Annotated in this window: 59 protein-coding genes and 4 tRNA genes (2 of these 63 cut by a window edge); 3 read left to right on the top strand and 60 right to left on the bottom strand. The window is 65.8% G+C overall.

Features of this window, described 5'->3' with window-relative positions:
- The 52 genes from MIC98_RS12730 to MIC98_RS12475 form a co-directional block, all read right to left on the bottom strand.
- Positions 1-375 carry the 5' portion of a JAB domain-containing protein gene (locus tag MIC98_RS12730; protein ID WP_011347552.1) on the bottom strand. It extends 120 nt beyond the left edge of the window, so only the first 375 of its 495 coding nucleotides appear in the window; it begins with the start codon at positions 373-375; its stop codon lies beyond the left edge, outside the window.
- A 181-nt stretch (positions 376-556) separates the two neighbouring features.
- Complete coding sequence (locus MIC98_RS12725; protein ID WP_011347553.1) at positions 557-1,342, bottom strand: DsbA family protein; 786 nt, start codon at positions 1,340-1,342, stop codon at positions 557-559.
- Between the two features lie 13 nt (positions 1,343-1,355).
- Complete coding sequence (locus MIC98_RS12720; RefSeq protein WP_011347554.1) at positions 1,356-4,223, bottom strand: conjugative transfer ATPase; 2,868 nt, start codon at positions 4,221-4,223, stop codon at positions 1,356-1,358.
- Positions 4,223-4,663, bottom strand: coding sequence for a TIGR03751 family conjugal transfer lipoprotein (locus MIC98_RS12715; protein WP_011347555.1), 441 nt, complete (start codon positions 4,661-4,663; stop codon positions 4,223-4,225). Before MIC98_RS12715 ends, MIC98_RS12720 begins: the two co-directional genes overlap by 1 nt.
- Positions 4,644-6,074 (bottom strand): TIGR03752 family integrating conjugative element protein, encoded by a 1,431-nt coding sequence (locus MIC98_RS12710; protein WP_011347556.1) that lies wholly within the window; start codon positions 6,072-6,074, stop codon positions 4,644-4,646. The genes MIC98_RS12715 and MIC98_RS12710 overlap by 20 nt, the downstream gene beginning before the upstream one ends.
- Entirely contained in the window at positions 6,064-6,978 is a 915-nt protein-coding gene (locus tag MIC98_RS12705; RefSeq protein ID WP_011347557.1) for a TIGR03749 family integrating conjugative element protein, read from the bottom strand. The genes MIC98_RS12710 and MIC98_RS12705 overlap by 11 nt, the downstream gene beginning before the upstream one ends.
- Positions 6,975-7,667 (bottom strand): PFL_4703 family integrating conjugative element protein, encoded by a 693-nt coding sequence (locus MIC98_RS12700; protein ID WP_011347558.1) that lies wholly within the window; start codon positions 7,665-7,667, stop codon positions 6,975-6,977. Before MIC98_RS12700 ends, MIC98_RS12705 begins: the two co-directional genes overlap by 4 nt.
- Positions 7,664-8,062: a TIGR03750 family conjugal transfer protein gene (locus tag MIC98_RS12695; protein WP_011347559.1), complete on the bottom strand. Its 399-nt coding sequence runs from the start codon at positions 8,060-8,062 to the stop codon at positions 7,664-7,666. Before MIC98_RS12695 ends, MIC98_RS12700 begins: the two co-directional genes overlap by 4 nt.
- 12 nt (positions 8,063-8,074) lie before the next feature.
- Positions 8,075-8,431 (bottom strand): TIGR03745 family integrating conjugative element membrane protein, encoded by a 357-nt coding sequence (locus MIC98_RS12690; protein ID WP_011347560.1) that lies wholly within the window; start codon positions 8,429-8,431, stop codon positions 8,075-8,077.
- Between the two features lie 17 nt (positions 8,432-8,448).
- The gene (locus MIC98_RS12685; RefSeq protein ID WP_011347561.1) at positions 8,449-8,682 is read right to left on the bottom strand and encodes a TIGR03758 family integrating conjugative element protein; all 234 of its coding nucleotides are present in this window, start codon (positions 8,680-8,682) and stop codon (positions 8,449-8,451) included.
- Entirely contained in the window at positions 8,679-9,059 is a 381-nt protein-coding gene (locus tag MIC98_RS12680; RefSeq protein ID WP_011347562.1) for an RAQPRD family integrative conjugative element protein, read from the bottom strand. Before MIC98_RS12680 ends, MIC98_RS12685 begins: the two co-directional genes overlap by 4 nt.
- A gap of 98 nt (positions 9,060-9,157) precedes the next feature.
- Entirely contained in the window at positions 9,158-9,907 is a 750-nt protein-coding gene (locus MIC98_RS12675) for a TIGR03747 family integrating conjugative element membrane protein (RefSeq protein ID WP_011347563.1), read from the bottom strand.
- Entirely contained in the window at positions 9,904-12,096 is a 2,193-nt protein-coding gene (gene traD, locus MIC98_RS12670; protein WP_046934842.1) for a type IV conjugative transfer system coupling protein TraD, read from the bottom strand. The genes MIC98_RS12675 and traD overlap by 4 nt, the downstream gene beginning before the upstream one ends.
- 4 nt (positions 12,097-12,100) lie before the next feature.
- Entirely contained in the window at positions 12,101-12,640 is a 540-nt protein-coding gene (locus MIC98_RS12665; protein ID WP_011347565.1) for an integrating conjugative element protein, read from the bottom strand.
- The gene (locus MIC98_RS12660; RefSeq protein WP_011347566.1) at positions 12,637-13,227 is read right to left on the bottom strand and encodes a transglycosylase SLT domain-containing protein; all 591 of its coding nucleotides are present in this window, start codon (positions 13,225-13,227) and stop codon (positions 12,637-12,639) included. The genes MIC98_RS12665 and MIC98_RS12660 overlap by 4 nt, the downstream gene beginning before the upstream one ends.
- Positions 13,209-13,934 carry a TIGR03759 family integrating conjugative element protein gene (locus tag MIC98_RS12655; protein WP_011347567.1) on the bottom strand — a complete coding sequence of 242 codons (726 nt, stop codon included), beginning with the start codon at positions 13,932-13,934 and terminating at the stop codon, positions 13,209-13,211. The genes MIC98_RS12660 and MIC98_RS12655 overlap by 19 nt, the downstream gene beginning before the upstream one ends.
- Before the next feature lie 12 nt (positions 13,935-13,946).
- The gene (locus tag MIC98_RS12650; protein ID WP_011804738.1) at positions 13,947-14,573 is read right to left on the bottom strand and encodes a hypothetical protein; all 627 of its coding nucleotides are present in this window, start codon (positions 14,571-14,573) and stop codon (positions 13,947-13,949) included.
- The gene (locus MIC98_RS12645) at positions 14,570-15,169 is read right to left on the bottom strand and encodes a PilL N-terminal domain-containing protein (RefSeq protein WP_011347569.1); all 600 of its coding nucleotides are present in this window, start codon (positions 15,167-15,169) and stop codon (positions 14,570-14,572) included. The genes MIC98_RS12650 and MIC98_RS12645 overlap by 4 nt, the downstream gene beginning before the upstream one ends.
- Positions 15,170-15,357: 188 nt before the next feature.
- Positions 15,358-16,329 (bottom strand): hypothetical protein, encoded by a 972-nt coding sequence (locus MIC98_RS12640; RefSeq protein WP_228903379.1) that lies wholly within the window; start codon positions 16,327-16,329, stop codon positions 15,358-15,360.
- A 133-nt stretch (positions 16,330-16,462) separates the two neighbouring features.
- Complete coding sequence (locus MIC98_RS12635; RefSeq protein ID WP_041835942.1) at positions 16,463-18,649, bottom strand: c-type cytochrome; 2,187 nt, start codon at positions 18,647-18,649, stop codon at positions 16,463-16,465.
- Between the two features lie 336 nt (positions 18,650-18,985).
- Positions 18,986-19,672 carry a hypothetical protein gene (locus MIC98_RS12630; protein ID WP_239737401.1) on the bottom strand — a complete coding sequence of 229 codons (687 nt, stop codon included), beginning with the start codon at positions 19,670-19,672 and terminating at the stop codon, positions 18,986-18,988.
- Between the two features lie 111 nt (positions 19,673-19,783).
- Positions 19,784-22,063: a helicase-related protein gene (locus MIC98_RS12625; protein WP_011347573.1), complete on the bottom strand. Its 2,280-nt coding sequence runs from the start codon at positions 22,061-22,063 to the stop codon at positions 19,784-19,786.
- A 135-nt stretch (positions 22,064-22,198) separates the two neighbouring features.
- Positions 22,199-22,504: a hypothetical protein gene (locus MIC98_RS12620; protein ID WP_011347574.1), complete on the bottom strand. Its 306-nt coding sequence runs from the start codon at positions 22,502-22,504 to the stop codon at positions 22,199-22,201.
- A gap of 90 nt (positions 22,505-22,594) precedes the next feature.
- Positions 22,595-22,915 (bottom strand): hypothetical protein, encoded by a 321-nt coding sequence (locus MIC98_RS12615; RefSeq protein ID WP_011347575.1) that lies wholly within the window; start codon positions 22,913-22,915, stop codon positions 22,595-22,597.
- Positions 22,916-22,966: 51 nt separating this feature from the next.
- Positions 22,967-24,100, bottom strand: coding sequence for a DUF6094 domain-containing protein (locus MIC98_RS12610; protein WP_275041783.1), 1,134 nt, complete (start codon positions 24,098-24,100; stop codon positions 22,967-22,969).
- 40 nt (positions 24,101-24,140) lie between these two features.
- Positions 24,141-24,791 carry a hypothetical protein gene (locus MIC98_RS12605; protein WP_011347577.1) on the bottom strand — a complete coding sequence of 217 codons (651 nt, stop codon included), beginning with the start codon at positions 24,789-24,791 and terminating at the stop codon, positions 24,141-24,143.
- A gap of 76 nt (positions 24,792-24,867) precedes the next feature.
- Positions 24,868-25,128 carry a hypothetical protein gene (locus MIC98_RS12600; protein WP_011347578.1) on the bottom strand — a complete coding sequence of 87 codons (261 nt, stop codon included), beginning with the start codon at positions 25,126-25,128 and terminating at the stop codon, positions 24,868-24,870.
- Between the two features lie 16 nt (positions 25,129-25,144).
- Entirely contained in the window at positions 25,145-25,552 is a 408-nt protein-coding gene (locus MIC98_RS12595) for a hypothetical protein (protein ID WP_011347579.1), read from the bottom strand.
- 100 nt (positions 25,553-25,652) lie between these two features.
- Positions 25,653-25,976 (bottom strand): hypothetical protein, encoded by a 324-nt coding sequence (locus tag MIC98_RS12590; RefSeq protein WP_011347580.1) that lies wholly within the window; start codon positions 25,974-25,976, stop codon positions 25,653-25,655.
- A gap of 94 nt (positions 25,977-26,070) precedes the next feature.
- On the bottom strand, positions 26,071-26,760 hold the full coding sequence (locus MIC98_RS12585) for a DUF3275 family protein (RefSeq protein ID WP_011347581.1): 690 nt from the start codon (positions 26,758-26,760) through the stop codon (positions 26,071-26,073).
- 57 nt (positions 26,761-26,817) lie between these two features.
- Positions 26,818-27,735, bottom strand: a complete 918-nt coding sequence (locus tag MIC98_RS12580; protein ID WP_041855054.1) for a DUF3577 domain-containing protein — start codon at positions 27,733-27,735, stop codon at positions 26,818-26,820.
- Between the two features lie 365 nt (positions 27,736-28,100).
- Positions 28,101-28,454 carry a DUF3085 domain-containing protein gene (locus MIC98_RS12575; protein ID WP_011804748.1) on the bottom strand — a complete coding sequence of 118 codons (354 nt, stop codon included), beginning with the start codon at positions 28,452-28,454 and terminating at the stop codon, positions 28,101-28,103.
- A 79-nt stretch (positions 28,455-28,533) separates the two neighbouring features.
- Entirely contained in the window at positions 28,534-28,755 is a 222-nt protein-coding gene (locus tag MIC98_RS12570) for a hypothetical protein (protein ID WP_011347584.1), read from the bottom strand.
- The gene (locus tag MIC98_RS12565) at positions 28,752-29,564 is read right to left on the bottom strand and encodes a hypothetical protein (protein ID WP_011347585.1); all 813 of its coding nucleotides are present in this window, start codon (positions 29,562-29,564) and stop codon (positions 28,752-28,754) included. Before MIC98_RS12565 ends, MIC98_RS12570 begins: the two co-directional genes overlap by 4 nt.
- 282 nt (positions 29,565-29,846) lie before the next feature.
- Complete coding sequence (locus MIC98_RS12560; RefSeq protein ID WP_011347586.1) at positions 29,847-30,125, bottom strand: hypothetical protein; 279 nt, start codon at positions 30,123-30,125, stop codon at positions 29,847-29,849.
- Positions 30,126-30,222: 97 nt separating this feature from the next.
- Positions 30,223-30,960, bottom strand: a complete 738-nt coding sequence (locus MIC98_RS12555; RefSeq protein ID WP_011347587.1) for a hypothetical protein — start codon at positions 30,958-30,960, stop codon at positions 30,223-30,225.
- A 79-nt stretch (positions 30,961-31,039) separates the two neighbouring features.
- Positions 31,040-31,726, bottom strand: coding sequence for a hypothetical protein (locus MIC98_RS12550; protein ID WP_011347588.1), 687 nt, complete (start codon positions 31,724-31,726; stop codon positions 31,040-31,042).
- A 145-nt stretch (positions 31,727-31,871) separates the two neighbouring features.
- Positions 31,872-32,264, bottom strand: coding sequence for a hypothetical protein (locus tag MIC98_RS12545; protein ID WP_003290188.1), 393 nt, complete (start codon positions 32,262-32,264; stop codon positions 31,872-31,874).
- Positions 32,265-32,285: 21 nt separating this feature from the next.
- A complete protein-coding gene (locus MIC98_RS12540) occupies positions 32,286-32,498 on the bottom strand; it encodes a hypothetical protein (RefSeq protein ID WP_003290186.1) in 213 nt (70 codons plus the stop codon).
- A gap of 331 nt (positions 32,499-32,829) precedes the next feature.
- On the bottom strand, positions 32,830-33,387 hold the full coding sequence (locus MIC98_RS12535; protein WP_041855055.1) for a hypothetical protein: 558 nt from the start codon (positions 33,385-33,387) through the stop codon (positions 32,830-32,832).
- 243 nt (positions 33,388-33,630) lie between these two features.
- Positions 33,631-35,247, bottom strand: a complete 1,617-nt coding sequence (locus MIC98_RS12530; protein ID WP_011347591.1) for a DNA cytosine methyltransferase — start codon at positions 35,245-35,247, stop codon at positions 33,631-33,633.
- Positions 35,248-35,780: 533 nt separating this feature from the next.
- Entirely contained in the window at positions 35,781-37,793 is a 2,013-nt protein-coding gene (locus tag MIC98_RS12525) for a DNA topoisomerase III (RefSeq protein ID WP_011347592.1), read from the bottom strand.
- A gap of 273 nt (positions 37,794-38,066) precedes the next feature.
- Positions 38,067-38,519: a single-stranded DNA-binding protein gene (locus tag MIC98_RS12520; RefSeq protein ID WP_010894248.1), complete on the bottom strand. Its 453-nt coding sequence runs from the start codon at positions 38,517-38,519 to the stop codon at positions 38,067-38,069.
- Between the two features lie 73 nt (positions 38,520-38,592).
- Entirely contained in the window at positions 38,593-39,120 is a 528-nt protein-coding gene (locus MIC98_RS12515; RefSeq protein WP_011347593.1) for a DUF3158 family protein, read from the bottom strand.
- On the bottom strand, positions 39,117-39,899 hold the full coding sequence (locus tag MIC98_RS12510) for a PFL_4669 family integrating conjugative element protein (protein ID WP_011347594.1): 783 nt from the start codon (positions 39,897-39,899) through the stop codon (positions 39,117-39,119). Before MIC98_RS12510 ends, MIC98_RS12515 begins: the two co-directional genes overlap by 4 nt.
- Before the next feature lie 316 nt (positions 39,900-40,215).
- On the bottom strand, positions 40,216-41,463 hold the full coding sequence (locus tag MIC98_RS12505; RefSeq protein WP_011347595.1) for an STY4528 family pathogenicity island replication protein: 1,248 nt from the start codon (positions 41,461-41,463) through the stop codon (positions 40,216-40,218).
- Positions 41,464-41,465: 2 nt separating this feature from the next.
- Entirely contained in the window at positions 41,466-42,026 is a 561-nt protein-coding gene (locus tag MIC98_RS12500; RefSeq protein ID WP_011347596.1) for a DUF2857 domain-containing protein, read from the bottom strand.
- A gap of 15 nt (positions 42,027-42,041) precedes the next feature.
- Entirely contained in the window at positions 42,042-43,697 is a 1,656-nt protein-coding gene (locus MIC98_RS12495; protein ID WP_011347597.1) for a ParB family protein, read from the bottom strand.
- Positions 43,690-43,938, bottom strand: coding sequence for a hypothetical protein (locus MIC98_RS12490; protein WP_011347598.1), 249 nt, complete (start codon positions 43,936-43,938; stop codon positions 43,690-43,692). The genes MIC98_RS12495 and MIC98_RS12490 overlap by 8 nt, the downstream gene beginning before the upstream one ends.
- Complete coding sequence (locus MIC98_RS12485; RefSeq protein WP_011347599.1) at positions 43,922-44,797, bottom strand: ParA family protein; 876 nt, start codon at positions 44,795-44,797, stop codon at positions 43,922-43,924. Before MIC98_RS12485 ends, MIC98_RS12490 begins: the two co-directional genes overlap by 17 nt.
- Positions 44,798-44,839: 42 nt before the next feature.
- Positions 44,840-45,052, bottom strand: coding sequence for an AlpA family transcriptional regulator (locus MIC98_RS12480; protein WP_011347600.1), 213 nt, complete (start codon positions 45,050-45,052; stop codon positions 44,840-44,842).
- Positions 45,053-45,170: 118 nt separating this feature from the next.
- Positions 45,171-45,926 (bottom strand): hypothetical protein, encoded by a 756-nt coding sequence (locus MIC98_RS12475; RefSeq protein WP_011347601.1) that lies wholly within the window; start codon positions 45,924-45,926, stop codon positions 45,171-45,173.
- A gap of 29 nt (positions 45,927-45,955) precedes the next feature.
- Here MIC98_RS12475 and MIC98_RS12470 point away from each other — a divergent pair, with 29 nt between their 5' ends.
- The 3 genes from MIC98_RS12470 to MIC98_RS12460 all read left to right on the top strand — a co-directional run bounded on the left by MIC98_RS12470 (position 45,956) and on the right by MIC98_RS12460 (position 47,051).
- Positions 45,956-46,114: a hypothetical protein gene (locus MIC98_RS12470; RefSeq protein WP_167310314.1), complete on the top strand. Its 159-nt coding sequence runs from the start codon at positions 45,956-45,958 to the stop codon at positions 46,112-46,114.
- 639 nt (positions 46,115-46,753) lie between these two features.
- Positions 46,754-46,829: transfer RNA gene (locus MIC98_RS12465), tRNA-Gly, on the top strand.
- 148 nt (positions 46,830-46,977) lie between these two features.
- Positions 46,978-47,051 (top strand) — tRNA-Cys (locus MIC98_RS12460).
- A 130-nt stretch (positions 47,052-47,181) separates the two neighbouring features.
- Here MIC98_RS12460 and dxs read toward each other — a convergent pair.
- From dxs to rnd, 8 genes are all read right to left on the bottom strand, one after another.
- The gene (gene dxs, locus MIC98_RS12455; protein WP_239737400.1) at positions 47,182-49,092 is read right to left on the bottom strand and encodes a 1-deoxy-D-xylulose-5-phosphate synthase; all 1,911 of its coding nucleotides are present in this window, start codon (positions 49,090-49,092) and stop codon (positions 47,182-47,184) included.
- A 178-nt stretch (positions 49,093-49,270) separates the two neighbouring features.
- Positions 49,271-49,933 carry an HNH endonuclease gene (locus MIC98_RS12450; protein ID WP_057641668.1) on the bottom strand — a complete coding sequence of 221 codons (663 nt, stop codon included), beginning with the start codon at positions 49,931-49,933 and terminating at the stop codon, positions 49,271-49,273.
- Between the two features lie 80 nt (positions 49,934-50,013).
- On the bottom strand, positions 50,014-51,804 hold the full coding sequence (locus MIC98_RS12445; protein ID WP_239737399.1) for an acyl-CoA dehydrogenase C-terminal domain-containing protein: 1,791 nt from the start codon (positions 51,802-51,804) through the stop codon (positions 50,014-50,016).
- 28 nt (positions 51,805-51,832) lie between these two features.
- Positions 51,833-52,240 carry an LEA type 2 family protein gene (locus MIC98_RS12440; protein WP_239738175.1) on the bottom strand — a complete coding sequence of 136 codons (408 nt, stop codon included), beginning with the start codon at positions 52,238-52,240 and terminating at the stop codon, positions 51,833-51,835.
- 268 nt (positions 52,241-52,508) lie between these two features.
- Positions 52,509-53,045, bottom strand: a complete 537-nt coding sequence (locus MIC98_RS12435) for a lipocalin family protein (RefSeq protein WP_239737398.1) — start codon at positions 53,043-53,045, stop codon at positions 52,509-52,511.
- A gap of 135 nt (positions 53,046-53,180) precedes the next feature.
- Positions 53,181-53,256 (bottom strand) — tRNA-Phe (locus tag MIC98_RS12430).
- Between the two features lie 146 nt (positions 53,257-53,402).
- Positions 53,403-53,478: transfer RNA gene (locus tag MIC98_RS12425), tRNA-Ala, on the bottom strand.
- A 16-nt stretch (positions 53,479-53,494) separates the two neighbouring features.
- Positions 53,495-53,694, bottom strand: partial view of a ribonuclease D gene (gene rnd, locus MIC98_RS12420; protein WP_239737397.1) — the final stretch only. 895 nt of this gene lie beyond the right edge of the window; only the last 200 of its 1,095 coding nucleotides appear in the window; its start codon lies off the right edge, out of view — the gene reads right to left on this strand; its stop codon occupies positions 53,495-53,497.

Raw genomic sequence — 53,694 nt, 5'->3', positions numbered from 1 at the left:
TGCGCTTGATGGCTCCGTACAGCCAGAAGGATGTTGGTGCGAAAAAATGACGGCTGCGGCGTTCAGTTCCAGGGCACGCTGCATGATCGGGCGCGCATGTACCGTGGCCGAATGGATCGTGCCCTTGAACATCGGTTCGTAGGCGAGTACCTCGTGCTTGTTGTTGAGGAAAACGACAGCGAAGATTTCGTTCGGCTCGGCGACCAATTTCAGGCGCAGGTAATCCTTGACAGCGGTGGGCCCATCCAGGAATGGCCCCTTCTTGAAGATCCGCTGTTCCAGCAGCGCGATGGCTTGCCGGATGATCCGGTCATCAGATTGGGACGCTGGGGCAAAACGTGGCTCCACGCAGGAGCCATTGACGATGAGAGACATGGCGAACCTCCAGAATGTAGACGGAAGGCGCCACCCTGGGAGGGCAAGCCCTCCTGGGGATGGAAACAGCGGAGCAAGTTGCATCCACCACCGCGCAGCGGTGATTGTTCGCAGCCAGGATGCGAAGCGAACGGGTAGCGGTCAGCGCGGCAAGCCGAGCCGTAGCCTCCAAGACCGAGGGCTACCTGGGCATGTCGCCGACAACGTCGGCAGGCATTTCGGATGTGGGGGTGGTGACCACGGCCGCCGCATCGCTGGCCGGGTTATCGGCCGCCAGCATGTCCATCGCCGACAGCAAGGCGTCGCCCTCGATCGGCCCCTGCAGCAGGATGGCCTGTCCCGTCTGGCGATCGAGCAGGCGCAGCGACGGCGTTGCGGTTACGCCGCTCTTGGTGGCTTCCGCGGCTTGGGCGCGAATGGTCGCATCGGGATGTTCGCTTGCCATGCACTGCTCGACGGCCGGTGTGGATTCGGGGTAGCGCAGCCCATCCGGCAAGCCCTGGCCGTCGCTGCGCGTATGGGCATAGACCCATTCGACTGCCTGCCAGAACGCTGCATGCCCGCCTGCTTCGGCGGCGCACTCGGCCAGGCGGGCCTCGGCCGACGCGGCCGGCTCGTGCGCGGCCAGCGGCTGGTGGTGCCATTGCAGCGCCACGTCGGTGTTGTTGCCGACCCAGTGCTTGAGCTGGGGGAAGTACTCCCGGCAGAACGGGCATTCCAGGTCGGCATAGAGCGTCAGCGTGAAGCGACCCTCCGGGTTGCCCATCTGCCAGGGCGGGCCGGAGGGCTGCATGATGCTGGCCGGCGCGGGCGGCTGTGGCGAGGAATCACCGGGCGACCGGGACACCAGCCAGATCAGCAGCAGCGCGACCAGCGCAGCAGCCAATACCCAAGGCCAGCGGAGCCGCCGATTGCGACGGCGGAACGCCTGGACCTGCATCGGGATGGAGGGACGTTTCGGTTCCATGGCGTTCTCCGGCTTACGACAGTTCCAAGGCCGGCGACTCGATGCCGCGTGCTTGGTCGATCTTCTCGGCTACCTTGAAGGCCGCTTCCAGTTCGGTGCAGCCGTATTGCTGCATGAGCTGGTAGCGCTCGGCCTTCTCTTCGGGTTCGGTCTGCGCAAGCGCGAGGTACAGGCTTGGCGGCACGGCGCGGAACAGCACTTCCATGCTCTTGGAGAGGATGACTCCCTCGGTGAACTTGCCCGCCTCCTTGCGGGCCGACAGCATCAGCGCCTTCTGCGCGGGCGAGAGTTCGCGGAACCGCGCGATCTTCTCGACTTCATCGGGTGGCATGCTGAGGCAGATCCACCACTCGATCATGTTGAGCATTGGCTCCGCGGCGCGTGGCAGGTCGTCGATGTTCTGCGTCGCGAGCCAGAACCAGGCCCCCAATTTCCTCCACATCTTTGTAATTTTCACGACGTAGGGCGCGAGCAGCGGATTCTTCGTGATGATGTGTCCTTCGTCGGTCACATTGATGATCGGGCGCCCCAAATACTGGTCGCGTTCGGCGATGTTGTTCACCGTGCTGATCAGGCTGATATAGGCGATGGAGAGCTGTGCGTTGTAGCCCTCGCGGGCGTAGGTCGCCAGATCGACCAGGGTGATGTCGGCTTCCGGCCATGGTGTGCCGTCGCGGTCAAACATCTCGCCATCTGTGCCTTGGCAGAACATATCCATCGCATCCGCCATTTCCAGCAGTCGCACGCGGCGCATCTCGGGCAGCGTTGGGTCCTGGCCGCGGGTGCGCAGTGCATTGCGCACGTCGCGCGTGAGCACCGTGCGCTTCTCGGCCACGCAGTGCTCGGCGGCGTCGAGGATGCACTGGCGGATAAGCGAGCGATCGGCCCGCGTCATCCGGGCTTCTTCCTTGTCCTCGCCGCCGGTGATCATCAGCCGTGCCGTGATCTCCAGTTCGCCCAGCACGTCGCGCTGCTCGTCTGCCTCCATCGCCGCGACATCCGGTGGCAGGTCTTCGTCCAGCGCATCGGCATCGAGCGTCTGCACGTCGCTGGGCGTCTCGATCAGCCGGCGCGCGTCGGCGAAGGGGGCCAGGCTGATGCCCGAGCCGGGGGCCAGCTTGACCCGGTTCACGGTCAGGCCCAGGCGCTTGGCGAAGTCGCTGAACAGGCCGAAGCTGTTGCCGGCTTCCACGATGAACAGCCTTGGCCGGTAGATGGCCGTGACCTGATTCAATAGGTTGTTGAGCGTGGCGCTCTTGCCGGAGCCGGTGGGGCCGAACAGGAACAAGTGGGCGTTCATCTGTCGGTCTAGGCGGTTGAGCGGATCGAACGTGATCGGGCCGCCGCCGCGGTTGAACACGGTGATGCCGGGATGCCCGGTACCCTGGGCGCGGCCCCACACCGGCGATACGTTCGCGATGTGCTGCGCGAACATCAGTTGGGTGTACCACCTGCGCCGATCCTGGCCGGGGTTGTAGCAGCACGGCAGCCAGCGCAAGTAGCTGTTGAGTGGCGCCACCTCGTCGTCCTCGCGCACCGGCTGCAAGCCGGCGTTGAGCATCACGTTCGCCAGGTCCAGGCCGCGCCGGTCCAGTTCCGCCTCGTCGCGCCCGCGCAGGTAGAACGCCAGCGTTCCCCGGTAGAGCTTGTGCGCGCTGCCGATCAGGGACCGCGCCTCCTGCACGTCCTTGAGCGTCTGCTCCGACGCCAGCGTCTCGCCCACGGCCTTCTTCGCCAGGTGGTTCAAGTCCGCTTCCAGCACATCCTGCGGTGTGGCGACCATGGTGAGACACATCAAGGTGTCTTCCGGCATCTGGTCGAACAGGGTGTTGATCGCATCGCCCTTGCGGGTTTCGCCCGTCAGGTGACCCGTGGCGGGCGGCATGCGGAGCCGGTCGGTGATCAGCACACGGTGCGGCATGCCGTCGAAGTACCAGGTGCCGTGCTCCACGTCGGAGCGTGGCTGGCCGAAGAACAACCGCTGGCTGAAATCCCGCCCGCTCGCCAGCTCGATTTCGCCTTCCTCGGTCTCGTCGGGGTAGCGCGCCAGCGCGTAGAAGCGCTCCCGGTCCTCTGCACTCGGCCCGAGCATCGCGGGGCGCGGATTGAACCACCGCAGCAGCCAGTCGTGGACGTCGGCTGCGACCATGCGCCGTGCCTGGATGCCGGCGTTCGCCAAGCCGCCGCACAGGCGGTCGCAGACGATGTTCAGCATCTGCTCGGGTGTCTGGCCGCGGCGGCTTGCCTGCCCGGTGGCACGGCGATAGATCACCATGCGCACCCGCCGCGTCTGGCCGCGCCAGCGCAGCCGCGTGACTACCGTGTCCTCGAACAGGCCGCCCGGCTTGGCGACCGCGCGCAGATGGTGGCCGAAGAAGCGCAGGTAGAATTCGGTGAACGCGGTATCCCGGGCGCGCGGCTGCACATAGTCGCGCAGGGTCTGCATGTACTGGTCGAAGCTGGGCTCGTCCTGGGCGTAGAGCTGGAGCACCCAGGGGTTTTCGTCCAGCTCATCGAACGAGTCCTGGAGCGCGTTCTCCAAGGCATCGCGGGCATGCGCAAGCCAGCCGGGTTCCCGGCCCTCGGTGCCCAGCGGCACCAGCTCGTAGAAGGCAGCGACCGACTGCCCATCCTCCAGCAGCATGGACTTCGACTGCGGCAGGAACTCCACCCAAGGCAGCAGTTCCGCGAACGACGGTGCGACGTCGTACAGCGCCTGCTCGTCGGCTACCGTCGCCGGCCTGCGGCCCTGGACCGCTGCGCCAGGTTCGGGGATGCCGGCCTGGCGCAAGGCATCGACGTGGCGCTGCCAACCGTCCGGCTGCTCGTCGTCGCTGGCGCTGGATGCGGCCAGCTTCGGCCAGGGAAGTTTCCAGCGCATCAGTATTCCTCCACGCGCTCGCCCGGCATGGCGTACTGCACGCGCTGATAGAGGGGGAAGACCGTCGTGTAGCCCGGCACAGGTACAGGGTCCGAGCCCGCCAGGTGCGGATACACGTACATGACGAGATCGGGATTCGGCAGCCGGTGGAACTGGCGATAGACCTCGTTGCGCGCGGTGCGCGTGTAGCGCGTCTGCTCGGCGGGCGCGGCCTGCACGTCGGCCTCGGTCAGCGGCCGGCGCAGGCTCTGGCGGGCATCGAGCAACTGCCGGCGTGCCGCCTGGCCGGCGCTCCCGCCGCCGTCGCCGGCGTTCTGCTGCCAGATGTCCATCATCGTGCTGTCGCCGTGGGGCAGCAGCTTTTCCTTGCTGGTGGCGCAGCCGCCGAGCACCGCGACGGCGAGGGCCAGCGCCAGGCCCCTATTCAAGTTCGAGAGCATGGCTTTCTCCTGCGCGGTGATCGACCTTGCGGCCTTCGGGATCGAAGTCGATGGCGAGCGGCTTTTCGAGGTGGACGGCGACCTTCGCGCCGGGCTGGACATAGACGGCCGCGAACGCCTGCCCGTACAGCTTGTTCACCCAGTCCGCCATGTCGCGCACGCCACCGGCCAGGATGCGGCCCACGGCCTCGTTGCCCGAGATGCCGACGCTGCCGATGGAACCGTCGGCGCCGACGTAGGACATCTGGCCGCTGTCGCTGTCGATCAGCGAGGCCACGCCGGCACCGGCCGCGGTGATCAGGGCCTGCGAGCCGAGGTACTGCTGGGCGTTGCTGCGCCGCTCGCCGCTGACGCAAGGGATGCCATACGGATCGCTGATCCAGCCCAGGCCCCCGGTTTGAGAGTTCTGCTGCTGGTTGTTCTGCTGGTTGCCGTCGCGGTCTTCGGGGATGGTGCGGATCGTGCCGTCGTGGAAGACGAAGGTGATGCTGCGCACCTGACCGCGCACGCACGAAAGCGTCCAGTCGCCCGATGCGGTGCCGGAGAACACGGCGCCGGCCACGTCCGGGATGTCAATCCCGTTCGCGGTCAGGTTGTCTGGGCCGACCAGGATTTTGAACGGATACGGGTCGTTCACCGTCCCGTCGATCGGCACGCGGCCGATCAGCGCCGTCATCGCGACCGACCCCATCAGCGTCGAGTTGGTTGGCACGGTATAGACCGGCTTGGCGCTCTTGACGCCTGCCGCACGTGCGCCGGCGTTCGCCACGGTTTCCGCGGTCGTTTCCAGCGTGCTTTGCGCCGGGCCGAAGCTCGTCGGGAAGCTCATGCCGCTGCCCGCGCCACGACTGCCGTTGCGTCCCTCGGCCTTCTTCGCGTCGTCCGGTTCGACCCAGCGCATGCCGCCTTCCATGCCGGCCTCGTCGCCGTCGCGCAGCCCCAGGCCCACGGGCAGATCGGCATGGCCGCCGCCGCGCCCGCCGATGCTGTCCAGACGCCGCTGCAGGTCGGCGAGCAGCCCTTCGGTCTGCTGGCGCGCACTGGCCGCCTGTTCCTGGTCGCGGCGCAGGTTCGAGCGTTCGGATTCGAGGGCCGAATTGATGCGCTGATCGATGGAGTTCTCGCGCTGGCGCAGGCGCTGGTTTTCCTCGCGCTGCGACTTGTTGTCGGTCAGCGCGGTCTGAAGCTCGGTGCGCAACTGCTTCACCTGGGCGACGAGCGTTGCCACGGTATCGCGCGGGGTATCGCCTTCGATGCCCAACGCCTTCATTTCCTCGGGCGTGAGCTTGGAACCGGCATCCGCGGCGGGCGGTGCCGACGTGCTTCCGCCGGAGAACAGTCGGATGGCAACGAACAGCACCAGCAAGGCGACCGGGATCATCAGCCACTTGAGCAAGCCGTTACTGCGCATGGCGGGCCTCCTTGCCGTCCTCGGCTTCCGCTTCCGGCTGCGGCAGGTGCGCAGCCGGGTCGAAGCGGTGGATCGCCGGCAGCAGCGATTGCGCGAGGCCGCGTCCGCGTGTCACCAGGTACAGGACGGTCGTGTCCTCGGGCGTCCCGCGGGGGCCGAGCGCTTCGTGCTGGAAGGTGGCGGTGAGGAAATCGCCTTGCAGCACGCGCGGGTCGAGCGTGACCCAGCCGCTGCTGCTGTTGGTCAGACGCACGGCGGTGACCCACTGGTCTTCCAGACGCCACGACGCGAGAGCGACCGCGCGCACGGGCAGCGTCGGCATCAGCGTGCCAAGGTCGAGGCCACGGCGCAGGTTCACCCGCATGACGCCCGCCAGCGGCTCCACGGTGCGCAGGGGCGCGTAGAGGTTCTGCGCGGCGAAGCGCGTCAGGACGACCGGAACCGGCGTCTCGCGCCGCGCTGCCCGAGCGACTGACTGGTCCTGGGCGCGCGCCGGGTCCTCGTCGGCACCGCCTGCCTGATCGCCATAGCGCGCCGGGGTGCTGCTGCCCTCGACGATGCGCACCGGCTCCAGCTCGGCTTCGCCGTCCTTGGGCGGCTCGGCCGCGATGTCGAGCAGGATCAGCGCGCCGGTGTCGGCGTCCTGCAATTGCAGCCGCGTGGGCTCGATCGGCTCGCTGGCGCGCAGGTACACCGCGCCACCCGCGCTCTGCACGCGCAGGCGTTCGCCCACGCCTGCGGGCACGCCCACGCGGACGTTCCGGTCGATGAACACGATGCGCTCCTGGCCGACCTTCAGCGGCACCGCCAGCGGCATGCGCTCCCAGCGCAGGATTTCCACCGCCTGAGCGGGGGCCACGGCGACGGCCAGCAGCCCCAGCAGCGTGAGTACAGGATGCTTCATGGGGTGTTTTCTCCTTGGGGCGCTTGCGGAGACAGGCCGCCAGGCGCCGGGCGCGTCGGCTCCGGGGCGCTGATGCGCTGGGGCGCACCGTCGTAGCAGTCCAGCGCCAGGCCGAACGGGTTGCGGGCGGGATCGACGTCCACCCGCGTGACTTTCACCGGGTAGCGCACGAGAGCGCGCTTGACCTGCTCGGCGCCGTAGTACTCGTCGGCGGTGATGTCGAGCGTCACCACCCAGTCGCGGTCGGAGACCACGCGCACGCGCGCCGTGGGGTCGTCGCCGTAGCCGCGGCCGGGGATTTCGTAGATGCCGCGCACGCGCTGGCGCAGCTCGCCCGTGCTGCGGCGGTAGTCATAGTCCGCGCGCAGGAAGGCCTGGCAGGACGGGGTGAGGTACGGCGAGAGCGTATGGAGGTTGCGTGCGTAGTCCTCTTCGCCATTCGTCGGCCAGCGGTTCAGCGTCTGGAACACGTAGAACGTGAACGCATAGACCGATTCGGGCGGTACCTCCCACCATTTGCGGGTACTGCCGGAGCGCAGGTCGGGCGGGACGTGGATGGTCAGGTCGCGCGGGGCGCTCCACCAGCCGGCGCCCATGACCAGGGCGACGACGACCAGGGCCCCAGCGCCCAGGCGGAGCGTCTTGATGTGCGCCTGCAGGTGCGAAATTTCGTTCTTGAAACGGCTCATTGCGTGCTCCTGCGTGTGGTCCAGAAGCCCGAGCGCGAGATCAGCGCATGGCCGCCCACCCAGCCGGCCATCAGTGGATGGCGAGTGGCGATTCGCCATTGCAGTTGCCGATACAGCCAGGTGTCGGGACGTCCGCGCTTGAGCCGGCGCAGGATGCCGCCGCCGACGAAGATGCCCAGGGCCACACCCAGGACAACGAACGTCGGCGCGATGGCGATGGTGCGGAACACCCAGGACAACGGGGCACCGACCAGCAGGCCGGCGGCACCGGACAGGCCGCAGCAGATCCACAGCTCGTCGGCGGTGAGGCCGCGCACGACAACGGGATGACGGTTGAGCCGGTGCGGAAGGAACGTGACCGTCCCGTCCGCACGGACGTGCTGCTGCTCGGACATACCGGCCTCGCCTTACAGGATGCCGGTGGCTTCGGTGAGTAGCCAGATGCCGATTACGAGCAGCACGGCACCGATCGCGACGGTGAGGCCGAACTGGCCCCAGGTCTTGCGGCCGGTATGGATCTCCGCGTAGGTCCCGTAGGCGTGATAGCAGACGCCGATGAACATGGAGGCCACCACCAGCAGGGCCACCAGCATGATGATGTCGTAGCCGTAATTGCGGATGGTCTCCATGATGCCGTTGCCGGTGCCACGGGTCGGGTTCTCCAACTGCGGCAAGCCTTGCGGATACGACAGAACCGGAGGCGTGGCGAAGGCCAGCGCCACGGCGATGCGTTGGGCGATGCGGGAAGTGAGGATGGTTTGCATAGTCAGTCCCTTCAGGGTCAGGAGAGGAGGAAAAAAGTCAGCACGAGGTACATCGCCAGGAAGCGGACGACGACGCCGAGAAACTGGCGCTGGTTGAGTCGGTTCTCGGCCCAGCCGACATAGGCCGTGCGGATGGCCCAAACGCCCCACACGAGGAGCACCGCGAACACGACGCCGATCAGCACGGTCGCCATCGCGGAAGGCGCAATGCCGCTATTGGCTTGAAATGCCGAGATTTGGGCACCGTTCATGGCTTGCCTTCCGCAGTCGCCGTCGGCGATGGCGAAGCGGCCCGCTCGGCGCGGTAGTCGCCGGCCAGTTCGGAGGGATCGCGCGGCTGGGCACGCGACGGTGCGAGATGGGCCTGGATGCCGGCGCGCACGCGCGCCAGGTCAGCCAGCAGCCGCGGGTAGTCGAAGTGGTAGCGCTCGCCCGGCTGGACGGGGGCATGCGCGGCGCTGTCGGCGACGGAGCGCTCCAGCGCGCCGAGCTGGCGCAGCGCGGCGACCAGCTCCTGGCGCTGTGCGGGGGATTCGGCCAACGCCATCGGGGACTGACCCAGCAGGGCCGTCACGAGAAAGATGGGCACGCCGCGATGCGCGGCACGCTGCCAGATCGGAGCCAACATCGCGCCATTCCTGTGTGATCAGCAATGGCTTGATCGTGGGCAGCGAGGGGCTTTTAGGCCGCAAACAATAGGAACTCGCGCATGCCCGGATTGATGACCTAGAGGTACTTCTTGAAGCTCCCCGCGGTCAGGGAGACCGCCAGCCCCAGCAAGGCGGCGCTCGGCAGCAGGATCAGCAGCGGATGCACCGAGATCGGCAGCGCGAGGTACGTGACCCACGGCAGCACGGCCAGCGGCATCAGGCTCGCCTTCGCGCGGTGGTAGATGAAGCCGGATTCCCGGCCTGCGCCGAACCGGCGCACGTCCCGGCGCACCAGGCCGTCGATCAGGCCAACGAACGCGGCGGTGAAGATCAGCGGCAGCGTGAGCACCAGGATCAGAAGGCGCACCAGGAACGTGAGCGTCGTGAAAGCAGCGGCGATCAGGTAGCTCTCGGTCCAGACATAAACCTGGCTGATGTAGTAGCGGAAATTGTGCGTCTGTCCCTGGCTGGGAGCGCGGGCGCGTCCGGCGGTCTGGCTCATGCGTTCCAGCAGACCGGAGCGCACGAATACCCATTCGTAGCCGGTGTCCACCAGCTCGTGCGCCGTGCGCCCCGGCTCCTGCACGACCACGCTGCGCGTGAAGTGGCTGGACAGGTGCCCCAGTTCGTACTGCAACATCTCCTGCGAGTGCCGCCAGCCCTGGTCCTTCCAGAACAGGTGCATGCCGACGCACTCCACGACGATCGAGAACAGCAGCGAGCCGATCAGTACCCCGAGCAGCCGGAACGGCAAGGTGATGGTGCCGACGATCAGGCCCTGGCGCTGGTTCTGCTCCCTCTGCGCAGTCGAGGCGGCGTCCTTCATTGCGAGGCCTCGTTGCCGGCGCCATCGTCGCTGACGGTGGCCACCGCGGGAGGTTCGGCCGGAGCGGCGTCATCCAGCAGGTCGTCGGGCAGGCCTGTCTCCTGCAAGGCCGGGGAGCTGGTGAACTCCCACCACTGCGTCGCTTCGCTGTAGCTCTGGCGCATGTACCCGGCCAGTTGCTGCAAGTCTGCCGGCATCACCTCGTCCGGGTCCGGCGCCGGCAGCGGCATGCGCACTTTCCAAAGCTGGCCGCCCTGCAGCAGCGCGAAGCACTGGCCCTTGGGCAGGCCGACGACATGCGACGGCTCGATCATCGGCACGCTGGACATGCTGATGCGGTCCTGGGTGTTCGACGTGAAATCCGTCGCCCCGCGAATGTCCGAGCTGTCGGTCGCGCCGCTCACGATGGTGGTCGTATAGACCTCGACCTTCGGCAACTGCCTCGTTAGGAGTTCGGCCGTCGCGGTCTCCCTGACCCTCAGCATGAACAAATTGTTGAAATTTCCGATCACCTGACCGGCCTTGGCGCGGTTGCCGATGCGGGCCTCGATGTCCGAGAGGGTCTGCGTGTAGGCCGTGACTTGCAGGCCGGCACCGCCGCCTTTGTTGATGAGCGGGATGAACTCGTCGCCCATCAACTCGTTGAACTCGTCGGCATGGACATTGATCGGCACGCGCGCACCGGCCGATGCTCCCGGCAGGCCATCGTCGATCCCGTGCTTGTAGATGTGCCCGGCGACCGACACGAGATCGCTGAACATCGAGTTGCCCACCGCTGCGGCGACCTCGGCGTCGGACAGCGCGTCCAGGCCCACATAGACGATGGCCCTCTTACGGATGATCTGCATCCAGTCGAAGATCGGGCGCGGGTCGGTCAGGTCGGAATAGTTCGGGGCCAGGAGCTGGGCGATCTTGCCGCTTGTCAGCTTCTCCAGCAGCGGAAGCAGCGATGCGACGATCTTGTCGAAGTACGTCTTGTCGTAGCGAACCGCCGAGCGCAGGCCATCCAGCACCGGGTCGTAGTTGCGCGCCTGCGAGAGGTACTGCTCCAGCGCCACCACGCGCTTCTCGCGCCCGATCATGTTGCGCGGGATGTTCTTCTCGTTGAGCTTGGCCTCGATCTGGACGATCACCTCCCAGGCCTTGGGCTCCGTCTTGGCGAAGTAGTGCTGGGCGTACTCGATGAACAGCGCGTCGATGTTGATGACGTGCCGCTGGATCAGCATGTAGTCGGGCCGCTGTCCCAGCTCCACCAGGGCGCGGGCGATGATGTTGACGAATCGCCACGCAAACTCTCGGAAGGCGGCTGAGTTGCCTTCGCCGGAAAGCTGCCCCGCGACGCGGGTGGCCACCTCGCTGATGCGGCCGAAGCGGCCCACGGCGTTGTAGCGCGCGGAAATGTCCGGCCAGCCCAAATGGAAGACGTAGAACTCGCGCTCGCGGCCCGCTCGCTTGGCCTCGACGTACATCCGCTTGAGCAGGTCCGCGTCCCCCTTGGGATCGATGACGATCACGACCTCGTGCTCGTCCGCGGCGTTCTTGCGCCGGATGTCCTGGGTCACGAACAACTCGGCCAGTCGCGTCTTGCCTACGCGCGTAGTGCCCAGCACCAGCGAGTGCCCGACGCGCTCGCCCAGCGGCAGGCTGACGTCCACCTCGTCGGGTTCGATGCCGTGCAGGCGCGGCAGGCCGCCAACAGGCGGCAGCGGCCGCACCGGGTTGAAAGGCACGTCCCAGCCGGTGAGCGCAGGCAGCCGGGACAGCGGGAACGGGGCGAACTCCAGCCGTTCTTCCAGGCGACGCGCCAGCCGGTAGGCCGGTGTCGGCTCGGCGTAGCGGCGGAACTCCGGCCGGTACGTCTGCATGAGCCTATGGGTATGCTTCTGCTCCCACAAGAACCCACGCCCCACGAACAGCCGCTGCTGGCTGACCGGCACGTCCCTGCTGGTCATCACGTAGCGCGGCAGGCGGCGGATGTTGCGCCGGTAGCGCAGGATGACCCGGGCATCGCGGTAGCGGATGGCGCCGTAGGCCCCGAACGCCAGCGCGCTGCCGACGCCCATGGCGGGGCTCAGCGCGAGCGACCAGGGTGCCACCAGGGACAGAAACGCGGCGCCTGCACACGCCGCGACGGTATATAGCTCCACCGCTGGGCGAAGCAGTACCTCAACTGGCTGTTTCCCCGACATGGCTTCATTGCTCGATGCCGGTGGCCGTGATCAGCGCCGGGTAGTGCTGCAGGCCCAGGCGCTCGGCCAGGTCGTCGCCGGACACGGGTGCGAGCGGCACGCCGGGCACCAGGGCGCGCAACCGCGCCAAGGCCTGCACGGTCTCGATGTTGACCACCAGGCCGACCGCGCCGCGCTCGCGCAGCGCAACCGCACGGCGACGCAGCCAGGCCCGGGAAGTTTCGTCGTCGCCGACGACCACGAAAGGCCGCAGACCCGGAGCCTCGATGACCCGCTGCGCGACGGTGCCGGGTGTGAGCTTGGCGCTGCGTACCGGCAGCATCGCGGCCTCGTCTGCCGGCGTGGAGGGAACCTGGGGCATCGGGATCGGCGGCCGGGCCGGCGCTCCGGCGCGCGGCTGGAGGTTCAGGGCTTCGTAGTACGGCAGCGCCGCCGCGCCGCCCCGGTCTTCGACCACGATCAGCGGCTCGCCGGCACGCGAGGCCAGCGGCAGGCCCGCCAGCAGTACGAGCAGACCCCGAAAGGCCAGATGGGATGTCGTCATGGGGATGTCTCCTGGCGCGCGGCGAGGGCCGCGGCGGCTGGGCGCGCGCCCTGCACACGGGCAAGGTGGCGGGACACGCTACGGCGATAGCGGGCAGCGGGTTCACCGCCCGCGGGGCGGTGGTAGCGGCCGATCGCCAGCAACCAGTCCTCGCCGGGGGCGTGCTGTTCCTTCAGGATCTCGGCAGCGGTGGCGAGGTTGCGGTACGGGTCGAGCAAGTCGCACGCATTGGCGTAGCGCCGCTGGTGATAGCCGAGGTTGATCTGGCCCAGGCCCGCGTCGATGCGCGTGTGCGGCGTGGAGCGCATCGCCTGCTGGAGACCTGCGCAGGCATCGGCGCGCGTGGCAAAGCGGCGCGACTGGCCGGCGACGTTGAGGGACCACGGCCACGGGACGGTGCGACCGTTGCGGCGGATGCCGCTCTCCTGCAAGGCCACGGCGTAGAGCACCGTCGAAGGGATGCCTGCTCGCTGGGCGGCAAGCTGGTAGGCCGGTGGCGGAACCTCCTGGGCCTGGGCTACGCAGGCGCACAAGCCAGCGACGAGCATCAGTGCGCGCAGGGGGACGGCTACGGCTGGCGCTGCCATTGGCCGTTCACCTCGCGCACGACCGCGGGCAAGTCGCCGGGCAGGCCCAGCGACAGCCAGCGGCCGCCGTCATGGTTCAGCGTGATGGTGCCGCCGCGCACGCGCGCAGGATCGACGTTCGCGCGCTTGGCCCAATCGCGGATGCGCCCGTCGTCCTGGCGGCTACCCACCATGTACAGGTCGAACTCGGTGCCCGCCGATTGCAGACGCTGCACGAGCTGGTCGCAGGCCGCGCAACCGTCCTTCACGAACACCGCCGTGCGACCCGAGCCGCGCGTGGCTCCGGCCGCTGGCTTGTCGTCAGGCAGGTTTACCCGTTGCATGCCGGGGTTCAAGCGCTGCCAGGCCTCGTCGTAGGCACGCTGATAGGCGAGCAGCTTCTCCACGCGGCGCGCTTCGACTTGCACTTGCAGTTCGGCATAGCGCCGCCGTTCTTCATCGGTGCGGGCCTCGATGCCCAGGGCCGACAGCGGGTCCAGATTGGGCGAGTAGATGCCCAAGGGCCCGTCCATCAGTTCGCGGTAGCGCGCCCATTCCTGTGGTTGCAGCCCCCAGTCGCTTGCCACCCGGTCGTCCAGGGCGCGGGTGGCCAGCGGGCGCTCCTGGCTCTGCGCATTGCGGGCGGGAGCGGAGGTGGGCTGCTGGGCCCAGGCGGGCCACTGGGCCGAGGCCAGCAGGAACGCGGAGAGGATGATCGACGGCTTCATGGTGTGCTCCGATCAGGGAATCGCCACGCGGCGGATTTGGGCGCCGGCCTGGAACACCGCGGTGCTGCCCTCGACGGTCTGCAAGCGCCACGGGCCGACCGCATCGCCGGGCAGCAGCACCTGGAGCTGGTCGGGCGTGAAGTCCCCGCCGCTCGGCGCGACGGACACGCTGCGCTGGCCGGCGCGCAGTTCGGCACTGACGATGCGGAACGGGAACGGCGGTGGTTCGGATTTGGCGGCGGGCTTGCTCGGTGCGCGAGCCGCGCGCGCAGCGGTCTGGCGCGTCTTGATCTGCTCGACCTCGGCGCGCAGTGCCTGAAGATCGTCGGCAGCGGCGTAGCCGCTGAGCGATTTCTCGACCTGGGCCGCGCGTGCTTCCAGGATTTGGCGGGTGTCTTTGAGGTCTGCCGCCGTGGCGACGGCCGGACGCTGCTGGATGGCCTCGACGGCCTCGGCCAGGCCTGTTGCCTGCGCTTCCAAGCGTTGCAGGCGGGAATCGAGGCGATCTTGGTCGGCCTGGTCGTTCATGGCCTGGTAGCCCAGGGCCACCAGAACACTGAGGCCGATCAGCCAGAGCCACATCAGGCTCTGCACCACCACGGCGGCCGTTGAACGGTGGGCGGGCTGCGGGGCGTTCATGGCTGACCTTCCGATGCCTCGGGCACCAGCGGGAACGTCTGCACCGCCTCGGTGGCGGGCGGCGCGGGTACGTTGTCGGCGGTCATGCTGTCGCCGGGCCGCTCGAAGCAGATTTGCCGCGCGCGGTCATCCGCGTGCAGTTCCCAGGCCGGACCAGCCAGGGTGAGCAGCGCATCGCGCAGGGTCATGGGGCCGAGGTGCAGGTGCGCCGCCGGCAGCGGCAGGGTGTACAGCTCGATCACCGCGTGCGCCGTCCGGCACAAGCCGTAACCGCTGCGCTTGAGCACATGCCGTAGCCCGTCGCCGACCGTGGCGCGTGCATCCTCGGGCATCGACACGTCGATGGTCTGCAACAGCAGGTCGCGCTGCGCTGCTGTTGGTGCCAGTTCCACGAGGGTGTAGCGGTCGTAGCGCACGACGGGGATGTACTCGGGCGCCTCGGGTACGGGCGCGGCCGAGACTTCCTCGATGGTGTCGGGCGCGACCGGCGCGCTCGCCGTCGCGCAGCCGCCAGCCAGCACCGACCAAAGCAGGCCGAGAAAACCCGCCAGCAGGCGGCGTTCGGGATGGTGAAACCAGGGGGGAGAGGGGCACATGGCTCGGCGTCCTGAAACATCGAGCCCTCACCATCGCCGCTCAAGCGGTGCGCGGCAGCAAACAATACGATCTGCGGATTATCCGATTATCGGCATGCCGTTAGTGACGGCCGGGTCGCTCCCCTAGGACAGAAGCCATGTCGGGTGGATCAGAAGCCCTGCGCCAGCGGTGGGTCATGATCGTCTGTTCAGAATGCGAGTTGCGTCCACAAGCCTGCCTCGTGACTCTCTATCCGCACGTTCGCCATCTCCTGCAGCACGCGCTTGCCTACTGCTGCCAGACGCAGGTGACGATTGGGTTTCCACTCCACACCGATCACGTGGTAACGCTCCTGCATGCGTGGGTCGATGTCCAGGCTCATGCGAGTCATGTCGTGGCGGGTGAACAGCGCATACCGAGGGGTGATCTGGTGGCTCGCCCATGCCGACCATCCACGCTGGTCATCGTCACCGGGCTTGGTGACCCGGGTCCAATTGTCGGCGTGGAAATACTGCCCGCCGATGCGTCCACGTTCGCCGACCCAACTGGCCATGGCATTCCAGCGCCGCGCGGTGTGCTCGCGCGGTTTGTGACCGGCATCCTGGGCGCGGGTGCCGCGGTAACCGCCCACTGCCAGCTCTAGGCGTTTGCCTGGCGTCCAGCCGAGCCTCATCTCAACATCGGCCCGCTTGCCCAGGCGAGGTCGCTGGAAGCCCGCGCCGGTCACGATCGATGCGGCATAGGTGAAATCCCCACGCACATACTGGACGTGCGCTCCGTAGTCTGCCGGTGCGCCCATCTTGGTACGTGCGATCAGGCCGGCATCGATGTAGCGGTAGCCTTCACGCATTGACTCCTGTTGAATCCATGCCGTCGGCGCATTACCCAGACGCAGCCAGCGGCCCTTGCCGAAGCTGCGCTGCAGGTAGGCATGGCGCAGCCACACGTCGCTCGGATCGTCGTTGCGCAGCCACTGCACGTCGGTCGTTACCTGCGCTGACCAATTCTGGTTGAAGCGATGGTCAAGGGTAATAAAAGTGCGCTTCAGATCCAGCGCCGGGTCTTCGTCGGCGCTGGTCACGTCGCCTCGGTCGAGCTGGCTGGCGTTGATGAATATTTGCGCCGACACGTCGGTGGCAGGTGCCACATTCACTGCCAGCGCCGGTGCGCAGGACAACATCAGTACCACCGGCAGTGTTTTCCAAGGAATGAGCCGGACTGATTCTCCCCTGGTCTCGGTTGCTGCGCGTGGCATGCCTTCGACTGCATGCGACCCATAGGGTGCGTGCAGCCCCATATGTCTATCAACACCCTTAATAGCGCGCATCAGCGGGCTTCTTATCGTTGGGCCAGTCCTTACCCTTGGGCGCAAAATCCGGGCGATCCATGTGGGTGAAATATTCGGCCACGTCCACGGCCTCTTGGTCAGTGAGCCCTCCTTGGCCGAGTGGGAAATGGGTGCCAAATGCGATGGGCATGTTCCGCTTGACGAAGGCCGCCGCTGTGTAGGTGCGGGCCATGCCGGCGCCGATGTTGAAGGACTCGCCGCCCCACAGCGGTGGATAGACCATCTCGCCCTTGGCGTTCCTGACACCTTCCCCGTTCGCGCCGTGGCACAGCGCGCACTGGGCGGCATAGATGCGCTTGCCGTTCTCGGTGTTGGGGATGAGCGTTTGATCGACCTTGCCCACGCCGCGGCCTTCCACCTTGTCTTCGGGCTTGGTTTCTCGCTTCATCCAGTCGAAGTAGGCGACCATCGCCTTCATCTCGTCGCTGGTGATGGGCAATGGCTTGCCGTGCATCGAGCGCTGGAAGCATCCGTTGATGCGCTCTTCCAGCGTGATGACGCGACCTGCGCGCGAGGCGTAGCTGGGGAAGAACGCGGAGACCCCGACATAGGGCGAGCCGTCGGCCACCGTGCCGGCATTCAGGTGGCAACTGGCGCAGTTGAGCTTGTTGCCCACATTGCTCGGCAGCATGCGCGCCGTGTCGATGTTCAGGCGTGCCCCCAACACCAGTTGCTCCGCGTTCTTTTCCTTGAGCATCTCTGCCAGGCGCGGTGTCTCGAACGGACGGTGATTGTCGGCGGTGGCGTCAAGGTGCTTGCGGGCGCGGCTTACTTCGCTGGCTCTGATTTCATGAGCGTCGGCCCGTCCCCAGGCGCGGCGTGTGAAGTTCAGGATTTCGGCGATCTCCTGGTCGCTCAACTGCGCGAACGAAGGCATCGTCAGTGGCCGTGCATGACTTTGCGTGACCGGCGCCTGCCAGCCCGTCAGCATGATGTGGATCAGCGTGGCCGGGTCCTGCGATTGCAGGGTGTTGTTGCCGGCCAGCGACGGGAACGCATTGGGTACACCATCGCCGTTGGAGCGGTGGCAGTCGGCACAGAATTGCAGGTAGCCAAGGCCACCGCGCGTAGTGAAGATGTCACCGGGCACTTCGCCGGGTTTGGCCATGCCACCAGTCCGGTACGGTGGGATGCCAGACTCCGGGCCCTGGGCGAGCTGCATGGGTAGGTCGTCCTCGCCGGGCGGCAACGATTTCAGAAAGATGCCGATGGCCATCAGGTCGTCGTCGGTCATGTACTGGGTGCTGTGCTGCACCACATCCACCATGTTGCCGGAGACGGTGCCGTGCTTGTTGCGTCCGGTCTTGAGCATCTCGGCGGTTTCCTCCGGGGTCCAGAGGTTGCGCAGGCTCAGAGCACGCCAGCCTTCGACGGTTTCACCGGCCAGGAACAGGTGGCCGGCGGAGCCCTCGCTGGTCATGGTCTTCTCCTGGAAGCCAACGCCGCGAGGCGTGTGACAGGCACCGCAATGGCCTAGCCCCTGCACGAGGTACGCCCCTCGGTTCCACACCTCGTTCTTGTCCTGCACAGGCTGGAAGGGTTCGTCTTCCAGGAACACCGCGTTCCAAAGCGCCAGCCCCCAGCGCTGGTTGAACGGAAAGCCCATATCCGAAGGCCGATTCGCTTGTTCGACGGGCGTGACGCCGTGCATCAAGTAGGCATAAAGCGCCTTCATGTCGTCCGGCGTCATCTTCGCGTAGGACGGGTACGGCATGGCCGGATACAGGTTGTGACCATCGGCCGCCACCCCAAGGCGCATGACGCGGTCAAACTGCTCCAGGCTGTAACCGCCGATGCCCGTGGCCTTGTCCGGCGTGATATTGGTGGAATAGAGCTTGCCGAAAGGCGTTTCCAGCGCAAGGCCACCTGCCATGGGCTTGGAAGGCTCAGACGTATGGCAGGCAACGCAATCGCCCAAGCGCGCGACGTAGCGGCCCTGTTCAACCAGCTGGTGCTGCTGCGGGGTCAACTCGGTCGCGCCGCTGACCGGGAGACCATCATCATTCACTGCGACACGGGAAGTGCGCGTGTTGAACACGGCCACCGCCAGCCATATCAAAAATACCGCTCCCACCAATGCGACCGAAAGCATCAATAGGCGGCGCTTCCTGCCGGAAGGATGTGTGGATTCGAGAAGGTGCCTCTTGGCCATTGCGAGCATCCATTGACGTCCAATGACTGAAGTATGGGTGCTGGCCGAATTTGTTTGATTGATCTAAATCAATCGGTAAGTTTATGATTTATATTGAAAAATAAATCCCTGATAGATTATTTCATATGTCGATTAGTTGAAAATTAAGACTCGTTCTTTATCGTTTTAATGGCTCGGTGGAAATAAAGGCGGCGACTGGTTGTTTTCTTTTCCGATGCGTCGATGGGTGATTGAAATATCTTCTGGTTTGCTGCGGGACGTAACTCCTGGTCTGCGTCCGCGTGTCAAAAAAACAGGCCCCGAAGGGCCTGTGAAAACGCACATCGAACTTGCCGATCAAATCTGAGCCGGCTTCAGGCCGGGATCGACCTGCGCCAGTTGGGCGTGCGGCCAGCAGCGCACGAGCTGCCCGTTCTCGCCGAGGGGCCGATTCGCCACGGCCGCCGAATGCTCGTCGGTGTCGCTGGTGTCGTAGCAGACAACCTTGATCTCGCCGCTGTCGCAGCGAATGGAGTGGATCTGGCCGTCGGTCATATCGACTACGACGACCTGCGGGACAAGGCCCAGTTCGCGCGCTGCCGACACGATGGCTTCCTGTTCGGCCATATCAAAGCAAACGAACGGTCCTTCATACCCGGATTCCTCGGCCAGTGCTTCGGCCTTGTCGTAGTGGACACCTAGGTCGTATTCCTCCTGGGTGGCGCTGACGATGAATACCGGCATGTCGGGCATGCCCGAAGCGTTGACGCAGGCGACCATGACTGGCGTGCCGAAGTCACTACGATGCGTGACCGCGGTCGATACGGTGGCCGCAGCCTCGTCGCCGTCATCCAAGCCCATGCGCTCCCGCATTTCGGAGACGAACGTCTCGGGAGGCATAAGACCGTAGCGCGCCAAGCGTGCCGGGACATCTTCTGCGCACAGGTTTCCGTCTTCGATGCGCTGTCGCAGGAAATCAGCGATCTCGGCTTCCAGTTTCAGGCGGGCGCTGACGGTTTCGGAAGATTGGGTGTTGGTGCTCATGGAAATCTCCTTGGGATAAAGAGCGCAGCCACGTACACGGAGACCGTGAACGTGGCTGCTAGGTGGGAACAACGGAAAGCCGGCGGCGCTAGGCCGGCGTTGGCGTGGGGATCAGGCGGCGACCAGTTGCCGGGCCAATGCGACCTCGACGGAATCACCGTCCTGGTTGAGCACATCCAGGCCCGATTCGGGTACGTCGCCCGAGGTGGACTGCGAGACCATGATCTTCTTGGCCATCAGCTCCAGGCAGGTCATCTGCGAGGAACCGGCGTAGCCGAGGTAGATCACGCGCACCGGCTGTTTCTGTCCGATGCGCCAGGAGCGGCGTGCCGCCTGCTGGAGCGAGTACACGTTGTAGCCCGACTGCATGAAAACGATCGTCGGGAAGTCCAACAGGTCCAAGCCCGTCTTGACCAGCTCGGGGTTGGTGATGAGCACGTCGATGCCACGGTCCAGTTGCTCGGCGATCCAGTCCTCGCGGCGGCTGGCGTCCACGCTTGCGCGCAGCACCGCCACCCGAAAACCTTCTTGTTCCAGCAGCACCTTCAAGCGCGATGTGGTGTCGCGCGTGCCGGTATAGACCGTGTACGCCAAGACCTTGCGGCCCTGCGCCTTCTCTTCCTTGCAGATGTCGATCAGCTCGCGCTCTTTCGGCGTCACCTCGAACTCGTTGAACTGAGCCGGGACGAACGCCAAGGTGTTGCGCGTGCGCGGATGCACCACGGTTTCCGACCGGAAGCAACAGTCCGGCCAGGCAAGCAGCACGTTGAGCACCACGCCCAGCAGCGTCGTATCGCGTCGCGCCAGAGCCTGTTTCAGCTCCGCGGTCAGCCGACCCGCCAGGTCGCGGTAGGCCGCGGCTTGCGCCGTGTCCATTGCGACTTCACGGAACTCCTCGTCATACGGCGGCAGGACGTTGCCACCGATGTCCTTGAGCTTGAGGAAAATCGTGAACGGCAGGATGCACCGCAAGACCCCTTTCGGCCCGAAGCCGGGAGCCTTGACCGTGCGCACCGATACCTTGGTGCCCTTGGCCGTCTTGTGCGCCGTGCCGGCGCTCTCGGAGTAGATGTCCTTCAGGACGCCGTGATCGCGCATGAACGCCATCGCGGCCGAAGTCATGCTCCCACTCGTGCTCGGGCGGTAGCCGTCTTCGATCATCCGTCCAGGCAGTGCCCGGAACAGCAGGTGGAACAGGTCGTCGCCGTAGCCGCCCATCAACGTGCCGGTCAGCAGCAAGGTCTTGCGAGCCTTCGCCGCCAGCACGCCCATGGCCTGGCCTTGGGCGCTGCCACCGTTCTTGTACTCGTGCGCCTCGTCGGCGATGAGCAGGTCGAACGTGCCCTGTGGCAGGTAGCGCTTGATGAACTCGGACGGCTGGTAGCCGCCTTCGCCGAAGCCGAACTCCATGTTGGCCATCGCTCTTTCCATGCGATGCGCCTGGCGGTCAGAGAAGACCAGTTCGCCGTTGCCATCCATCAAGTTGATGAACTCGTGGATGTTGTCGCCCAGCATCGACGCCAGGAACCCGTCGCCGAACTTCTGCATCAGCTTCTGCGCGGTGACTTCCCCGATCGTCGGGATGCGCTTCAAGGCTTTCAGCACGGCCGAGGACTGGTCGCTGCCGGACAGGCTGCGCGGGCGGATCAGCGTCCACAGGGGCGCGGCGCAATGGCTGCACTTCCTGCGGTATTCCTCGGCTTGGAGCGCGACCGGATTGACCGGCTCGCCATCGAGGTCGGTGATGACCGTGCCGCAGTCCGGGCACGCAGCCACGTGGCCGTGGCGGGTACGCCGCTGGGTGAAGACGGGCTTCCAGTGGAACCCCATCCGCATCCGCACGCGCCCCAGGATGAAGAACTCCTGGCCCGTGGGGTGTACACCCAACTGCTCGCGCAGCTTGATGAGTTTGACCAGCGTATCCGGTCCGTTGAGCACCCAGACCTTGGCACCTGCTACGGTTTCCTGGATCTCACGCCGCCACTTGTAAACAAGGTGCGGTGGCGAGAGAACTAGGGTGCGGCGGTAGCCTTCGGCGTTGAGCACCGCGGCCGTGGCGATGCCGACGGTCGTCTTGCCGCAGCCCATCTCGCCGTTGACGATCGCAGCGCGTTCGCCACGGTCGATCAGCAATTCGGCAGCGGCGTGGACAACTTCGGCCTGGGCCGGGAACAGCTTGCGCTTGAGGCCGGCGACGATGAGTTGCCGGCGCGTCTGTGGCTGGCCGTTATAGACCGGCGGGTTTGCGCTGTTGAGGGCGTCGAGCAGTTCGTCGCCGAATTCGCCGACGAAATCCTGAAGGCTCAGGGTCAGAGGGGAAGATTCCGCATCGAGCAGTTCGCCCTGTACGGGCGTGGCTTCAGCGGCGGTGGTTTCGAGATCGAGGGACATGGTGATGCTCCAAAGAAAAATGGGGCATGCACCACCCCCAGCGGGGCAATGGCATGCCCCGCAGTGGGAAGGAAATCGGCACTTGGCCGAGGTGGTCGAAGTTGCCGGCCGTGGCGGCCTGCTGGTGAATCGTGCTCAGTCTTCGGACGACAGCACGATGGCGGTGACGTTACGGCCTCCATCTGTGATGATGCGGATGGCGAGCCCTGGGTGGATCTCGTAGTGCGATTCCAGCGGCGCACCCGATTGAAGTGCAGTGGTATTGGCTTGCCATTGCTGAACGCTGACATCACCCCAGTCGCCACGAGCGTGCCGTCTGAAGTACGGAATCGGGTCCAGATAACCCGCTTGCATGAGGCGATTAACGCTTCTACTGAATATGAGAGCACCGATTGGGAACGCCAGCCTTTGGCTATAGGTTTCGATGCGATGTGATGCCATGGCTTCCTCCTTGATGAGTCATTGAGCCACGACACTCCTGACGGAGTGAAGTAGCTCCGTCAGATGGATGAAGTTGACGAGGCAGCTCCTTCAGAGCATGTCGCGTTCTTCGGGAAGCTGGATCACCGTGGTCTGGTGGTCCTCGCTGGTCTTGACGATCAACACCAGTTCGGGCGTGATCCTGAAGTGGGAGATCATCAGATCGTCCCCACGGATTGCGACGTCGTTGGCTTGGCGGGTGGCCTCGTCGGTCTCGCCCCAGTCACCGCGCACATGGCGCTGGACATAGGCCAAGGGATCGATCAGGCCTTTGCGGGCCAGCCAATGCACCTTCTCGCTCAACTGCAACGTACCTGGTGCGAACAACGGTTGTTTCTGCGGCGCGGGCCGCTTGAACAGGCTTGAGAACATGGGTGTTTCTCCTTCGATGTGGTACAGCAGGACGGCAGGGCGTCCGGTGGATTAACGGATGGTCAGGACCTCGCCCCGTGTAGCGGAGTCGGGTGTCATGTCCCACGCGCGGATGACAGGCACGAACTTGTCGGTGAGGATGCGGGTCTCGGCGACGGAACCGTCTTCGCGTTCGGTGAATTCGCGTTGAAGCGTCTTGTCCTTGTGGGTGTCACCTTTGACGACGAGTACGCGCCCGGTCTTGGAGCGCACAACCCCCGAGATCGCGCCTGCGGCCAGGGCCAGGGCGAGATGCCAGTGGGACAAGGCACGCGCCGGTGGACGCAGCGACTGCTGCGCGGCCCCCAGGTGCGTGTCCTGCGATGGCCAGAGACCTTGCAGCCGGCCGACTTCATCGGCGAACTGCTCCGGCTCCATCGTCACGCGGAAGAAGTGCTCCGGTTCGGCCGGACTGGCGGGGACGATGTACGGCAGGAACGGCCATTCGCTCGGCAGTTCCTCGGCTTCGACTTCGCCAAGCCCAACCTGCAGCAGCAGATTGCGCACGGCCTTGAGACCATCGGGTGCCAGCTCGCGCTGACGCACCCTGCGGCCGAAGATCACCACCTGCTTGAACTGCGTCTCCACCGCTCGGTAGATCCGCAGGTCCGTGTAGTGGCGTGTCAGCCAGCCGACCAGCTCCGCATCGAGCACGTAGCCGGGGACGATGAAGACCAGCACGCCGCCATACTGCAGCAGCGACAGGCTGCGCTGGTAGAACAGTTTCTCGAAGCGGGGACGGCCCTGGCCTTGATAGCCGATGTTGCCGTTGACGTCCTTGGACAGATCGCCATACGGCGGGTTGAGCCAGAGCAGCCCGAAGGACTGCTTGGAGATCATTGTGTCCATCAGGTCCGCGTGCAGGCAGTGATCGACCAGGCCGCGGGCATGGCGCGCCCGTTCCGCGTCGAACTCGACGGCGAACGCCTTGGCCTGCTCGCGCCCGAGGGCATGAGCGGCTTCGGCGATCGCCACGCCTTCGCCGGCGCAGGGATCGAGGATGCACATCGGGCCATCGCTGGGCATCAGTGCGTTGAGGGCTCTTTCGAGCGTGGGTTCGTCGGTCGGGTAATACCCGTTCTTGGCGAAATTGCGGGCGAGCCGCGGGAACATGAGGGCCATGGAAGTCTCCTGGTTGGCGGGGATGAAGTGCGAGAGCACGCCTTGGCGTGCTCTCGCGGGTGGGTCAAGCCGCTACCGCTTCCGGCGTCCAAATCTTGGCCGGATAGGGATAGGCGGTGAGCACGTCACTGTGGATCAGGGAGCCCAGCGCCAGGGTCAGCGCCGGCACGTCGATGGCGAGCCGATGGCCTTCCAGCGGCCCGAGGGCGAACGGAAGACGGGCCAGCATCTCGCGGGTCTGTAGCAGCTCCAGCACGGTTTCGCGCCAGTGGTCGAGCAGCGGCAGTGGGCAGGTGTCCCGTACCAGCATCCACAGGCGGTCAAGCCGGTGGGCGCTGCCCTTGGGCAGCAATGCCAGTGCGCTGGCGTTGGCCTTGTCGGGCTTGACGCAGCGGCGGTCGAACAGCCACACGTTGGACAGCGAACCGAACAGCGTTCGCCGGTAGGCGCGGGTCATGCGCTTTTCCAGGCGATCGACGTTGCTGACGAACACCGGGACGCTGCCGCCCTGGTCGGTGATGACGTGGAACTGGTCCAGGCCCTGTTCGTCGCGCCCGAGGGTCAGACGAGCGAGGAACTGCTGGACGGCGGTGTCGCGCGCCCAGATCGACAGGAAGATCAGATTGCCCTGGTCATCGCCGACGCAAGCGTCGGCCATCACGTCGGAGCATTCGTCGATGCGATACAGCGTGGTGGAAGAAGTGTGTGCGGGCATGGTGGTGTCCTCGGATCAACGGGAACAGCACCGCCCGCTGGGGCAAGTACTGCCCCAGGGGGTGGAAGAAAGCCGCTCAGTCCGGCTCGAACTGCCGGGTGTGCGGGTTGAAGTGCAGCGCCTCATCTACCGAAGTGATTGGCGTGAAGCCCTCCAGGTAGATGTTGTTGAGGTACTGGTCGCGGTAGGTCAGTGCCTGCCGTGCCTGTTCCTCAGTGAGGCCGTTACTGATGAAGTACTCCAGCATTTCCTCGTCGGACGAAACTTCGTCGTTGGACAGACTCCCTTCAACGAGCTTCAACAGCGAGGGCGGAAGCGCAGCCAGGATCGGGTCCATGTCGGTTCCTCCTGGCTCAGGCCATCAGCGCTGCGGTGGGTGCCGCAGGTGCCGTGGGTGTGCGCCGCCGCGCGTGGTAGGCGCGAACGCCTGCGCGCCAGTCGGCGGACTGCTCCGGTGCGAGATCCAGATAGGACAGCGGGCAAGAGTAGTAGTACGGGTGCATGGACTCGTCCAGCGGCTTGTAGCCCCACTGGCCGCCGTTGCGTTCGAGCAGATCGCAACGGATGTAGCGCAGGGATTGACCCGGCTCCAGATGACGATGCACGCCTTCGACTTTGGCCGTCACTTCCGCGACGGACCACAGGACGTTGCCGCGCAGAGCGTGGGCGATGACCTTGACGCTGGCGCGCTCGGTCTCTTGCGGTGCGATCAGTTCCGCGATCAGTTCAGACCGCGATTGGGGGGAGAAATACCAGCCCATGAAAGGCCTCCTGAAGAATCGAGCCGGAGGCCTCCCCGTGGGGGAGAGCCCCCAGCGGGTGATGGAGTGCCGCGCGTGCGGCGATGGAGTCCGGTGCGGACTAGGAACCGCAACCGGCTGGGCAGTAGCCCAGTTCGATGCCATGGGAGCAGTAGCCGTTTGCAGCGTTCCACTCCTGCGTTTCCTGCCGTTCGGCAGGCGTTGCGTAGTCCCATTCCTGGGTCGCGATTTCCAGGGCCTGAGCCCGCTGGTTTTCCGGCAACCGACTGGCTTGCGCGTCGATCTCCGAACTGAAAAGCGTGACCCAGTGATCCCAGGACAGGCCGCAACCACGCTGGGCGTGCTCGGCGGCCGTCTTGCAGACAGCGCGCCACGCGGGTTCGTCCAGCGTGGAATGAGGTGCATCGCAAGCGATGGTGGACATGATGGAGACCTCCAGAAGAAAGCCGGAGCCTCCCCCGCATGGGGAAGGAACCCCGGCGGGTGGATGAAGAACACCGCGGATGCGGCGTCTGCGATCACGCAGGTTGCAGTTCGGCCTGGCGGCTCCACTCCTGCGTCTTGAAGTCCAGCGCGTAGCCCAGTTCACCCAGGCGGGCGATCTGCGCGCGCAGGGTGCGACGGTCGATGGTCGAATCCAGTTTCACGGACTCACCCAGCGGCCAGAGCAGCCCGAACAGTGCGGCGTCGCCATCTTCGGTGCTGCCGGGGGCAGCCGCCGCAGCGGGCGTCGGCGCATCCACGCCGAAAGGCGTGGTATCGACCATCGGGTCCGCGGACGCCTGCACGGATGCGGGCTTGGCGGGTCTGGATGCCTTGGTGGACTTGGCCGGCGTTGCCGCAGGCTGCGCCCCCAGTTCTTCATCGAGCGGATCGATGTCCTGGGTGGAAAAGCTGCGAATATCGTCGCGGCTCAGTTTGTCAACGCCGAAGAGCGTCATGCCATCCAGGTTGCAACGAATCTCGAACTTGATGCCGCCCCGCATGGGGATCGGGTTCGGAAAGATGTAGCGGATCACGAACTCCCCGTCGTACTTGCCTTCGGGGTATTGCTCCAGCTCCGCGTCCTTCACCGCGAAGTTTCCGATAGGAGTGACGAGGTAGCCGACGCAGAACGGACCATTGCGGCCGTGGATTGTGCGAATCGAAAGCTGGCCTGATACGACGATGGGCAGTGCCGATCTTGTGGATGCCGATGTGGCTGCCATGATGGTTCTCCTTGGGGAATAGGAAAAAGGCAAGGCCCCGTGAGGGGCCATGCCGGATCAGAACGAAGCAGCCAATGCCGGCTCCTGCTCCTCGACTTCACCTGCGGGCTCGCGCTCGGCGGGCTCGACAGGCTGGTCGGCAGCGGTTTCGGCGGCAACCTCGGCTTCGGGCGCGGGTGCGTCCTCGGCTTGCGGCGCCTCGGCTTGCGTCTGGCTCGTCGGATAGACCTGGGTGCCGTCGATCTTGATGAGACCGATGTGGACCAGCGTCGATTCCAGGCTCGCTCCCGGTTCCCCGGCGCGCTCGCCCTTGGTGCGGATGTACGGATCGATCTTCATGTCGTTCAGACGGAAGGCGATCAGCACCTTGCGGTCCCCTTCGATGGCCTGCACGCACCGGCGAACCAGGTGCTCGGCTTCAGGGGTGGCGACGATGGTGTCGAAGTACCGATATTCCGGTTCACCGACAGGTCCGGCCAGCGCCGCGACGCAGCACGACAGGAACGGATCGCCATCCTTGGGGGAGACGTCCTTCGGACGGCTGAGGTAGCCGATGCCGCGGGTGATCAGCTCGTGCTGCTTGATCGAAGCCAGTTCGGCCCGGTCAAGCGGCTCGGCCTTCAGCAGTCGCGCCTTCAGAGACGCGGCGGCCTGGCCTTTGTGCTCACCCTTGTCGCGGATGTACGCATCGCCCCAGAGGTCGCCGAGGCGAAAGCGCACCAGCGGCCGCTGCTTGGGATCGTCAACGCCGATGTAGCGCTCGACCAGTTTCTTGGCCTCGGCACCCGAGACCTTGACGTCGAAGTAGCGGTAGCTGGGGTCCTTGGCGGAACCGACCAGCGCGGCGATGGTGCATGCCAGGAAGGGCTGCGCACGGCGGCCGCCCCGGACGGGAACCTCGCGAGCACGCTGGATGTAGCCGATGCCCGAGGTGTGGAGGTCGAAATACGATTTCTCGTTGGACGTGGTGCTCATGGTGAATCTCCATAGGGATGAAGCGGAGACACACCGGCCCCACGCATGCGGGGAAAGGTGCGTAACCCCGCGGTGGGTTGATAAGGCGAAAGCATCCGCCACCAGGACTGGTGGCCGCTCGCGGATGGATGCGGTGCGAGCTGGCTCGGTCACGCAGTGGGAACTGCGCGGCAACCTCGAAGACCAATGGTTGCCTGGCATGTCGCTGACAACGTCAGCAGGCATGGGGTCAGCATGGCCGGGCCTCGCGCGCGCGGCAGCAATCAATCGGCATCCGGGCGTTTCCTTTTTTCCGGGTTGCCTGGTTCCGCCCAAAAGAAAGCCCCCAAACTGGGGGCTTCAAGGGGGACGGGGACATTTCTGGGCTACGCCCATTCCACCGCCGCCAGTGACAGATACGTCGAGGTGACGGTCAGCTCCAGATCGTCCGAGCTTTGCAGAATGCGGGTGAAAACGCGGTCCGTCGGGTCGAAGAACTCGCCGAAGTCGTCGCCACCCAGCTCGGCGCGCGCCAGTTCCCACCAGTCATCGAACGGGTCGGTATCCGGGTTGCAGCCGACGGCATAGGCCAGCAGCTTCACGCGGCCATCGGGGCGGCGCTCCCCGTGCTCGGCGAGGAAGTACACGCCTTGGTCCTTGGCGAGGACAATGCGGCATTGGTTGGCAATGGCCTCGGTCAGCACGGGGCGCATGTCGGAGCCTTTGAATCGCAGTGACATGGTTGATCTCCTGAAGAAAAAGGCCTTCCACCCGAATGGATGGAAGGCCTGTGGGACAAGTCGCCGGTGGGCTGCGGATTCAGCCGTAGTGCCGCAGGGCTTCCTGCCACGGAACGAAGCGCGCATCGCCACCAGTCGAGAACGGAAGGCGCAAGCGCCCGGTCTCTTCCGTCGAGAAGCGCGTCGCCTGGTCGAACGGAACCCAGCCGAACTCGTTGGACCAGAAGCCGGCACCATCGTTGCTGATGGCTGACTCGTTGGGCGAATGCACCACCCAGCAGTTGCTTGTCTCGCACGTCATGCCGCAACCGCCTGGCGTCGCCGGGTGGCCTTGGCGTCGATCACGCTCACGTCGATCAGGCGCCAGCGCCCGTCATCGATGAGCCGCTCCAGCACTTCGCCGAGCATGTCGAAATAGACCTCGTCATGCCGATCGACCAGTGCGCCGTCCCGATGCAGTTCCACCACGTAGGTGTCGCCGCCGCGGTCGTAGAGGATCGTCACTTGGCCCTCGAACTTCGCGGTCGAGACCGTGAAGCTGATCGCCGGAGGCGTCTCGATGATCTTGGACGGCTTGGGATCGACCCAGGTGAAGTCGCGGGCGCCCGCGTCGACCAGCATGTGGGTGATGCGCCGGAACCCGTCGGGCGCCGGCATTTCCTCCAACTGCTGGATGAGCTGGCCCAGTTCCATGCACTGCGGCTCGGGGATGGGAAGCTTGGCCGGCGCGGAGCCGAGGATGTGCGTCTTGATGGTGTAGGGTCTGCCATCTGACGTGTACTCGGTGCGCTCTTCCGGCGTGTCCGCGCGCAGGCCGTCGAAACGGCGCCGTGCGTAGGGCTGGACATGCACCTTGGCACCCTCGCTGGGAACGGTGGTGACCAGGTTGGGATCGAGCACCGCGAACTCGCTGGGCTTGAGCTTGACGACGATGGCGTCGTCGTTGGCCGCGACCACCTTGCCGTCGAAGGGCTGGGGATCGATGGCGAAGCCCAGCGTCGAGGACTGCGGCTGATCATCGAACACGCGGTACTTGAACGACCGCACGTTGCGGGGCACATGGCCTGCGACAAGCGAAGGCATCATGGATTTGATGAGGGAACGGTCCATGGGAATCTCCTTGAGGAAGAACAAGGGATTCCCCGCCCGCAAGGGAGAGGTCCCTTGTGGGTGGATGGACGCGGAGCGTCCGTAGGAAGAAACGACCAGCACGGTTTCCCGCGCTTGCAGCCTCGAAGGTCTCGGCTGCCTGGGCATGTGTCGGCAACGCCGACGAACATGGCGCAAGGATGGCCCTGGGCCGGGCTACTCGCCTGCATGAAATGGCATTTCGCCGCACCCGGTTTCCTGTGCTGCGGGCAAGAAAAAGCCCCTCGAAAGGGGCTGGTCGGGTCAGGCTTCGTACACGAAGTAGTGCTCGCGCTGACGCGGGAAGAAGACATGCTTCCACGTGTCGCCGTTGGTGTTGCCACCGTCGAAGACGACCATTTCGTAGTCGTCAATGTCGGTATCTACCAAGTCGGCGCTGGCGATATGGCGCATGTGCAGCGTGCCACGCATGCGCTCGAATACCAGGATCTGGCCGATGGCGTCGTCCTGGCTCATGGCATTGACGCAGGCTCCGAGTTGGTGCTCGAAGTCGGGTACGCGCGAGGTGAGTTCAGGGAACATGAGGGTGCTCCTATGAAAATGGACCAGCCCGGCTCCTGGCGAGGAGTCGGGCCGGCTTGGGGGAGACAAAGAGGAAGGCCGGTGCGTGGCGAGGCTGCTAGGACTCGACTAGCGGCAGGCCCAGCAGCACGGGAGCGTCGGCGTCGAGGATCAGGATGCGAACATCGGCCTGGCCAGCCAGTTCAAGGATGTTCGCCAAGTCGTCCGGCATGCCCTTGTTCCGGTGCTCTTGTCGAAGCTGCTCTGCGCTGATGCCCACGGCGTGCTCCAGGTTATGGTCCGTCCAGGGCGTGGAGATCAGCTTGACGCCGATCGCCGGGCTGTACGGAACCCGGAACGCGATGAACAGAAAGGCCTCCGGCGTGGCGAGGTCAGCCAGGTTGGCGAGGTACTGGCCGGTTTCCTGGCTGATGTGTGCGGTGCTGATTTCCCAGCAACGGCTGTAATAGCCGGTCTCGAAACTCAGGCGCTGCACGGCTTCCCGCGCGGCCTCTGCCGAATAGGTGTCACCGACGTGAACCGGGCGACCGTCGAAGTCCTCGCCATGGATGGCATAGACCACGGCACCGATCACGCCCTCGCCGCCGACGCCTTCACCGGCATCGCACTCGGCCAGCGCTTCGGCACCCAGGGGTTCGGGGCTGTTGCTGACCACCGCGACATCGCTGCTGACGATGCAGGAGGATGAAACCAGTTCCTCGTCGGAGAAGTGCTGTTGGCTCGGGTGGATGTTTCGCCAGACATGCGGGCTTCCGTCCTCGTAGCTGATGGACAGCGTGCGGACGATTTTCAGATTCCAGTAGCCGCGGAGAAAGGGATTAGGTTTCTGGGACATGGGAACTCTCCAGATTGAATAATGGAGCCAATTCCCGCCACCGGAAATTGGACCCGGTGGGTTGAAAATGGAAAATGCGTCAGGCGGCGCTGATCGTTGGCATCTGGGCCAGTCGGTCGGCGACGCGACGGCGCACATTCAGGCGGAACTGCTCGTCGTTGATGCCTGCGAGCAGGTTGGCGGCCTCCAGCGCGATCAACGCCGAGGCCTCTTCGATGTCGGCGGCCAGGATGGTCTTGCGTAGTTGGTCGCCGAGTTGGAGCGCTTGCGAGGACGTTCTGAAGACCTGCACCTCGCGGCTCAGGTAGCAGCCGTTGCCGCCGAACTCGAACAGCCTCGGCTTGCTGCAGTACCAACAACCCTCGAACTGGATAGCGGTCAGGCGATGGCCGTCATCGAAGCAGGAGGCGATCAGAAGCAAGGCATCCAGGTCGGCGCTGTCCTCGAACTGGTGGTGTTCGATCAGGTTCTCCAGCTCCGCGTCCTGCTCGGCACCGAAGTGAGAGGCCAGTCGTTCGAGCAGAGACGGAATCGACAACTCTTCGTCGTCGGGCATGGGGATGCCGAGTTGTACGGCCAGGTCTTCAAGACCGTCCAGCACATCCGTCCATTGCGGATCATTGTTCTCGGCGATTTGGGCGATATAGGCCGCCCCATTGCCGGGGTAGGTTTCGTCCAGCGCGAACGCGCTGAACAGCGCCTTGATGACGGGGGTAACACGCTCCAGAACGAGAACGCCCGTGCCTTCGTAGTAGTTGTTCGCCATGGTGGCTCCTTTCGAGAAAGCGGAGCCAGCCCATGCGGACGATGGCATCCGCAGGGTGATGAAGAAGAAATTGAGGGACATGGCCTTGTGGGCGCATGTCCCTCTCGGGGGGGGAACGAAAAGCAGTGGTGCGCCGGGGACCGGCTCACCAGCCGTTGTAGTTCACCAGCAGGTCAGCGATGACCTTGCGGCGTTGCAGATCGAGACCGTCGAAGTCCGACAGTCCGTTGAAGTGGCAGCGCTTGAGCATGGCACCGCCCTCGCGCGCGTTGTAGAAGCTGACCATGGCGGACAGGAACATGCGTTCCCCGCTGCTCAGGACGCCTAGGGCGTCGTTGAGCTGCAGCATGTTGGGACGCAGATCCCACTTGCTCTTGGCCTGGTTCAGACCTTCGCGGGTGCCGTCGCCGAACCATTCGGGGCCAGCGATCTCGACACCGCGCTTCCAGGCCTCGAAAAAAGCTTGGGGCGCGGCCGCGAAATGCTGTTCTTCCCGCATGATCTGATCGACGACTTCCCGTGGTAGAAGCTGGTTCATGACGTGATTCCTCCAGTTGGATCAGGGAATGGCGAGCTGGGACCAGCCGCCTCTTTCGAGGGCACGCTGGGCCGCGGCATAGCTGCGGAAGTACTCGCGGGATTCCCGCGAAACCGGGCCTTCGGTGTCGCGCGTGCCGATGTAGTGGCCGGCGGCGCTTTGCAGGACTTCAAGCGGCAGGAACTTGCCGCAGTAGGTCAGGGCCAGTTGGCCGAAAGAGGCTTGCTGGGACATGGACGGGCTCCTTGGAAAAGCGGGGCCTCGTCCCTCACGGGATGGCAGCTCCCGCACGCGGTTGATAAAAAGCATCGACGTCACGGGGACGCGCGTCCGCAGACCTGATGCGATGCGGACTGGTGGGCAACGCGGGAGAGACCCGCGGCAGCCTGGAACCCTGGCTGCTGGCATGTGCTGACGAATCAGCGAACATGCGGGCAGCTTCGTGTGCGGGCCGCTCTGCGTCAGTTGGAAAACGGTATCCGGCCCAGCCCCGATTGATGGGCACCGAAAAAAAAGAAACCCCGCATCGAGTGCGGGGCTGTCAGGAGAGTGCGTCGGTGCTGTGTCAGTCGGGCTTGTCGCCCAGGACATGCTGCTTCCACAGCTCGAATGCCTGCTCGGGTGCAAGCTCGGCGAGGATGACGATGGGCTGGGCCTGCCGAGCGCGCAGCGAAGCGAAGTACGCCTTGCGGTCGGCGATGGCCTTGAGCTTGATGCCCTTGATGAACAGCAATTTGCCGTCCTTGATGAACAGCACCTTGTTGCCGATGTCGCGGTTGAACGCGGCTCGCATCTTGCGTTCCGCGTGCATGGCGTCAGCCAGTTCATCGACCAGGAAGTCGAGCGTCATGTCGATGTAGTGAGGGTCTTCGCCCTCCTGGCCGAGGTCGAGCGGCGCAGGCGGCAGGCCCTTGGCGAAGGCTTCGGCCTGCGCCAGCAGCGGTGCCTTGCCGTTGAGCGCGTGGAGGAAAGTCGAGCCGCCGTGGCCGTCGTTGCGGGCCTCGGCGATGGGAGTGCCGTCGAACACGACGGTGGCGCTGAAGCACATCGTTTCTTCGCTGGCGAAGTCGGCCACTTTGAGGTTCTTCAGCGTGATGCGGTCTTGCTTGGTGATGTTGTCCATGGGAAGTCCTGAAATCGACCGGGTGGCGACATGCCCCCGACGGGACGTGGCGGCCATCCCGTGGGTTGGAGAAAAGAGGCATCGATGCCCCGGTGGGCAGCGTTCGCCGGTGAGATGCCGAGGCGAACTGGTGGGTGGCGCGGGTGGAACCCGCGGCAGCCTTGACACCCTGGCTGCGGGCTGCTGCCGAACCATCGGCAATGCAGGAGGGAGAATGGCGCGGCCCGCAGGCTGCGTCGCCGATCAATCCGAAGCGGTTGAGCCCGTCTTGTGCAGGTACTGCACCAGGCGCTGGCCCAGCCATGCCATGCACGGGACAGCCATGGAGTTGCCGATCGCCTTGTAGCGTGGAGCGTCGGCGGCGGGCTTGCCGCGGTACGGGATCAGCGTGTAGTCGTCGGGCATACCTTGCAGCCGCTCGCACTCCACGGGCATCAACCGCCGCACACGCCAGTGCGACCAGTCGCCGGGGCCAGGGTCGTTCCAGTCGTAGCGGAAATGCGCCTCGAAGTCGGGAGCCAGGACATAGGGCTTGTCCGCACCGCCGCCGCTGGTGCGCAGTGCGCCCGCTACGGTGCCGCCCAGCTCGGCGGCAAGACCCTGCTCGCGGCCGCGCAGAGACACGCAGGCCACCATAGGCACGCCGTAGCCCGGCTTGCCGTTGGACAGCACGGTGCAAGCGACCTGGCCATGGCCCGACTCGAAGCGCACTTCACCGCGGTTGTTCTGCGCGAACGCGATGGCGGGCACGACCCCGGCGTTCGCATGGCTGTTGCGATGGCCGCCAGCGCGCAGCGTCGGCGTCAGGTCGAGCGTGGCATCCGCGCCGCTGCCCTGGGCGGTGAAGGCGATGATCGGAACGCCCTTGCCGGTGCCGTCCTCGCTGCTGCCCTTGCCGTTGTTGGCGGTGTCGAGGGTGTGGGCGATGCTGCCGGCGACCGACTGCACCATGAACGTCTCGGTGCGGATGTCGTGCTTGGGGCCAGCGGCCATCAGGCATGCCGCCACATCGACAGGGCCAATGCCGCCGCTGAATCCGAACGTCGTCGTGATCTTGCCGTAGGGCTGCTTCAGTCCTGCGAATCCTGCAAGTCCTGCGCATGCGCCTGCTGCTTCAGCACCCGGTCCAGCATCGTGGGCAGCTTCTTGCCACGGCGCGCGGCCCGCACAAGAATCCCCGAGCAGGCCTGCGCGCTCAAAAAGTACTTCTGCGGGATCGAGGTCATTTCCACCACTTGCCACAAGAAACACGCGCTTGCGGCGTTGGGCGACACCGAAATATTGAGCGTCGAGCACGCGCCAGGCGATGCGGCGGCGGGGTCCAGACACACAACCAGCGTGCGCCCACCGACCCCCTGGCGGCTGGAGCGCACGGCTTTCTCCGGCCAGTGCAGCGAGGAATTGACCGAAGGCATTGCAGCGGTCATTGAGCACGCCGGGGACGTTTTCCCAGACGAGTGTGGCCGCGGGGCGGCGGTCTTGGTGGCGGATTTGGTCGATGGCATTGGCAAGCTCCACATAGGCAAGGGAAAGGGCTCCGCGCGGGTCATCCAGCCCGCGACGGCTACCTGCAACGCTGAACGACTGGCACGGCGTGCCGCCGACCAGGATGTCGGGCGCCGGCACGGTGCCGGCGCGCACCTGGCGGGCGATCGCGGTCATGTCGCCCAGGTTGGGCACGCGGGGGTAACGGTGGGCGAGCACGGCGCTCGGGAACGGCTCGATCTCGGCGAACCACGCGGCTTCGAGGCCGATGGGCTGCCAGGCGAGGCTCACGGCCTCGATGCCGCTGCACACGCTGCCGTACAGCAGTGGCGCGGCCTGGGGCGCACCGCGTGGGGTGCGAGGTTGCGGGTTCATGGCGGGTCTCCTGTTCGTGTGGCCCTGGACCGTGTGGCCTGGCCGGACGTTGATTGGCAGGAGAAAGGCGCCGAAGGCCTTGCGGCCTTCGGCTCGGGAGGACGGAACCACCCGTGGGCTGTTGCAGGCCGGTCGTCGCTAGAACCGTCTGCTGTCAGCAATCGCACCCGGCGCATATCGTGGTTGGCGCCGGCATCTTCTGGCGCACATCCGCGCACAAAAGGAGCCCAGTTTTTCGCCGTTGGGCACGGCATCGAATACCGCTGACCACGAAGGGTCTCCGGGTGGCTCGCAGCCTGGCAAGCCATCGGGGGACCCTTCGCAGAGGCGGAAAAATGCAGATCAGCAGAACACGCCGGGAAACCCCGGACACGGTTCGCGGAGAAGCTACCTTCAGGCCCCGCGGCCGGGGGCGGCCGAGCGGGACGCGCACACGGACAAGAGAAGGCGTTGCGCGCTGGGCGTCCCGCAGGGCGTGCGGGACATGGGCCACGCCGCCGATGGCGGGCACGGCTCTCGGGGAGCGGGGTCGGTCAGGAGCCCTTGCGGCCGCTACTGCGCGGGCGCGAGGCACCGCGCTTGGACGTGCCGGAATCGACCGGCAGCGTGCCTTTGCAGTCGGGGTAGCGACTGCACGACCAGAAGGGGCCGGTCTTGCCGGTGCGCTGGCGCGTCGGTGCGCCGCACTGCGGGCAAGCGGGACCCTGGGGAACCTTGATGGACAGCGAGGTGCTGCCGTACTGCACGATCAGTTGCGAAATCCATGCGGCCTGCTTGCCGATGAACACATCCAGGGTGAGCTGTCCGGCCTCGATCATGTCGAGCGCCTGCTCCCACACGGCGGTGGTTCCGGGGTCGGCAATCGCCGCGGGCACAGCGTCGATCAGCGTGAATGCCGCATCCGATGCGCGAATGGAGCGTCCTTTCTTCACGAGATAGCCCCGCGTCAGCAGGCCGGTGATGATGTTGGCGCGCGTGGCTTCGGTGCCAATGCCCGTCGTGTCCTTCAACTTCTGCTTCAGGCGCGGGTCGGTCACGAAGCGCGCCACGCCTTTCATCGACTTGACCAGTTCGCCCTGCGTGTAGGGCTTCGGAGGCAGCGTCTTGAGCGCCTTGACTTCGGCCTCGGCCACTTGGCATGCCAGGCCCTCGCGCAGCGCGGGGAGTACCTGGCTGCGCGCGGTGGTTTCCCCGTCCTCGTCCGCTTGCGGCTCGGCCAGCACCAGGTGCCAACCCTGGGCGGCCACCTGCTTTCCGGTGGCCACCAGCTTCTGCTGGCCGCAGGACAGCTCGGCGATCGTGCGGTCGAACTCGTGGTGAGGGAGGAACTGCGCCAGGTAATGCGCGCGGATCAGCCAGTACACCGCCAGTTCCTTCTCGCTCATAGCCGAGAGGTTCGCGGGTTCCAAGGTGGGAATGATGCCGTGGTGCGCCGTCACTTTGCCGTCGTTCCAGGCGCGCGAGCGCTGGGAGCGGTCGAGCTGGCCCATGATCGGGCGCAGCGAGGGGTCGGTCTTGAGCAGGCTGTCCAGAACAGTCGGCACCTCGGCGAACATGCTTTCGGGCAGGTAGCCCGAATCGGAACGCGGGTACGTGGTGGCTTTATGGGTCTCATACAGGGCCTGGGCGATCTCCAGCGTCTCCTGCACATCCAGCCCAAGCTGCTTGGAACAAACCTCCTGAAGCGTTCCCAGGTCGAACAGCAGCGGTGGCCCTTCGCGCACGCGCTCGGTCTCGACTGACACGACCTGGGCGCTGCTCGCAGCGCGGATCTGCTGCGCGGCCTGCTGGGCGATAGGCTGCTGCAGGCAGCGGCCGGCATCGTCGGTGCAGCCATCGGGCGGAACCCACTGCGCGCTGAAAGCCTGTCCACCTGCGGACAGGGACACGTCGATGGCCCAGAACGGCACCGACTTGAAGGCCGCGATCTCGCGGTCGCGGTCCACGACGAGCTTCAAGGTCGGCGTCTGGACGCGACCGACGGACAGCACGCCGTCGTAGCCGGCCTGACGCCCGAGCACCGTGAACAACCGGCTGAGGTTCATGCCCACGAGCCAGTCGGCGCGTGAGCGCGCAAGCGCCGAGTAGTACATCGGCAGCGTGTCGGATGAGGGCCGCAACTTGCCGAGCGCGGTGCGGATCGACGCATCGTTGAGCGCCGACAACCATAGCCGCTCGATGGGGCCGCGGTAGCCGCACAGGTCGATGATCTCGCGGGCGATCAGCTCGCCCTCACGGTCGGCATCGGTGGCGATGACCAGATGGGTCGCCTTCGCCAGAAGCGCCTTGACGACCTTGAATTGCGTGGCGGTCTTCGGTTTGACCTCGACCCGCCACTGCTGCGGAACAATGGGCAACTGCTCCAGCGACCAGCGCTTGAGCGCCGCGTCATAGACCTCGGGAGCTGCCGCTTCTACGAGATGGCCGATGCACCAGGTAACGGTGACGCCAGAGCCGCTGAGACAGCCTTCACCGCGCTGCGTCGCGCCGAGAATCCGGCCAATGTCTTTGCCCTGGGAGGGCTTCTCGCACAAGAACAGCCGCATGTCCGTCCATCCGATTTCCGTGGTTCATTGAGTTGCTGGAATCGAGGATGCCGAGCACCACCAGGGGCAGCAGCAAACAAGCCGCATGCGGTGGCGACCACTTTCACGGGATGGAATGGCGGGGACGGGAGTGGCGTGCGGCCTGGGGTGTGCGGTTCGGGAGCCGCGGTTTTCGGGAGCGCGTGGAAGCCGGTGGACGTTGATGGAGCTATCCCCTGGGGATAGCTCGCGAGGGCGTGGGACGACGGACGACTGCCGCCGCCCCATGCTGCATCACTTCCTGCGCTTCGGCTCCTTCGGCGCGGCCGGTTCCTGGGCGGCTTGGGGATTCGGCTGCGTGTCCTGCGTGGTCTCCTGCTGCCTGGGGCTGAGGGTCACGGACTCGATGCGGAACGGCAGGATGCCGACGCTGCGCGCGTTGATCTGCCAAGTCTCGCGCGGCTGATCCTCGTTGTCCGTCCAGGGTTCGCGCTCCATGCGGCCGACGACCAGCACGCGCATGCCTTTCTGGTACAGGTCCTTCCAGTGCGCGGCATCGCGGTGCCAGATTTCCACCGGCGCCCAGAAGCCGCCGCGATCCTCGAAGTCGCCGCCCTTGGTGGGGACGGGGTTGTCGAAATACACGTTCAGCCGCAGCAGGCGCCGCGGTTCGTCGTTGCCGTTGGGGAACTCCCGGTACTCGGGGGGCGAACCGATGTTGCCCTCGCCAGAAAAATGCGTGCTCATGTTGCAATCTCCGTGGTGGTTGAAATACCCGCACCTGGTCGGCGACGGGCGCGTGCTGGGGTGCCCGGCGCGATCACCGATCGCGCAGTGCGGGTGGGGTGGACTTGAGCCGGCGCAGGTAGGCGTCTTCCGCCTCGGCGGCCTTGCTGGCGCACTCCTGGGCCTGCCTGCCCAAGGTGTGCAACAGGCTGATCTGCATGTTCAGCGTGATGCGTTGAAGCTCGATCGCGTGCAGGTCGGCCAGCAGGTTGACCGGCGTGCTGATGCTCGCCATCAGCTCCTGCCACAGGGCCACGCCCATGGCCGAGCGGTCGTGCCTGCGCCAGCGAAGGAACGTCGTTCCCGCGCCAGTTGCCTGCTGGGCCAGCTCCACGGGCAGCAGATGGAAGGGATGCCCGGCTGCCTGTTGCAGCACCTGTCGCTGCGCCAAGCCAATCAATTCGTCGCGCATGGCGAAGCACTGGCTGGCCCAGGCCTCCAAGTCCCCTTTACCTTTAAAGGGTTTTAAAAGGCCTTTTTGAGAGCCTGCGTGTTCCAGCCTCATGAAGGCGGTCTGTTGCAGGGGACGGAAGTAGCGGGTTTCGCGATTCGGGTCGCTCATGCCTGCTCGTCCTCGCCGGCTGTCGCTTCGGAGGCCTCGGTGGCGGCGGCTTCGTCACTGGCGGATGGTGCTGCGGCAGGACCGTCACCGCGCTGCTGCAGGCCACGGCGCACGATGGGCGGCGCGAACTTCGAGCGGCGCGTGCCTTCCAGCACGTCCTGCGGCAACTCGCCGAATTTCTCCAGCGCCGCCCGGGCTGCGGCGTTCTTCGCGGCGAAGTCGTCGCGGGTGCAGCCCGAGTAGCGGTACTGCTGGGCCAGCGAGAACAGGCTGCGCAGTGCATGGGCGCCTTCGTTGAGCCAGCGTTCGAGCGTCGAGCGATCGATCAGCGCAGTGTGGTGCGCGAGGATCAGCTTGCGGGCGATGTCGTCGTAGTCGGCGAGCAGATAAACGGCGGCAAAGCCGAGCTGCGCATTGACGAACAGCGGCAGCTTGACGGGCTGTACGTTGAGGTTCTCGCCCAGGGTGAGTGCCGGCGGCACGCTCGCGAGAGCCTGGTCCACCTGCTCGCGCAGCGATTGCAGCGTGGCCTTGGTCTGGTCGAGCTTGTCCTCGATGCGCAGCATCCAGAAGTCGCTGTACGGGTCGTCCTGCTCCGAGCCGCGCCGCATCTTGTTCATCTGGGCGATGTAGCCGTTCAGGCCGACGATGCCCGGTCGTCCCTCGGCGGCGGCGCGGCCGTGCCAGATGCGCGAGGCGTGGTGCGTGTGCAGCGTCAGCGACATCGCGCTGCGCAAGGAGCCGAGATTCAGTTGCAGGGGTTCGTTGGTGGTTGCCATGGTGTCCGCTCGTTGTTGGAAAAGAGCGGCCAGCTTCGGCAGGAAGCGGAAGGCAGTCAGTCAACAAACCGAAACCCGCCCGTCCCCGGTTCAGGGCGCGGCAGGTGCATGCGGCGCGAGCTATCCCCAGGGGATAGCTCCATGGAACGCCAAGGAACGCTGCAAACCCGGATCAGTGCGGACAAGGACGATCCCGCGGCAGGCGATCGGGGCTTGGCGTGCAGCGGTTCGACGTCGTAGCTGTCAGTGGAACTATCCCCTGGGGATAGTTCCACTGACAGCCACCGGCATCCACTTCACCGCCTTGCACGCCTGATTACTTGCTGGCGAGCAGATTGCGCAGTCGCTCGATGTGCAGCTTGGCGACTTCTGGCGGCACAGGCTTGCCCTGCGGCTGGGATGGTGGCGGTGCTGGTGGTGGCCGCTCATTGGGTGGAGCAGGTGCCGACGGCGCGTCTTTCTTGGCCCAGGCGTTGAACTCACCATGGATGGCCCGCTGGATGATGCCGAACAGATACCCCGCAGGATTGCGGATGCCGTGGCTGCTGCATCGCGTGGCCCATTCGTCCAGCACGGCCTGCCTCAGCGAGGCATCGACCTGCTGCAATGCCACCCTGGCGCCTGTCTGCTGCTCTGCCTTCAGTTCCGCGAAGCGCTTGGGCCATTGCAGATCGCCCAGCGCGCGCGCTTGCGCGGTAGTACGTACTTCATCAATACGACTACTACGTACTGTACGGGCCTGCTTCGGATTCCGAAGAGAGGCGTCTGGCGCGGGTTTCGGCCCTGCTTCGGATTCCGAAGTGGGGTCATCGGGATTCCGAAGAAGGCTCGTCGGCCCTTCTTCGGAATCGTGAGTGGCATCCTCATGTGGATAACTTTCGGTCGCCGTGATGCCTTGGCTGGCGAGGCGTTCGGCCAGGACCTGCAGCCGTGACGGCAGCGTGCGGCCGGACAGCAGCGGGTCTTCCGCGATTTCCTTGAGCGTGTTCAGGCCGACCATCTGGACGGCCTTGGCCGAGTGGCCGAGGGAATGGCTGACCAGCGCCAGGTAATCGGCGTCGAGCTGCATCGCTTCAAAGGGCGTCAGCGGCTCGTCGTGCAGGACATAGAGGTTGCCGAGGATGCGGCCGGTCTTGGGATCGCGGCGGCGCCGCACCAGGCTCAACCATCGGGTGAGGCGCAGCAGCGTCAGCGCTCGCGCCACGGTTTCGTGCGAGGCTTGCCCGGCGCACGGCATCGACGCCAGCCAGGGCCGAAGCTGTTCATACGTCGGGAACGCCGTCACGCCATCGTCGTTGAGCATCAGCCGGAAGACCTGCCAGGCGTTGCGCTCCAGCGGCGTCAGGCGACGGTCGAGGAACAGCCGTCGCGGTACGGTCTCGTGCCGGTTGCCGCTGAACAGGAAGGCATCGCCAGACGCCGGGCCCGTGGGCATCGCGACAGGCGTGGGTGTGGGCGGGGGCGCATCGGCGTTGGGCTTGGGCACAAGGTCTTTCAGCGCAGCGTCGAACAGGTCTGCGAGTGCGATGGGGCCACGACGTGGTGCGGTGTCGTCCACGGCCATGGTCAACCCAATCCCTGATCGACCCAGCTCTTGATCGAGGCCCAGACCACCGACAGAGGCAGCGACATGCCTTCGGCCAAGTCCATGGCGGCATCGAGGATGGAGGTCTCGTCTTCGAGATCGACGTTCCTGCTGCTGGTCACGGCCTTCCATTGCCGCCACAGCTCCGTGTCCTGCTTCTCGTCCAGCACGGGATGGCGACCCTTGCGCTTGGGCAGGCCGAGGATTTCGCGGCGAAGCGCCACTTCCTGGTGGGTCAGGCCGTAGAAGCGGCTGACCATTTCGGTGCTCGCGCCGAGGCGCAGCATGCGATCGACCGTGGCGATCTCCTTCTCCACGTCCTGCGCCTGCCTGAGCAGACGCAGGAGCACTTCGCGGTTGACCGTCACCGAGCACCACGAGACGTTGGCATTGGCCAGCACGCTGATCAGCGCGGGATGCTTGAGGGCGTCCAGCTCTTCCTCGCCAAACCCCATCAGCTTGCAGCGGCGCAGTTGCCCATTGCGCAGGTCATAGAGGGCCTGGGCGATGACGGCCTGGTTGAGTGGGTGTGGTGCGGACATGCTGGCCTCCCTCGCTTACGTTCCAGCGTCCGCAGCGCCGGCGTCCAGGTCGAGCAGACGGCGGGCCAGCCGCAGCAGCCGGAACAACTTGACCAGTGCGGTGTCGCTCAGTCGCCGGGTTGCGTCGCCTTGTCCGTGCAGCAGCGCCGACAGGTCGATGACGAATTGCCCGTTGTCCAGGCGGACGTCGGCGGGCTGCTGACCGGACAGGCATGCCAGCAGCGCCAGAACGGCACGACCCAGCGGCCCCGGGTCCTGGGCGTAGGCACGGCAGGCGAAACCGATGCCGTCTGGACGGTCATCGATGCACTCGTCCAGGCGGGCCTCGTCCGCGATCTCGCGGGCGAACTGCGCGACGTGGATGCGCAGGCGCTCGGGCGTGTCCAGGCTCGCGTCGATGTACCAGACATCAGAGATCGGATAGAGCCCGCCGGCCTGTACGGGGATGGACTGCAAGACGTTCGCCGAGAAGTCAGGCGGCAGCGCATCGCCCAACTGGTCGGCGACCATGCGCTGGATGGACTGAAGCCGTTCGGTCGTTGGCGCCGGTGAGACGATGTGCTTCTGAAGCAGGTGGTCGTCCGCTGTCGGACTGGCCGTGCCCGCCTCGTTGGCATCTGCGTCGCTCTCGCGCGTTGAGGTGGGAGACGCAGGGCTTGCAGGCTGCGCTGTCGGTGCTGGCCCTGTGGTGGGCGGCGAGGCGTTGGCAGGTGGGCGCGCGATAACCCCAGGCTCCGGCAAGGCGGGCGGCGTCGAGGATGGCGTCGGATCGCTGACCAGAGCGCGCTGGCGGCTCTCGGATTCGGTCATGTCCAGCGCGAGCACGTCGTAATCGACGCCCAGCAGCTCGGCCATCTGACCGATCAGCTCGTCCTGTACGCGCTGCGCGGAGAACTCGTCGGCCTGCACATCAAACTGCGACAAGACTTCCTGGAAGAACTCGTCGAAGTCCTGAACCAGCGTGCGGCCCTTGGCGTAGCGCTCCCACGCGAACATGCAGGCCTTGCGCATGACCGACAGGCGTTCGACCTGGTGGCGGCCGAGGCCGCCATAGAGCACGGCGGGGATCGCCGGCAGGAGGTAGCGCACCGCGTCGTTCATGCGGCTGATGTGCGACTGCTGGACCGGGAAGCCATCGGCGGCCAGGCGGCGGGCTAGTTCGGACTGGCTCAGGGCGGCGCCGCTTTCCTGCTCGTAGAACTCGCGCGCCTTCTCGACGCCGAGGGCGCGCTCGATGAAGGTGAGGCCGCCGCGCAGTTCGTTCTCGGCCAGGTGGCCGGTCAGCATGACGACTTCGCCGCGGCTGGGCCACGGCCGGAACAGGCACGATATGCGGAAAAACTGCTCGTCCTTGGTCTCCGACCACAGTTCGCGCAGGATCGCCAGCCGCGTGTTGCCGCCGTTGCGGATGATGTAGTGGTCCTCGCCAGGCCGTCGGGTGATGGCCGGTGCCGCATCCAAGCCGCGCTCGCGGATGGATGCCTTGATTTCCTCATAGGCCGGATTGCGCTTCTTGCGCGGGTCATGGTCGTAGGGGCGTAACTGGTCCAGGGTCACGACCATGGGTGTGTCGGCGATCGGATCGCTCAAGGCCGACGCGGCCGGGCCGCTGCGCTCGAACCCGGCCGCGAGCAGCTTGCCGGCCATCTGCTGGGAGGTGATCTCAGCCATGGCTGCCTCCCTGCGCCTGGGATCGGGCCTCGCGCTCGGCGCGGCGGATCTGCGCACGGGCGTTGAGGGCGGCCCGGTGGTCGCTGGCCGTCGAACTGGTGTAGATCGCGGCACAGCCTGTCTTGGTGAATTTGAGGTGGCCGCCCGGCGTGCGTTTGACGTGCCAGCCTTCACCGACAGCGAACTCGATCAGGGCGCGCAGCCGCTTGTGGCCTCGGGCCAGTTCATGTGCATTCGCCATGGGGCCTCCTGCCATCAAGAGGGACTGGCGAACGGCCGGACACCGCGGCAAATCGGTGTTGCCACTGCGGGAACAGCTCGCCAGCGAGGCCGCGCATGGTTTCGAGCGCGGCGGGGGCGACTCTGCCCGGTGGCTGGCGGTATTCGACCCGATGGACTGGCAGGCCGCGCGTCGCGGCGCGCGGATAGGCTTCGATGGCCGGCACGTCGGTGGTCAGCACGCGGATGCCGGCGTGGTCCTGGAACAGGTCGCGCAAGGCCTGCTGGATCAGCCGGGCGTTCGCCGACACGGGGTGGACGCGGTTGATAAGCAGGTGCAGCGGTGGCGGCTCGATGCCGAGGTGCCGGTACGGCGCGATGTCTTCGAGCAACTGCATGGTGCCGCGCCGCAGCTCGCGCGCCGCGAGGATTTCCGGGGTCACGGGCGACAGCGCAACGTCGGAGGCGAGCACCGCCATCTCCAGCAGCACCGAGCGCGCGCCCTGGGTGTCGATCAGCACCAGGTCATAGAGGGGAGCCAGGACCGGCAGCAGGTGCCGTAGCCGCAGGCGCCCATCCGGCGCGTGCAGCAGCAAGGTGTTCAACTCGCCCCGGTGGTCGTTGGACAGCACCAGGTCCAAGCCCGAAATGATTGTGCGGGACACGAGCTGGCCGAGGTCGCGCTCGTTGAAGGCCAGCAATTCATAGATACCGCCGGGCGCGCGGTGGGCCAGCTCGTAGTACGAGGACAAGGTGGGCTGCACGTCGAGATCGAGCAGCAGCACGCGCAGCCCCGCGTCGGCGACGAGCCCGCCCAGGTTCGCGGCCGTGGTGGTCTTGCCGACGCCACCTTTCGTTGAAATGATGGATACAACCTGCATGGCGTTCTCCGTGTGAGGATGGAAGGTCCGCGGGAGAACGGGTCAGGCCCGGTTGTTGACGCGCTCGGCGATCCACTGATCGATTTCGATGGAATCCCAGCCGACGGCGCGCACACCCAGGCGCAGCGCCTGCGGGAACTGGCGCTTCTTCATCAGGTTGTAGATGTGGGCACGCTTGAAGCCGGACTTCGCTTCGACTTCTTCCAGACGCAGAATGCGGCGCTCGTTGGGTGGCAGTACAGGTGTTTGCGACATGGCGGTCACTCCTGAACGCTCAGTGGCGTTTGTTGGCGTGACCTCTATTCAATAGACACGGCTGCGGAAAGACATTGCAAATGCAATCTCCGCGACTGCACATACAAGCTGGCAATCCTCAGAGCGTGGCGCTATGCAGCCGGCGCCTGGCCGTGGCGAACTTGCCGTTCAGCGTCCGCTCGGCGATCCCCATGACGCCGTGGTGATGGGCGACCAGTGCGCTGACCACAGCCTCCTGCGTCTTGAAGCTGGAGTACGGCGTGCCCGAGGGCGACTGGCCGAGCATCAGCTCCAGCATGCCCCCGATGATGTTCAGGTAGGTGGCCTCGGCCCGATCGCTGATCGGGCACTGCGCGCAGGCGGGAATCACCGTGGACTGCTTGAGCAGCGCGTCGTGCTTGTCCTGCAGCTCGCGAAGTTGGCGCTTGGACTGTTCCAGGGCGGATTTCAGGGCGAGCTGCTCAACCAGCATGGCTTGCCCAGTCTCCAGCGAGATGAAGGGATGGGCGATGCGCTCGCTGCGGGAGAAGAGAAAGCCTGGTCGCTGTTCGGGGTAGTGCTGGCGCATCCAGCGCTTCAGATCGACATGGCGGACGGTGAGGTCGGGAGAGTCGATCAGCTCGGTGTCGTGCATCGTGATGCCGTCCCGCCCGAAGGGCAGCTCCCCATTGAGGATGCCGTCATAGATGCGTTCGGTGTACAGCCGCAGTTCGCCCCAGCGTGGGCAGTCCAGCGAAAGTGGCAGGTTCCGGGGCGACGAAATCGAGGCCAGGATCACCTGCTCGTACCGCAGCAGCCCGGCCCAGCGGATGGACGCTTCGATCGGGAGGTAGAACACCTTTGATGTTGGTGCATCATTCTTGTTCTCGTACATGCTCGGTCTCCTTCCAGGAGAAGAACTACATGGCCGACTCCTTTGCCGCCGACATCATGGTCGGCCTGTTACCTGTGCAGGAAACGAGTCCCGAGGCTCGCTTCGTCATGGGGCTTGAGTACTTCTCACCAGTTCGCGCCGCTGGTAGCCGTCGTATGCTCGGTGTGCAAAAATCCATTGATCGCTAGAAGGTCAATCGCCGGAAGGTGGGTTCGACAGCGACGCGCACGCTATCAGGGTCGTAAGAAATTGCGGCCCCTGCAAAACCCACTAGGTATGACTAGATATGCCAGCGGTTTCACGAGGTGCGAGGGGGCGGCAGTGGCCGCCGAACGTCCGGCCGGACGTAGTAAACCCGCGCCTGTGATGCTTGTTTCCGCATCCTGATATATCGACAAAGGCAACGTGCGGTGCGTGCCGCTCCTTGACAGCATCCGAACTAGGTCAGCACCGGAACATCGGCCTAGCCCTCATCGCCGTGGGATGCGGAAGCAGAGAGTGAGAGGTAGGAGGCCAGTTCGAGACCACCGCCGCCGACGTAGCGCCGAGTGTGGGTCGGGTGTGCTGCGTGCAGGTCTATAGAGGTCAGTGGAATTCTTTGGAAGATCTTGTTGGCGAGGATGAAAAATTAGGCTACAATTTAGGTCTTCGCTGGCCACCTCGGCGAAGAAAGGGTTTGGGAAACAACGACTTATGCGCCTAGTGCAAGTCTCGTTTCCCGCTCCAATGTCGAACGATGCCGCGGTCGATCCGCAGCTTGGTCCGAAGGGAATCGTTGCAAACGCTGGCGCATTGTTCGGTTGACCTGTAGAATGCGCGGCTCCCAAGCGGGAATAGCTCAGTTGGTAGAGCGCAACCTTGCCAAGGTTGAGGTCGCGAGTTCGAGTCTCGTTTCCCGCTCCAAATTCCGAAAGAACCCCGGCAGCGGGGTTTTTTCATGGCCCCCGTCCCTGGGGGCCACCCTTCGGGCGGCTTCGCCGTGAAAAACGGCGGTCCTGCCGTTTTTTCATATCAGGGCGATACACTCGTCGCCCTGATGGAAACAGTTGATGGCCTGGTAGCAGAGTGGTTATGCAGCGGATTGCAAATCCGCGTACGCCGGTTCGATTCCGACCCAGGCCTCCATTCAAAGCCCTGATTCTTCAGGGCTTTTTCTTTGCCTGTCGTCCGGTGAAGGGATATCTGCCTACGGCATGAAGAAAACCCGCGCCGGCTGTGGTCGGCGCGGGTCCGGGGTGCCGCAGGAAGCCGGGATTCAGCCCGTTGCGCTCAACGGGGCGTTGCTGCCGTGGACGTCCGGCCAGCGCTTGAGGATGGCGGCGCGGATGCCGCTGGCGTCGATGCCGGCCTCGGCCAGCAGGTCCTCGCGGCTGGCGTGGTGCTGGAAGCTGTCGGGCAGGCCCAGGTGCAGCACCGGCATCACGATGGCCTCGGCACCAAGCAGTTCGGCCACGCCCGAGCCGGCGCCACCGGCGACCACGTTGTCCTCGATGGTGACGAAGGCGTCGTGGCTGCGCGCCAGTTCCAGCAGCAGTGGCTTGTCCAGCGGCTTGACGAAGCGCATGTTGACCACGCTGAGCCCGAGTTCGCGACCCACCTGTTCTGCAGCGGCGACGGTCGCGCCGAAGGCGAGCAGGGCGATGCAGTGGCCCTGCACGCGCAGCTGCGCCTTGCCGATTTCCAGCGTGGACAGGTCGTTGCCGGCGGCGACGCCGGGGCCGGTGCCGCGCGGGTAGCGCACCGCCGCCGGGCCGCTGTAGCGCAGGCCGGTGCTGAGCATCTGCCGGCATTCGGCCTCGTCGGCCGGGGCCATCACCAGCATGTTCGGCACGCAGCGCAGGAAGCTCAGGTCGAGGTTGCCGGCGTGGGTGGCGCCGTCCGGGCCGACCACGCCGGCGCGGTCGATGGCAAACAGCACGTCCAGGTCCTGGATGGCGACGTCGTGCACCAGTTGGTCGTAGGCGCGCTGCAGGAAGGTGGAGTAGATCGCCACCACCGGCTTGGCTCCCTGCGTCGCCATGCCGGCCGCCAGCGTCACCGCGTGCTGCTCGGCGATGGCCACGTCGAAGTAGCGCTCGGGGTATTCCTTGCTGAAGCGGACCAGCCCCGAGCCCTCGCGCATCGCCGGGGTGATGCCCATCAGCTGCGGTTCGGCGGCGGCGGCGTCGCACAGCCAGTCGCCGAACACGTCGGTGTAGGTGGGTTTCTTCGGCGCGCCCTTGGCCGGCAGGCCCTTGCTCGGGTCGAACGGGCCGACGGCGTGGTAGCCGATCTGGTCGCCCTCGGCCGGTTCGTAGCCCTTGCCCTTGGTGGTCATCACGTGCAGCAGGTGCAGCCCCTTCTTGCCCTTGAGGGTCTTGAGGGTGGACAGCAGCAATGGCAGGTCGTGGCCGTCGATCGGGCCGGTGTAGTGGAAGCCCATCTGCTCGAACGCGGTGGACGGCACGAACATGCCCTTCCACTGTTCCTCCCAGCGCTTGACGAAGCGCGCCGGCGGGCTGCTGCGCTTGTCGCCGAGGATCTTCTTGCCGCCCTCGCGCAGGGCGTTGAGGGTGCGGCTGGCGGTGGCGCGGCCGAGCATCTTGGTCAGCCCGCCCACCGCCTCGGAGATGGACATGTTGTTGTCGTTGAGGATGACCAGCAGGTCCGGTTCCTCGTCCATGCCGCCGGCGTGCGCCAGCGCCTCGAAGGCCATGCCGGCGGTCATCGCGCCGTCGCCGATCACCGCCACCATCTTGCGCCCGTCGCCCTGGCGCTGGCGGGCGATGGCCATGCCCAGCGCGGCGGAAATGGAGGTGGAGGAATGGCCGACGCCGAAGGTGTCGTACTCGCTCTCCTCGCGCTTTGGGAACGGCGCTACGCCGTCCTTCTGCTTGACGGTGTGGATGCTGTCGCGGCGGCCGGTGAGGATCTTGTGCGGGTAGGTCTGGTGGCCCACGTCCCACACCAGCTGGTCGACCGGGGTGTCGTAGAGGTAGTGCAGGGCGGTGGTGAGTTCGATCACGCCCAGCCCGGCGGCGAAGTGGCCGCCGCTCTTGCCCACCGATTCGATCAGGTAGTCGCGCAGCTCGCCGGCGACCGCGGGCAGCTCGGCTTCGTCGAACGTGCGCAGGTCGTGCGGGGTCTGGATGCGCGAAAGGCGCGGATAACGGGCGGAGTCGATCATTTTCTTCGTGCTTCAAGCAAGGCGCCATTTTCGCCCCCATTCCGGGGTGGGGCAAGCAAAGCGCCGGTACGAGCAGTCTCGGCCCATGCCCGTATGAGCGGCGTGAGTCGCGACCGGAGTTTTATCGGGGAAGGCCCGGTCGCGACTCACGTCGCTCCTGCACGGGCGTGGCAGGGCGTCAGGTGCCGCGGCGTAACGCGCTCTTGGGCAACTGCGCCTTCAGGAAGGCCATCTGGTCGGCCAGGATGTTGCGGTTGGACAGGATCAGGTGCTCGATCCAGCTCGGCCGGTACGGTACCGCCAGCAGCGGCATGTTGGCCTGCTGCGGGGTGCGGTTGGCCTTGCGCGAGTTGCAGTGGAAGCAGGCGCTGACCACGTTCTCCCAGACGTCGCGGCCGCCCTTGGACAGCGGCATAACGTGGTCGCGGGTCAGGTGCGGGCGGCTGAACTGCTGGCCGCAGTACAGGCACAGCTGCGCGTCGCGGGCGAACAGCGCGGTGTTGGTCAGGTTGGGCGTGGGGTCGATGGCGCGCGAGCGGGCATGGCCGCGGGTGGCGATGATCGGGTGCAGGTCCAGCCCGCTGCGCAGGCCGGTGCGCCGGCTGGTGGCGCCATGCACGTGCAGGCAGGGATCGCCGAGCGTCCATGCCACCGCGCCGCGGGCGTAGAGGCAGGTCGCTTCCTGCCAGTTGATCCAGTCGAGCACGCGACCATGCGCGTCCAGCGACAGCAGTCGCACGGAACCGAGGCGGTGCAGGGGAGGGGGCGAAAACCCGGTTTCCGGAGCGGGGAGGACGGCTCCGGTATCGATCAGACCACGCGGGGTAGTGTCTGTCTCCATCGGGAGAACAGCTTATACCCGATGTGTGACGGTTTGTGTAATTTCATAGGAGCGCACCAAGGTGCGCTCCTGCGGGGGGATCACGCGCCGAAGCGGGTGGCGTCCATCGCCATCAGCGGCTCGGCGCCGCTCTGCATGCTGGCGGCATGGGCGAGGGTGCGCGGCAGGATGCGGGCGTAGTAGAAACGCGCGGTTTCCAGCTTGGCCTGCTTGAAGCCTTCCGGATGCGCCGAGGCCTGTGCGGCGGTGACGCTGCGCGCCCACCAATAGGCCAGTGCGACGTAGCCGCTGTAGAACAGGTAGTCCCAGCTGGCCGCGCCCAGTTCTTCCGGGTTCACCGCCGCGCGCTGCAGCACGTCGATGGTCAGCTTGCCCCATTCCTGCGCCTTGGCGCCCAGCACCGGCAGGAATTCGGCCACGGCCGGGTTGCCGGCGTTGGCGGCGATGAACTGCTCCACTTCGGCCAGGAACAGCTTCAGGCCGGCGCCCTGCGAGACGGCGGTCTTGCGGCCGATCAGGTCCAGCGCCTGGATGCCGGTGGTGCCTTCGTACAGGGTGGTGATGCGGGCATCGCGCGCCAGCTGCTCCATCCCGTGCTCGGCGATGTAGCCGTGGCCGCCGAAGCACTGCTGTGCATTGTAGGTGGCCTCGATGCTCCACTCGGTCAGGCAGGCCTTGACGATGGGGGTGAGGAAGCTGACCAGCGTGTCGGCGTCGGCGCGCACCTTCGCGTCGCCGGCGTGCTGGGCGGCGTCGAGCTGGGTGTAGGCGTGGGTGGCGAGCAGGCGGCCACCTTCGGTCAGCGCCTTGATCGTCAGCAGCATGCGGCGCACGTCGGGCTGGGCGATGATCGGGTCGGCCGGCTTGTCCGCCAGCAGCGCGCCCTTGGGCGCGCGCGACTGCAGGCGTTCGCGGGCATAGGCCAGCGCGCCCTGCCAGGCGCGCTCGGACTGCGACAGGCCCTGCACGCCCACGCCCAGGCGCGCGGAGTTCATCATCACGAACATCGCCTGCAAACCCTTGTGCGGCTGGCCGACGAGGTAGCCCTGGGCGCCGTCGAAGTTCATCACGCAGGTGGACGAGCCGTGGATGCCCATCTTGTGTTCCAGCGCGCCGCAACGCAGGGCATTGCGCTCGCCGAGGTTGCCGCTGCGGTCCACCTTGTACTTCGGGGTGACGAACAGCGAGATGCCCTTTGGGCCGGGAGGCGCGTCGGGCAGTTTGGCCAGCACGAGGTGGACGATGTTCTCGCTGAGATCGTGCTCGCCGGCGGTGATGAAGATCTTGGTGCCGGTGATCGAATAGCTGCCGTCGTCGTTCGGCTCGGCGCGGGTCTTGAGCAGGCCCAGGTCGGTGCCGGCGTGCGGTTCGGTCAGGCACATGGTGCCGGTCCAGTTGCCGGCCACCAGCGGCTTGAGGAAGGTGTCCTTCTGCCAGTCCTCACCGTAGTGCTTGAGCGCCTCGACCGCGCCGTGCGACAGCATCGGGAACAGGCTCCACGACAGGTTGGCGGCCGACACCATCTCGCTCAGCGCCATGCCCAGCGTCTCCGGCATGCCCTGGCCGCCGAACTCCGGTGCGGCGGTCAGGCCGGTCCAGCCACCTTCGACGAACTGCGCATAGGCTTCCTTGAAGCCCGGCGCGGTGGTGACTTCGCCGGTGGCCTTGTCGAGCTTGCAGCCATGCTCGTCGCCGGTGGCGTTCAGCGGCGCCAACACGCTGCCACTGAAGCGGCCGGCTTCTTCCAGCACGGCGTCGATCAATTCGGCATTGGCGTCCTCAAGGCCCATCGCGGCGAACAGGGATTCGGCCTTGAGCACGTCATGCAGGGCGAAGCGGAGGTCGGTGAGGGGGGCGGTGTAGTTGCTCATCGTGTCATCTCGGGCAAAACGTGATGGGTCAGCGCAGCACGCCGGGCAGGCCGGGCGCCTGGTTGAGGCTGTTGCGGGATTTCACTTCGAAGCTGCGTTGCTTCTTTTCCTCGGGCGTGGCCTTGACCGTGCCCTCCAATTCGTAGAACAGCGAGCGGCCGCCGGCCAGTGCATCGGCCATGACGATGCGGGCCGGCGAACTCGGTTGCAGGCGCAGGGTGACCACGTCGGCCGACTCCGGGCCGATGGACAACCCGGGCGCGGCGCTCAAGGTGCCGGCGGCTTCATCGCCCACCTTCATCCGCAGCGCGATGTCGTCGAAGCGCATCGGCATCGAGCTGTAGTTGCGCAGCCGCAGTTCCACTTCCCAGTTGCCGTCGTTGCCGACGGTGAGCTGCTGGATGCCGGCGGCCGGTTCGGAAACCCGCTTCACCATGCCGCCGCCACACGAGGCGAGCGCGAGCGCGAGAAACGTGGTCAGGACGTACTGTAGGCGGAAGCGCATGCTGCTCGGTCCTCGGGTCCGGAGGGGATCGGCCAAAGGATACTACGCCGTATGGCGAACGTGGCCCGGGCCGCCGGCGGCCGCAGGAGCGGGATTTTCCCGCGCGGGCATCCAGACATGATCCACCCGTGGCGGACCCGCGCTGCCGGTACAGCGCTGGAGGGCGGTAGTCGCGCCCGATGCCGGTACCGCCGGGCCGTCACTCGACTGGTGCCATCACCTTCAGCGGCGCCAGGTCGTAGCCCATGTCGGCCGCCTGCCGCTTGAGCGACTCGAACAGGGCGCCGTCCATCGACGGCGAGCGCGACAGGATCCACAGGTACTTGCGGTCCGGCTCGCCGATCATCGCCCAGTGGTAGTCCGGGTCCAGCGCGATCACCCAGTAGTCCGCCCATACCCACGGCAGCCAGGACAGCCAGTCCGGCGCGAAGCGGACCTGCAGGCGTCCGGAATGCCCGTCCACGGCGCGGGCGACGCCCTCGGCTTCGATCAGCTTGCCGCTGTCCGTGCGGCAGCGGTTGAGCACGCTGATGCGGCCATCGGCACGCAGGCCGTAGCTGGCGGTGATGTCGGCCACGCATTTCTTCTGGAAGGGCGTGGGCAGGTGGGCGATCTCGTGCCACTGGCCGGCATAGCGGTCCAGATCAAGCGGTTCCACCGACTGCAGCGGCGGTGCCGCCCAGGCGGCGGTGGAGCACAGCAGCGACAACGACAGGAGCAGGCGATGGACATGCATGGTCTGGCCTCCGTGATTGTCCGGCAGGCTAAGCAAAGCCGCCCACGGCGGTGTGAAGCTTTCGTTCGATATCGCGCCGGGCGAGGAGGCGGGCAAACAAAAAGGGCTTGCATCGCTGCAAGCCCTTGAATCTTGTGGTGGCTCGGGACGGAATCGAACCGCCGACACGGGGATTTTCAATCCCCTGCTCTACCAACTGAGCTACCGAGCCACTTTGTTTTCGCGGCGTTGCCGCCGGCGAGGACGCGCATGATACGGAGGTCCGTCGGATTCGGCAAGGGAGAAACCGAAGAAATTTCCCGGCCACCGCGCAAACAAAAACGCCGCATCTTTCGATGCGGCGTTTCCGTCTGGAGATGGTGGAGCCAGGGAGGATCGAACTCCCGACCTCGTCATTGCGAACGACGCGCTCTCCCAGCTGAGCTATGGCCCCGTGCGGCCCGCAAATTCTAGCGCGTGCTTTCCGGTTTCGCCAAGAGGGGGCGCAGCAGCGGTTCAAGTTGCTGCCTGCGCCAGCCGGCCAGTGGCGCGGGCCAGTCGCCGTTCTGCAGCAGGGCTTCCAGGTGCTTGCGCGAGGCGAGCAGGCCGTCGGGCAGGCCGAGTTCGCTGCCGTGCCTGGCCACTGCATCCTGCAGGCGCTTGAGCGCGG

It is taken from the genome of Stenotrophomonas sp. NLF4-10 (assembly GCF_022359915.1).
GTDB classification, from domain to species: domain Bacteria; phylum Pseudomonadota; class Gammaproteobacteria; order Xanthomonadales; family Xanthomonadaceae; genus Stenotrophomonas; species Stenotrophomonas daejeonensis.
The sequence above is the reverse complement of the archived record's forward strand: the minus strand, read 5'-3'. Positions and strand labels throughout refer to the sequence as shown.

What these genes read in the sequence shown, in the direction of transcription:
- MIC98_RS12510 (WP_011347594.1), bottom strand. Translation starts at nt 39,899, where the DNA reads ATGGCAACCACCAACGAACCCCTGCAACTGAATCTCGGCTCCTTGCGC.
- MIC98_RS12690 (WP_011347560.1), bottom strand. Translation starts at nt 8,431, where the DNA reads ATGCAAACCATCCTCACTTCCCGCATCGCCCAACGCATCGCCGTGGCG.
- MIC98_RS12570 (WP_011347584.1), bottom strand. Translation starts at nt 28,755, where the DNA reads ATGACGTGCGAGACAAGCAACTGCTGGGTGGTGCATTCGCCCAACGAG.
- MIC98_RS12725 (WP_011347553.1), bottom strand. Translation starts at nt 1,342, where the DNA reads ATGGAACCGAAACGTCCCTCCATCCCGATGCAGGTCCAGGCGTTCCGC.
- MIC98_RS12675 (WP_011347563.1), bottom strand. Translation starts at nt 9,907, where the DNA reads ATGAAGGACGCCGCCTCGACTGCGCAGAGGGAGCAGAACCAGCGCCAG.
- MIC98_RS12590 (WP_011347580.1), bottom strand. Translation starts at nt 25,976, where the DNA reads ATGTCCACCATCGCTTGCGATGCACCTCATTCCACGCTGGACGAACCC.
- MIC98_RS12635 (WP_041835942.1), bottom strand. Translation starts at nt 18,649, where the DNA reads ATGGCCAAGAGGCACCTTCTCGAATCCACACATCCTTCCGGCAGGAAG.
- MIC98_RS12440 (WP_239738175.1), bottom strand. Translation starts at nt 52,240, where the DNA reads ATGGTGAAGCGGGTTTCCGAACCGGCCGCCGGCATCCAGCAGCTCACC.
- MIC98_RS12515 (WP_011347593.1), bottom strand. Translation starts at nt 39,120, where the DNA reads ATGAGCGACCCGAATCGCGAAACCCGCTACTTCCGTCCCCTGCAACAG.
- MIC98_RS12475 (WP_011347601.1), bottom strand. Translation starts at nt 45,926, where the DNA reads ATGTACGAGAACAAGAATGATGCACCAACATCAAAGGTGTTCTACCTC.
- MIC98_RS12535 (WP_041855055.1), bottom strand. Translation starts at nt 33,387, where the DNA reads ATGGACAACATCACCAAGCAAGACCGCATCACGCTGAAGAACCTCAAA.
- MIC98_RS12600 (WP_011347578.1), bottom strand. Translation starts at nt 25,128, where the DNA reads ATGGACCCGATCCTGGCTGCGCTTCCGCCCTCGCTGTTGAAGCTCGTT.
- MIC98_RS12585 (WP_011347581.1), bottom strand. Translation starts at nt 26,760, where the DNA reads ATGGCAGCCACATCGGCATCCACAAGATCGGCACTGCCCATCGTCGTA.
- MIC98_RS12695 (WP_011347559.1), bottom strand. Translation starts at nt 8,062, where the DNA reads ATGTCCGAGCAGCAGCACGTCCGTGCGGACGGGACGGTCACGTTCCTT.
- MIC98_RS12560 (WP_011347586.1), bottom strand. Translation starts at nt 30,125, where the DNA reads ATGTTCCCTGAACTCACCTCGCGCGTACCCGACTTCGAGCACCAACTC.
- MIC98_RS12595 (WP_011347579.1), bottom strand. Translation starts at nt 25,552, where the DNA reads ATGGGCTGGTATTTCTCCCCCCAATCGCGGTCTGAACTGATCGCGGAA.
- MIC98_RS12450 (WP_057641668.1), bottom strand. Translation starts at nt 49,933, where the DNA reads ATGGAGACAGACACTACCCCGCGTGGTCTGATCGATACCGGAGCCGTC.
- MIC98_RS12705 (WP_011347557.1), bottom strand. Translation starts at nt 6,978, where the DNA reads ATGAAGCATCCTGTACTCACGCTGCTGGGGCTGCTGGCCGTCGCCGTG.
- MIC98_RS12660 (WP_011347566.1), bottom strand. Translation starts at nt 13,227, where the DNA reads ATGGCAGCGCCAGCCGTAGCCGTCCCCCTGCGCGCACTGATGCTCGTC.
- MIC98_RS12640 (WP_228903379.1), bottom strand. Translation starts at nt 16,329, where the DNA reads ATGTTGTCCTGCGCACCGGCGCTGGCAGTGAATGTGGCACCTGCCACC.
- MIC98_RS12485 (WP_011347599.1), bottom strand. Translation starts at nt 44,797, where the DNA reads ATGCAGGTTGTATCCATCATTTCAACGAAAGGTGGCGTCGGCAAGACC.
- MIC98_RS12700 (WP_011347558.1), bottom strand. Translation starts at nt 7,667, where the DNA reads ATGAGCCGTTTCAAGAACGAAATTTCGCACCTGCAGGCGCACATCAAG.
- MIC98_RS12470 (WP_167310314.1), top strand. Translation starts at nt 45,956, where the DNA reads ATGGCCGACTCCTTTGCCGCCGACATCATGGTCGGCCTGTTACCTGTG.
- MIC98_RS12650 (WP_011804738.1), bottom strand. Translation starts at nt 14,573, where the DNA reads ATGAACGCCCCGCAGCCCGCCCACCGTTCAACGGCCGCCGTGGTGGTG.
- MIC98_RS12435 (WP_239737398.1), bottom strand. Translation starts at nt 53,045, where the DNA reads ATGCATGTCCATCGCCTGCTCCTGTCGTTGTCGCTGCTGTGCTCCACC.
- MIC98_RS12500 (WP_011347596.1), bottom strand. Translation starts at nt 42,026, where the DNA reads ATGTCCGCACCACACCCACTCAACCAGGCCGTCATCGCCCAGGCCCTC.
- MIC98_RS12550 (WP_011347588.1), bottom strand. Translation starts at nt 31,726, where the DNA reads ATGGCGAACAACTACTACGAAGGCACGGGCGTTCTCGTTCTGGAGCGT.
- dxs (WP_239737400.1), bottom strand. Translation starts at nt 49,092, where the DNA reads ATGATCGACTCCGCCCGTTATCCGCGCCTTTCGCGCATCCAGACCCCG.
- MIC98_RS12540 (WP_003290186.1), bottom strand. Translation starts at nt 32,498, where the DNA reads ATGTCCCAGCAAGCCTCTTTCGGCCAACTGGCCCTGACCTACTGCGGC.
- MIC98_RS12720 (WP_011347554.1), bottom strand. Translation starts at nt 4,223, where the DNA reads ATGCGCTGGAAACTTCCCTGGCCGAAGCTGGCCGCATCCAGCGCCAGC.
- MIC98_RS12525 (WP_011347592.1), bottom strand. Translation starts at nt 37,793, where the DNA reads ATGCGGCTGTTCTTGTGCGAGAAGCCCTCCCAGGGCAAAGACATTGGC.
- MIC98_RS12685 (WP_011347561.1), bottom strand. Translation starts at nt 8,682, where the DNA reads ATGAACGGTGCCCAAATCTCGGCATTTCAAGCCAATAGCGGCATTGCG.
- MIC98_RS12545 (WP_003290188.1), bottom strand. Translation starts at nt 32,264, where the DNA reads ATGAACCAGCTTCTACCACGGGAAGTCGTCGATCAGATCATGCGGGAA.
- MIC98_RS12620 (WP_011347574.1), bottom strand. Translation starts at nt 22,504, where the DNA reads ATGGCATCACATCGCATCGAAACCTATAGCCAAAGGCTGGCGTTCCCA.
- MIC98_RS12495 (WP_011347597.1), bottom strand. Translation starts at nt 43,697, where the DNA reads ATGGCTGAGATCACCTCCCAGCAGATGGCCGGCAAGCTGCTCGCGGCC.
- traD (WP_046934842.1), bottom strand. Translation starts at nt 12,096, where the DNA reads ATGTCGGGGAAACAGCCAGTTGAGGTACTGCTTCGCCCAGCGGTGGAG.
- MIC98_RS12655 (WP_011347567.1), bottom strand. Translation starts at nt 13,934, where the DNA reads ATGAAGCCGTCGATCATCCTCTCCGCGTTCCTGCTGGCCTCGGCCCAG.
- MIC98_RS12710 (WP_011347556.1), bottom strand. Translation starts at nt 6,074, where the DNA reads ATGCGCAGTAACGGCTTGCTCAAGTGGCTGATGATCCCGGTCGCCTTG.
- MIC98_RS12580 (WP_041855054.1), bottom strand. Translation starts at nt 27,735, where the DNA reads ATGAGCACCACGTCCAACGAGAAATCGTATTTCGACCTCCACACCTCG.
- MIC98_RS12645 (WP_011347569.1), bottom strand. Translation starts at nt 15,169, where the DNA reads ATGTGCCCCTCTCCCCCCTGGTTTCACCATCCCGAACGCCGCCTGCTG.
- MIC98_RS12625 (WP_011347573.1), bottom strand. Translation starts at nt 22,063, where the DNA reads ATGTCCCTCGATCTCGAAACCACCGCCGCTGAAGCCACGCCCGTACAG.
- MIC98_RS12530 (WP_011347591.1), bottom strand. Translation starts at nt 35,247, where the DNA reads ATGAACCCGCAACCTCGCACCCCACGCGGTGCGCCCCAGGCCGCGCCA.
- MIC98_RS12715 (WP_011347555.1), bottom strand. Translation starts at nt 4,663, where the DNA reads ATGCTCTCGAACTTGAATAGGGGCCTGGCGCTGGCCCTCGCCGTCGCG.
- MIC98_RS12520 (WP_010894248.1), bottom strand. Translation starts at nt 38,519, where the DNA reads ATGAGCACGCATTTTTCTGGCGAGGGCAACATCGGTTCGCCCCCCGAG.
- MIC98_RS12665 (WP_011347565.1), bottom strand. Translation starts at nt 12,640, where the DNA reads ATGACGACATCCCATCTGGCCTTTCGGGGTCTGCTCGTACTGCTGGCG.
- MIC98_RS12680 (WP_011347562.1), bottom strand. Translation starts at nt 9,059, where the DNA reads ATGTTGGCTCCGATCTGGCAGCGTGCCGCGCATCGCGGCGTGCCCATC.
- MIC98_RS12575 (WP_011804748.1), bottom strand. Translation starts at nt 28,454, where the DNA reads ATGTCACTGCGATTCAAAGGCTCCGACATGCGCCCCGTGCTGACCGAG.
- MIC98_RS12480 (WP_011347600.1), bottom strand. Translation starts at nt 45,052, where the DNA reads ATGTCGCAAACACCTGTACTGCCACCCAACGAGCGCCGCATTCTGCGT.
- MIC98_RS12565 (WP_011347585.1), bottom strand. Translation starts at nt 29,564, where the DNA reads ATGGACCGTTCCCTCATCAAATCCATGATGCCTTCGCTTGTCGCAGGC.
- MIC98_RS12555 (WP_011347587.1), bottom strand. Translation starts at nt 30,960, where the DNA reads ATGTCCCAGAAACCTAATCCCTTTCTCCGCGGCTACTGGAATCTGAAA.
- MIC98_RS12445 (WP_239737399.1), bottom strand. Translation starts at nt 51,804, where the DNA reads ATGAGCAACTACACCGCCCCCCTCACCGACCTCCGCTTCGCCCTGCAT.
- MIC98_RS12505 (WP_011347595.1), bottom strand. Translation starts at nt 41,463, where the DNA reads ATGGCCGTGGACGACACCGCACCACGTCGTGGCCCCATCGCACTCGCA.
- MIC98_RS12615 (WP_011347575.1), bottom strand. Translation starts at nt 22,915, where the DNA reads ATGTTCTCAAGCCTGTTCAAGCGGCCCGCGCCGCAGAAACAACCGTTG.
- MIC98_RS12630 (WP_239737401.1), bottom strand. Translation starts at nt 19,672, where the DNA reads ATGAGCACCAACACCCAATCTTCCGAAACCGTCAGCGCCCGCCTGAAA.
- MIC98_RS12490 (WP_011347598.1), bottom strand. Translation starts at nt 43,938, where the DNA reads ATGGCGAATGCACATGAACTGGCCCGAGGCCACAAGCGGCTGCGCGCC.
- MIC98_RS12605 (WP_011347577.1), bottom strand. Translation starts at nt 24,791, where the DNA reads ATGCCCGCACACACTTCTTCCACCACGCTGTATCGCATCGACGAATGC.